Source organism: Pseudoflavitalea sp. G-6-1-2 (genome assembly GCF_012927185.1).
GTDB lineage: Bacteria > Bacteroidota > Bacteroidia > Chitinophagales > Chitinophagaceae > Pseudobacter.
Map to the genome: position 1 here is coordinate 346,029 of NZ_JABBGB010000003.1, position 57,671 is coordinate 403,699.

The 57,671-nt window shown below is 46.1% G+C and carries 48 protein-coding genes and 1 tRNA gene (2 of these 49 cut by a window edge); 22 read left to right on the forward strand and 27 right to left on the reverse strand.

Annotated features, from left to right (window positions below):
- Window positions 1–208, reverse strand: the beginning of a protein-coding gene (locus HHL16_RS18660) for a glutamate--tRNA ligase family protein (protein ID WP_169426860.1). The gene continues 731 nt to the left of window position 1, outside the view; only the first 208 of its 939 coding nucleotides appear in the window; the start codon lies at window positions 206–208; its stop codon lies off the left edge, out of view.
- A 76-nt stretch (window positions 209–284) separates the two neighbouring features.
- On the opposite strand from HHL16_RS18660, the gene HHL16_RS18665 reads away from it, so the two are divergent.
- A tRNA-Asp gene (locus HHL16_RS18665) sits at window positions 285–358 on the forward strand.
- Window positions 359–440: 82 nt separating this feature from the next.
- Here HHL16_RS18665 and HHL16_RS18670 read toward each other — a convergent pair.
- Window positions 441–1,484, reverse strand: coding sequence for a dienelactone hydrolase (locus tag HHL16_RS18670; RefSeq protein ID WP_169426861.1), 1,044 nt, complete (start codon window positions 1,482–1,484; stop codon window positions 441–443).
- Window positions 1,485–1,716: 232 nt separating this feature from the next.
- On the opposite strand from HHL16_RS18670, the gene HHL16_RS18675 reads away from it, so the two are divergent.
- A complete protein-coding gene (locus tag HHL16_RS18675) occupies window positions 1,717–2,790 on the forward strand; it encodes an AI-2E family transporter (RefSeq protein WP_169426862.1) in 1,074 nt (357 codons plus the stop codon).
- Window positions 2,791–2,895: 105 nt separating this feature from the next.
- Here the strand turns inward: HHL16_RS18675 and HHL16_RS18680 are convergent, their stop codons facing one another.
- The 3 genes from HHL16_RS18680 to HHL16_RS18690 all read right to left on the reverse strand — a co-directional run bounded on the left by HHL16_RS18680 (window position 2,896) and on the right by HHL16_RS18690 (window position 5,473).
- The gene (locus HHL16_RS18680) at window positions 2,896–3,747 is read right to left on the reverse strand and encodes an SDR family NAD(P)-dependent oxidoreductase (RefSeq protein WP_169426863.1); all 852 of its coding nucleotides are present in this window, start codon (window positions 3,745–3,747) and stop codon (window positions 2,896–2,898) included.
- Between the two features lie 18 nt (window positions 3,748–3,765).
- Entirely contained in the window at window positions 3,766–4,647 is an 882-nt protein-coding gene (locus HHL16_RS18685; RefSeq protein WP_169426864.1) for a phytanoyl-CoA dioxygenase family protein, read from the reverse strand.
- A gap of 244 nt (window positions 4,648–4,891) precedes the next feature.
- Window positions 4,892–5,473, reverse strand: coding sequence for a Crp/Fnr family transcriptional regulator (locus tag HHL16_RS18690; RefSeq protein ID WP_169426865.1), 582 nt, complete (start codon window positions 5,471–5,473; stop codon window positions 4,892–4,894).
- Window positions 5,474–5,764: 291 nt separating this feature from the next.
- Here HHL16_RS18690 and HHL16_RS18695 point away from each other — a divergent pair, with 291 nt between their 5' ends.
- From HHL16_RS18695 to HHL16_RS18705, 3 genes are all read left to right on the forward strand, one after another.
- Entirely contained in the window at window positions 5,765–7,258 is a 1,494-nt protein-coding gene (locus HHL16_RS18695; RefSeq protein ID WP_169426866.1) for a hypothetical protein, read from the forward strand.
- A gap of 169 nt (window positions 7,259–7,427) precedes the next feature.
- Entirely contained in the window at window positions 7,428–9,017 is a 1,590-nt protein-coding gene (locus HHL16_RS18700; protein WP_169426867.1) for a BACON domain-containing protein, read from the forward strand.
- Between the two features lie 308 nt (window positions 9,018–9,325).
- The gene (locus HHL16_RS18705) at window positions 9,326–10,441 is read left to right on the forward strand and encodes a TlpA disulfide reductase family protein (protein ID WP_169426868.1); all 1,116 of its coding nucleotides are present in this window, start codon (window positions 9,326–9,328) and stop codon (window positions 10,439–10,441) included.
- A 78-nt stretch (window positions 10,442–10,519) separates the two neighbouring features.
- Here HHL16_RS18705 and HHL16_RS18710 read toward each other — a convergent pair whose 3' ends face one another.
- From HHL16_RS18710 to HHL16_RS18735, 6 genes are all read right to left on the reverse strand, one after another.
- Window positions 10,520–10,993 (reverse strand): hypothetical protein, encoded by a 474-nt coding sequence (locus HHL16_RS18710; RefSeq protein ID WP_169426869.1) that lies wholly within the window; start codon window positions 10,991–10,993, stop codon window positions 10,520–10,522.
- A gap of 169 nt (window positions 10,994–11,162) precedes the next feature.
- Window positions 11,163–13,694 (reverse strand): phospholipase C, phosphocholine-specific, encoded by a 2,532-nt coding sequence (locus tag HHL16_RS18715; protein ID WP_169426870.1) that lies wholly within the window; start codon window positions 13,692–13,694, stop codon window positions 11,163–11,165.
- 136 nt (window positions 13,695–13,830) lie between these two features.
- On the reverse strand, window positions 13,831–14,586 hold the full coding sequence (locus tag HHL16_RS18720; protein WP_169426871.1) for an SDR family oxidoreductase: 756 nt from the start codon (window positions 14,584–14,586) through the stop codon (window positions 13,831–13,833).
- A gap of 53 nt (window positions 14,587–14,639) precedes the next feature.
- Window positions 14,640–15,038: an AraC family transcriptional regulator gene (locus HHL16_RS18725; protein ID WP_169426872.1), complete on the reverse strand. Its 399-nt coding sequence runs from the start codon at window positions 15,036–15,038 to the stop codon at window positions 14,640–14,642.
- Between the two features lie 252 nt (window positions 15,039–15,290).
- A complete protein-coding gene (locus HHL16_RS18730; protein ID WP_169426873.1) occupies window positions 15,291–15,683 on the reverse strand; it encodes a hypothetical protein in 393 nt (130 codons plus the stop codon).
- A gap of 114 nt (window positions 15,684–15,797) precedes the next feature.
- On the reverse strand, window positions 15,798–16,322 hold the full coding sequence (locus HHL16_RS18735; RefSeq protein WP_169426874.1) for a hypothetical protein: 525 nt from the start codon (window positions 16,320–16,322) through the stop codon (window positions 15,798–15,800).
- Window positions 16,323–16,519: 197 nt separating this feature from the next.
- On the opposite strand from HHL16_RS18735, the gene HHL16_RS18740 reads away from it, so the two are divergent.
- Window positions 16,520–17,554 (forward strand): DUF4421 family protein, encoded by a 1,035-nt coding sequence (locus HHL16_RS18740; protein WP_169426875.1) that lies wholly within the window; start codon window positions 16,520–16,522, stop codon window positions 17,552–17,554.
- A 138-nt stretch (window positions 17,555–17,692) separates the two neighbouring features.
- Window positions 17,693–18,535, forward strand: coding sequence for a hypothetical protein (locus HHL16_RS18745; RefSeq protein WP_169426876.1), 843 nt, complete (start codon window positions 17,693–17,695; stop codon window positions 18,533–18,535).
- A 7-nt stretch (window positions 18,536–18,542) separates the two neighbouring features.
- On the opposite strand, the gene HHL16_RS18750 is transcribed toward HHL16_RS18745, so the two are convergent.
- On the reverse strand, window positions 18,543–19,250 hold the full coding sequence (locus HHL16_RS18750) for a DNA alkylation repair protein (RefSeq protein ID WP_169426877.1): 708 nt from the start codon (window positions 19,248–19,250) through the stop codon (window positions 18,543–18,545).
- 207 nt (window positions 19,251–19,457) lie between these two features.
- Between HHL16_RS18750 and HHL16_RS18755 the strand changes: the two genes are divergently transcribed.
- From HHL16_RS18755 to HHL16_RS18805, 10 genes are all read left to right on the forward strand, one after another.
- Window positions 19,458–20,048 carry an RNA polymerase sigma-70 factor gene (locus HHL16_RS18755; protein ID WP_169426878.1) on the forward strand — a complete coding sequence of 197 codons (591 nt, stop codon included), beginning with the start codon at window positions 19,458–19,460 and terminating at the stop codon, window positions 20,046–20,048.
- 12 nt (window positions 20,049–20,060) lie between these two features.
- Window positions 20,061–21,245 (forward strand): FecR domain-containing protein, encoded by a 1,185-nt coding sequence (locus tag HHL16_RS18760; RefSeq protein WP_169426879.1) that lies wholly within the window; start codon window positions 20,061–20,063, stop codon window positions 21,243–21,245.
- A gap of 50 nt (window positions 21,246–21,295) precedes the next feature.
- Window positions 21,296–24,889, forward strand: a complete 3,594-nt coding sequence (locus tag HHL16_RS18765) for a SusC/RagA family TonB-linked outer membrane protein (RefSeq protein ID WP_169426880.1) — start codon at window positions 21,296–21,298, stop codon at window positions 24,887–24,889.
- Window positions 24,890–24,907: 18 nt separating this feature from the next.
- Window positions 24,908–26,425, forward strand: coding sequence for a RagB/SusD family nutrient uptake outer membrane protein (locus tag HHL16_RS18770; RefSeq protein ID WP_169426881.1), 1,518 nt, complete (start codon window positions 24,908–24,910; stop codon window positions 26,423–26,425).
- Window positions 26,426–26,455: 30 nt separating this feature from the next.
- Complete coding sequence (locus HHL16_RS18775; protein WP_169426882.1) at window positions 26,456–27,355, forward strand: hypothetical protein; 900 nt, start codon at window positions 26,456–26,458, stop codon at window positions 27,353–27,355.
- Between the two features lie 34 nt (window positions 27,356–27,389).
- Complete coding sequence (locus HHL16_RS18780) at window positions 27,390–28,310, forward strand: ABC transporter ATP-binding protein (RefSeq protein ID WP_169426883.1); 921 nt, start codon at window positions 27,390–27,392, stop codon at window positions 28,308–28,310.
- Between the two features lie 29 nt (window positions 28,311–28,339).
- The gene (locus HHL16_RS18785) at window positions 28,340–30,640 is read left to right on the forward strand and encodes a Gldg family protein (protein ID WP_169426884.1); all 2,301 of its coding nucleotides are present in this window, start codon (window positions 28,340–28,342) and stop codon (window positions 30,638–30,640) included.
- Between the two features lie 12 nt (window positions 30,641–30,652).
- Window positions 30,653–31,993 (forward strand): DNA mismatch repair protein, encoded by a 1,341-nt coding sequence (locus HHL16_RS18790; RefSeq protein WP_169426885.1) that lies wholly within the window; start codon window positions 30,653–30,655, stop codon window positions 31,991–31,993.
- A gap of 1 nt (window position 31,994) precedes the next feature.
- A complete protein-coding gene (locus HHL16_RS18795) occupies window positions 31,995–33,344 on the forward strand; it encodes a hypothetical protein (RefSeq protein ID WP_169426886.1) in 1,350 nt (449 codons plus the stop codon).
- Between the two features lie 254 nt (window positions 33,345–33,598).
- Window positions 33,599–34,177, forward strand: coding sequence for a DUF4240 domain-containing protein (locus tag HHL16_RS18805; protein ID WP_169426887.1), 579 nt, complete (start codon window positions 33,599–33,601; stop codon window positions 34,175–34,177).
- Window positions 34,178–34,219: 42 nt separating this feature from the next.
- Here the strand turns inward: HHL16_RS18805 and HHL16_RS18810 are convergent, their stop codons facing one another.
- A complete protein-coding gene (locus HHL16_RS18810) occupies window positions 34,220–35,233 on the reverse strand; it encodes an AraC family transcriptional regulator (RefSeq protein WP_169426888.1) in 1,014 nt (337 codons plus the stop codon).
- Window positions 35,234–35,368: 135 nt separating this feature from the next.
- Between HHL16_RS18810 and HHL16_RS18815 the strand changes: the two genes are divergently transcribed.
- Window positions 35,369–35,752, forward strand: a complete 384-nt coding sequence (locus HHL16_RS18815; RefSeq protein WP_169426889.1) for a hypothetical protein — start codon at window positions 35,369–35,371, stop codon at window positions 35,750–35,752.
- A 124-nt stretch (window positions 35,753–35,876) separates the two neighbouring features.
- Here HHL16_RS18815 and HHL16_RS18820 read toward each other — a convergent pair whose 3' ends face one another.
- From HHL16_RS18820 to HHL16_RS18840, 5 genes are all read right to left on the reverse strand, one after another.
- Window positions 35,877–40,136 (reverse strand): FG-GAP-like repeat-containing protein, encoded by a 4,260-nt coding sequence (locus HHL16_RS18820; protein WP_169426890.1) that lies wholly within the window; start codon window positions 40,134–40,136, stop codon window positions 35,877–35,879.
- 261 nt (window positions 40,137–40,397) lie between these two features.
- Entirely contained in the window at window positions 40,398–41,324 is a 927-nt protein-coding gene (locus tag HHL16_RS18825; RefSeq protein ID WP_169426891.1) for a PD40 domain-containing protein, read from the reverse strand.
- Between the two features lie 90 nt (window positions 41,325–41,414).
- Window positions 41,415–41,993 carry a GNAT family N-acetyltransferase gene (locus HHL16_RS18830; protein ID WP_169426892.1) on the reverse strand — a complete coding sequence of 193 codons (579 nt, stop codon included), beginning with the start codon at window positions 41,991–41,993 and terminating at the stop codon, window positions 41,415–41,417.
- A 97-nt stretch (window positions 41,994–42,090) separates the two neighbouring features.
- On the reverse strand, window positions 42,091–43,002 hold the full coding sequence (locus HHL16_RS18835; RefSeq protein ID WP_169426893.1) for a DMT family transporter: 912 nt from the start codon (window positions 43,000–43,002) through the stop codon (window positions 42,091–42,093).
- A gap of 19 nt (window positions 43,003–43,021) precedes the next feature.
- Entirely contained in the window at window positions 43,022–43,588 is a 567-nt protein-coding gene (locus tag HHL16_RS18840; protein ID WP_169426894.1) for a sigma-70 family RNA polymerase sigma factor, read from the reverse strand.
- Window positions 43,589–43,688: 100 nt separating this feature from the next.
- Here HHL16_RS18840 and HHL16_RS18845 point away from each other — a divergent pair, with 100 nt between their 5' ends.
- Genes HHL16_RS18845 through HHL16_RS18855 form a run of 3 tightly spaced genes read left to right on the forward strand, consistent with a single transcriptional unit; the run spans window position 43,689 to window position 48,734 of the window.
- Window positions 43,689–44,702, forward strand: coding sequence for a FecR family protein (locus HHL16_RS18845; protein ID WP_169426895.1), 1,014 nt, complete (start codon window positions 43,689–43,691; stop codon window positions 44,700–44,702).
- Between the two features lie 31 nt (window positions 44,703–44,733).
- Entirely contained in the window at window positions 44,734–47,979 is a 3,246-nt protein-coding gene (locus HHL16_RS18850) for a TonB-dependent receptor (RefSeq protein WP_169426896.1), read from the forward strand.
- A gap of 8 nt (window positions 47,980–47,987) precedes the next feature.
- On the forward strand, window positions 47,988–48,734 hold the full coding sequence (locus HHL16_RS18855) for a hypothetical protein (protein ID WP_169426897.1): 747 nt from the start codon (window positions 47,988–47,990) through the stop codon (window positions 48,732–48,734).
- 66 nt (window positions 48,735–48,800) lie between these two features.
- Here the strand turns inward: HHL16_RS18855 and HHL16_RS18860 are convergent, their stop codons facing one another.
- Window positions 48,801–50,213, reverse strand: coding sequence for a nicotinate phosphoribosyltransferase (locus HHL16_RS18860; protein WP_169426898.1), 1,413 nt, complete (start codon window positions 50,211–50,213; stop codon window positions 48,801–48,803).
- Between the two features lie 69 nt (window positions 50,214–50,282).
- Window positions 50,283–51,032 (reverse strand): DUF542 domain-containing protein, encoded by a 750-nt coding sequence (locus HHL16_RS18865; RefSeq protein WP_169426899.1) that lies wholly within the window; start codon window positions 51,030–51,032, stop codon window positions 50,283–50,285.
- Between the two features lie 146 nt (window positions 51,033–51,178).
- On the opposite strand from HHL16_RS18865, the gene HHL16_RS18870 reads away from it, so the two are divergent.
- Window positions 51,179–52,738, forward strand: coding sequence for a PAS domain-containing sensor histidine kinase (locus HHL16_RS18870; protein ID WP_240966267.1), 1,560 nt, complete (start codon window positions 51,179–51,181; stop codon window positions 52,736–52,738).
- On the opposite strand, the gene HHL16_RS18875 is transcribed toward HHL16_RS18870, so the two are convergent.
- From HHL16_RS18875 to ccoN, 7 genes are all read right to left on the reverse strand, one after another.
- On the reverse strand, window positions 52,735–53,040 hold the full coding sequence (locus HHL16_RS18875; RefSeq protein WP_169426900.1) for a hypothetical protein: 306 nt from the start codon (window positions 53,038–53,040) through the stop codon (window positions 52,735–52,737). The two genes, HHL16_RS18870 and HHL16_RS18875, sit on opposite strands and share 4 nt — an antisense overlap.
- Window positions 53,041–53,655: 615 nt before the next feature.
- On the reverse strand, window positions 53,656–54,360 hold the full coding sequence (locus HHL16_RS18880) for a sulfite exporter TauE/SafE family protein (protein WP_169426901.1): 705 nt from the start codon (window positions 54,358–54,360) through the stop codon (window positions 53,656–53,658).
- 27 nt (window positions 54,361–54,387) lie between these two features.
- On the reverse strand, window positions 54,388–54,828 hold the full coding sequence (locus tag HHL16_RS18885) for a FixH family protein (RefSeq protein ID WP_169426902.1): 441 nt from the start codon (window positions 54,826–54,828) through the stop codon (window positions 54,388–54,390).
- Between the two features lie 25 nt (window positions 54,829–54,853).
- Window positions 54,854–56,269, reverse strand: a complete 1,416-nt coding sequence (ccoG, locus tag HHL16_RS18890; protein WP_169426903.1) for a cytochrome c oxidase accessory protein CcoG — start codon at window positions 56,267–56,269, stop codon at window positions 54,854–54,856.
- A gap of 25 nt (window positions 56,270–56,294) precedes the next feature.
- Window positions 56,295–57,443: a cbb3-type cytochrome c oxidase N-terminal domain-containing protein gene (locus HHL16_RS18895; RefSeq protein WP_169426904.1), complete on the reverse strand. Its 1,149-nt coding sequence runs from the start codon at window positions 57,441–57,443 to the stop codon at window positions 56,295–56,297.
- 22 nt (window positions 57,444–57,465) lie between these two features.
- The gene (locus tag HHL16_RS18900) at window positions 57,466–57,624 is read right to left on the reverse strand and encodes a CcoQ/FixQ family Cbb3-type cytochrome c oxidase assembly chaperone (protein ID WP_169426905.1); all 159 of its coding nucleotides are present in this window, start codon (window positions 57,622–57,624) and stop codon (window positions 57,466–57,468) included.
- Between the two features lie 5 nt (window positions 57,625–57,629).
- Window positions 57,630–57,671, reverse strand: partial view of a cytochrome-c oxidase, cbb3-type subunit I gene (gene ccoN / locus HHL16_RS18905; protein ID WP_169426906.1) — the 3' portion only. The gene runs 2,085 nt beyond the window's last position; the window shows 42 of its 2,127 coding nt (coding positions 2,086–2,127); the start codon falls outside the window, past its right edge; it ends in the stop codon at window positions 57,630–57,632.

Here is a 57,671-nt window from a genome sequence, read left to right on the forward strand (position 1 = left end):
CCATGAAATTCAGTGTATCGAGGATGTCGAGAACATAGTCGTCGTGATAGCGTTCGCGATCGAGATCGTCGATGCGAAGCAGGATGGAAGCTCCATTCCGCCTGGCCAGTGCTGCGGTAAGCACAAATGACAGCAGGTTACCCAGATGCAGAAATCCGCTGGGAGTGGGCGCTATTCTTGTTTTTTTGAAGGGCAGAAGTGGAATCATTTCAGGGTACAATAATAGTTTTCTTTAAAAAATAATGAAAATTGAATTTATGCCCTTATATTTGCAACCCGCATTTGGATTGGTAGTTCAGTTGGTTAGAATGCCGCCCTGTCACGGCGGAGGTCGCGGGTTCGAGTCCCGTCCAGTCCGCAAGAAGCTTCACAGAGTTGTGAGGCTTTTTTGTTTTTATTACCTGCTATTTATTCCTCATTCTGCTTCCTGCATTTACACTTCATTTCAAATTCCTCTTAAAAAAATCACCGGCAAGGCTCTCTACTTTTAAATGCACCTGATGCCTGTTTACACCCGGATCATCAACAAATGGAACCGGTGCCTCTTTCTTCAATTCGTCATCTGCTTCGGACAACATTACATAATGCCCGACTTTTCCGCCGAACTCATAATAACCAGATCCATTGATCAGCTTATGATATACTCTCGCATTGCTTTTTACAGGCGCCATGCTGTCTGCTAACGAACCAATAATAAAAACTGGTCTCTGTACATTCTTAAACTGCTGTTTTCTGAGAAACCCCGGACCTGTACCGGGCGATAACGCAAAGAATGCATGGATGCGGCTATCTTTCAGATTGGGAACCTTTTTAGTGGCCGCAAGCAAAGTACTGTCGTACAGCAATCGTCCCAACCCCGGATATTCCGGAAACTCAACTTCTTTGTGACCTACTGTGCGATAGTAATGTATCAGCACCGGATAATCAACTACTCCACCAGCCAAAGCGATCACAGTATATCCTCCAAATGAAAAACCTAATGCGCCGATTTTTTGAGAATCTATCACTGCTCTAAAATCCTTTTCATTCAGCAGTTGAGTAAGCGCAAAACTGATATCCTGCGGCCTTTCCCATGGCTTCATAAATTCAACCGGAATCTTATTATCCGTTGTGTTACCCCAATGATCAACAGCAGCTACAATAAAACCGGATTGCACCAGACTTTGTGCTAACCATTCCAATGAATGCCGGCTTCCGCCCGTTCCGTGTGAAACCATAATGAGCGGCAACTTACCCGCCGGCAAACTACCGTCCCGTACCGTATAATTTCGCAATACAGGAGCATACTTTTTATCACTTGCTTTAAGCGTATCTGTAGTTGGATACCATACTTCGGTAACTATTGGCCGGTTGCGCTTTTCATCTTTGTAATGCAAGGTTCGTTCGCCTATGTTGAAAGTGTGTGCATTCTGCCCATTGACAACCTGGTGAATAAGTAAGAATAGTATAGCGATCAGGATATTGTTTTGGATACTTTTTCTCATAGTTGTTTGGGTTTAAGGCTTATCTGAAGGCTGATTCATTGAATGAAATCTATTCCTGAATTTATGAAATTATCCAGGTATCCTTTAGCGATTTTATACCAAAGCCCCCAATTAGTTAGTATGGTTGCGCTTTGCATTTGGTCAATGCAATTGGCAGAGCTTGCGGCATTCCTCTCCTGCTCATGTTCATTTTCAAAGAGAATTGCAATAATTTAGCCGAAACATCCGTAAAATGGATAACACAAAAATATCGGCATATCCGGTCTGGTTCAAAGTTCCCATGGTGCTGCTGGGTATTCTCATCACAGGCTATCTTATTCTTCTTGGAAAGGAATTGCTCGCGCCAATGATCATTGCGATGCTGCTCGCAATTCTCGTACTGCCACTAACCTCCTTCCTTGAACGAAAACTTAAATTCCCCGGAGGGGCCGCTTCCTTTACGGCTCTATTTGTACTGATCGCCGGATTGTTCCTGCTTTTCTATTTACTCGGATCGCAGCTTTCAAATCTTGCGCAGGACTGGCCCATGTTCAAAGAACAATTGCTTCATACCTACGAAGGTGTGCGCGACTGGATCTCTGCTACCTTCCATATCAATCTGAACAATGATTCAGACTATGTTCATAAAGCCACAGAAAGACTCCTCTCTTCGTCCTCTGCTGTGCTGGGCACCACAGTGGTTTCGGTATCCTCCTTATTTATTTTTCTGGTATTTACTGCGATCTATACTTTCTTCCTGCTTTTCTATCGTAAAAGGATCGTCACTTTTATTCTCGCCGTTTCAGGTGCAGGCAATGAATTGCTGGTACACGAAATTCTGGAGAAAGTGCAGTACATCATCCGGAAGTATTTGTCGGGATTACTGCTTGAGATGGCCATCGTTTCACTCAGCTGCTGCCTGGCATTTCTGGCACTCGGAATAAAGTATGCAATTCTGCTGGGGTTGATTGTTGGCATCTTTAACATCATTCCCTATATCGGTTTCATCACAGCTTTGCTGCTGAGTTGCCTGGTTACTTTTTCAACCGGCGCTTCGGTGGCTACTGTTGGTGGAGTGGCGGCAGTGATCATTATTGTGCACCTGATAGATTCCAATTTCCTTTTTCCTGTGGTGGTTGGTTCCAAAGTGCGCATCAATGCATTGGCCACTATCGTAGGAGTGATAATCGGTCAGATGCTGTGGGGGATTTCCGGAATGTTCTTGTCGCTTCCGGTAATCGCGATACTCAAAATTATTTTCGACAGAATAGATGCGCTGAAGCCATGGGGACAATTATTGGGTGAAGGGGATACTGCAAAGCAGTGATCCTTGCCTTATGAAAGCATTTGCTTTTGCAATACAATCGCCCTTCGTTTTGCCCGATATGTTTTGATGAAAGCATACAAAATAATAAACACCATAATTTTCTGATTAACTCTGTTGAATCTCCGACTGTATCTTTTGCAAAGGAGCTGCATCATGCAAAATCACCTGTTCCTTTTGTTTTTTCTCCTCATAGATCGAGGCAGCGATCCGCCTCACAAACGATACCGGAAAGAATTTCGGCAGCACTGCATTCAGCTTGTTCAGAAAGCCGGGAACAATCGCTTCCTTCCCTTTGAATAAGCCATTCACTGCAATTGCGCCCACTTCGTCCGCCGTCATATTGAAGCGGGTGGCCGTTTTCAGCGTATGTTGTTTCATGCCCGCACGAACTACGAAGGCTGTATCGGTTGCACCCGGACTGAGATAACTCAGCGAAACCGGACTGTTTCTCAATTCGTACTTCAGGCTTTTATTGAACGATAAGATAAATGCCTTGCTTGCTGCATACACCGTGAGATAGGGAACAGGCTGATACGCTGTTGTACTACACACGTTCAGCAGGTACGATTTTCTGAATTTCTTCAGCACAGGAAGAAAAGCATAGGTGATACCCAGTTGCGCTTTGATGTTCACATCGATGATGCCGAACTGATCTGCGAGCGGTAATTCTTCGAATGCGCCGTTCAATCCGTATCCTGCATTGTTCACTACTACTGTTAATTGACTATGGTAAGGAGCTGCCCAGGAAAATAACTGATCAACCGCATCAGGCGCTGTAAGATCTTTCACAAAATGCAATACTTCTACGCCGTATTTTCTTTGAAGACTTTCTGCAGTGGTCTTCAGATTCGGTTCATCAAAATCTGTCAGCAGCAATGAATAATTCCGCTTTGCCAGTTCGGTAGCGATGGATTTACCGATTCCCTTGGCAGCTCCTGTTACCAATGCATAACTCATGAGTGATGTTTTTTAATGTCAGGCAATATTTTTCTGCGTCACGGCCGATTTGCCTTCTGCCAGTGACCAATTGATGCGGCCATTCGGATTCTTTTTCAGTCTGGCCAATTTATGATAGAAGGGGGTAGCACTGTTGGCGTGTTTGGGCTGATAAGCGCCTGTAACGATCGGAATGTACATTACTCTCCGGCGGCTGGCTTCTCCTTCAAACGGAGACTGCTGCACGCGATGCCAGAGTCGGCCATCATGCACGGTGAGATCGCCGGCTTTGATATCGAAGCCTACTTCTTTTTTATCCGGACGATTATCGATAAAATACTTTTTCCTGAACAGCAGCCTGAACAGACTTTGCTTATGTGTACCGGGCAGCACTCTGAGGCCGCCATTGTCGAAAGGACAATCGTCGAGGTGAAGCCCCACATTCAGCATCGGCAGTATTTTGCTGCCAAGAAACAGATCCCGCGGACTGTCTGTATGCCAGCCTAGTCTGTTGAATGAGCTGTTGGTGGTGTTTACATAATGATTCACTACCAGTCCGTCTTTCTCATACTCACCGATCCGTCCTTTGTATGGCGAAAGAAGTTGGAGAATGGATGCAAATCTCGGATCGCGCAACAGGCGGCTGAGATAATCACTGAACTGAGATGCAAAGGCAATGCGCTGTATCAGCAGGCTGCCATCGGTATCCTGCCCGAATTTCAGCGGAATGCCATTTACCTTGTCTACATTTTTTGAAATGAGATGTTGTTGCACTGAGTCAACTTCCTGCAACACCTGCGCTAAAGTTTCGGGTGTAATGAAGTTGCGGAAATGAATAAATCCGTGTTGCTGAAAGAAGTCGAATTGCTCCCCGGACAAAACATCGCCCAGGCGAAAAGCCGTATTGGTTATCGCGCGCATAAAATAAGTTTGATGTTGAAAAAAATGAATGATCGGATATATGCATCAGCAACAACACCAGGAGGCAGAATGAAGACTGAACCAGCTTCTGACGAAGCGGAGGGGAGCTAGTGAATCAACACTTATGGAAGGTTTCGGTCTCATTTTTTAAATAGTCTACTAAATCTGTAGACTAAATTACGCAGAAGTTTTTTCTGTTCCAAATAATTCATGAAAAAAGATCTGCTGATGATTTTTGTAAGACTTACCGGCGTCTCGCTTTCAGCATCCTGCTGAAGAAGGCAGGTGTAACGCCTATGAAGGAAGCAATCTGTTGCTGTGTGAGAGAGTCTGCAATTCCCTTGTATCGCTCAAGGAATTTATCGTATCGTTCTGTGGCAGGCAGACTGAGTATATCTGTTACTCGCTGCTGGCTTACTGCAAAGGCCCGTTCGGTTATGATCCGGAAATACTGATTGAAGGCAGGTATCTTTTTGAAAAGCTCTTCTCTTTTTTCTTTGGTAAGAATAAGGGTGCTGGTATTTTCGATGGCTTCTATAAAAAGACTGCCGGGATGGTCGAACACAAAACTCATGTAATCCACTACCCACCAATCTGCCGATGCAATGGTGAGAATATGTTCTTCTCCCTTTTCATCGAGCAGGTAACTTTTTACACATCCTTTGATGATAAAAGTGAAACTATTGCAGTTATTCCCTTCGCGTTGCAGGTATTCTTTCCGGTAATACGTTTTGGATTGAAGCAGTGAAAAAAAATATTCCTTCTCTTCGGATGTTAGAGAAATGTATTGACCCGCATGTTTGAGAATTTGCTCCTGTGCATCCATTGAAATGATCCCGGTTGAGGCAGGAAAGGTACTGATTCATCCAGCAAAAACTGTTGAATAATTTCCACAGTGCTAAAGATTGCCAATCAATCCTGAACAGGTGTTTTTCACGTATTTGATTCCCAATACAAATTTCATTTTCCAGAAATAAAACTATTTCGACAGCAGCACGGAAACCCTTAACCGTAATTGATACCTGTAATCGGTCAATCTTTTATTCTGTCAGTTTCATGTATGCCGTATTTGTAATTTGATGGCATTGAAATCAATTTCTTACGAAAAACACATCAAATGAAAATTCAAAAAAGCGCAGGTGTTGTGCTGACCCTGGCTATTATTGTTGCATTTCTTACGGTATGCAACAATGAATCGAAGCCTACTGTTACGCTCGGCATCAAGCCTGTAAACCTTCCTGTGATTGTGCCGGGGTTCAATTTTCCTGAAGACTCCAACACTATTTATGGCTGGATGAACAATCCGGCATTTCCTTACAAATACGATTCTGCGAGCGTGTATAAACATGCATGGGGCATCTGGGCCGGACTGACGGCCAAAACAGATCAGGTGTATGCAGGCGATACATTGCTCGCATATGAAACCTGGCTGGGCATCTCCGATATTCAAAATCAGATTATCAAAGGCACCAATAAATGCGATGGCGAAGCAAAATCTATCCGTGCTTTTCTGAGTCAGCCACATCAGTTTGGTCACGGTTTATCTGCTGATCAGAAACGTGCGAGGTTTGCAATGGAATTTGCAGATGAAGATCCTGCCAGCAATCCGGTGAATTTCTGGGTAACGGTTTCTTACGATCCCAATGCTGCATGTTTTGCTGTTAAGAACCAGATACTGAAACAGTCTGTGATCAATTCTTATGCGAAGCAGGGCGCTATCGGAAATATTCCTGCATTCCCCAACTCTGCGATCACTATCAAACCATCCTATTATGTTGCGGAAGCGACTGATGGATTGATCAAGATTCCTGTATGGACAGATCCTCCACCAACACTCGAATCATATGGACCAAAACGCTGGGCCAATTGCGTGTATGTTGATGTTAAGAATCAGCAGCCCGCCAACAAAAAAGTGGTGCCCGTTGCCAAACGCTCTACCAATCAGGATTCCATCAATGCCGCCACTATCAACCTCAACGAATTCATTCACTTCAATGTGGACGAACAGATGGCCATCCATATGAACAGAAGCGACAGTACCGAAGGTCTTTCCGGAAAACATAAAGCGAAAGCCGGACAAATAGCCCTGCTCATTTGCATGCACGTAGGCACCAAGGAAATCAGTAACTGGACCTGGCAGACATTCTACTGGGCGCCCGATCCTTCAAATCCACGACTGCCCAGCACCAATATGGCTGCTGCGTTGCGTCCTTCACAGTTGCAGGGAGCTGCATCGCATTACGCATTGGCAACAGCTTATACCATGGTGCTGCCTAATCAACCGATTACCGGTGGAACCAATACAGGCGTGCAGCCGGTGCTGGCATACAATCCATATCTCGAAGCTGCCTTCCATGGCACTGCTCCGGAACCCGGCGCAGATTTCCAGATGCGCAGTGTATTGCTGCCGGGCAAACAATTTGGGGTGCAAACCAATTGCATGAGCTGTCATGCAATGGCCACTGTTACCAACAGGCCGGGATATACAACAGATCAGTATATCAGTTTGGATACATCGATCTTCATCAATAATGTGCTGCTCGATTTTGCCTGGTCTATCGAAGGCAATATGATACTCGATTCAACGGCTGCTTCAACGAAAGCGAAATAGGTATTTTCAAAAGTAAAAGCGCTTCCATTCCGGTTTCGGAGTGGAAGCGCTTTTTTGTGGGATGTATCCGGAATCGTTTAACGGCAGCTCGTCTGCAAATTGCTGCTGTCTGGCTAGTGCGCGCTTTCACCAGCCCTGCACGCGTATTACTTTTCCGGAAAAAGGTTACATGAAAAAGTCCCTGTGTATAACAACCCTGTTGATTGGTGTGGCAATTACTTCCTGTAAGAAAAACAATACTCCGCCACCGGATCCGGTCATTGAAACTGATAAAACCCAGATCACACTTTATGCTGTTGAAACTGCCATCGATAGTTTCAATATTTCTTCCAACACGTCCTGGACCATCGCTGCAGAGCCTGCTTCAGATTGGTTGAAGCTAAGCGCTTCATCAGGTAAAGGAAATCAGAAAGTACTGATCAGCTATCAGGATCGTAAGAGCAATGCTACAGCATCAACCTTAGTGATCACAGACGAATCAAAGAAAGTAGTAAAAAAGATCGCGGTAACAAAGATCCCCTTCTACACAAATCCTGCATTCAAATTATTTGGCGGAACGAAGGATGATAACTTTTCCGGCGGCTGCGCAACCGGCAACGGCGGATATATTCTTGTAGGCTCAACCGGCAGTTATGATGGAGACCTGGTGTTCAGAACGGGCACGCAGACTGCGTTTCATGATGGACTGATTGTGAAATACAATGCAGACGGATCTGTGCAATGGAAGAGAACTTACGGAGGCAATGGAGGAGATTACCTGAATGCAATTGCACCTGCACCCGGTGGTGGTTATTTTGTAAGCGGCTATTCGTCCAGTACTGATGGCGATTTCGCAGCGGGTCACGGAAGTTTCGATTTCTGGGTGATGAAGATCAAAGAGAATGGCGACAAAGAATGGAACAAAGTATTCGGAGGGTCTAAACTCGAATACGGCTATGCCATTACATCCGGCATCGACGAAGGTTGCCTGGTTGTTGGAACAACCTACAGCAAGGATGGCGATGTAAAAAACAATTACAGCAGCAGCGGCTTCAACGATGGCTGGGTGATCAAAGTGAGCAGCACCGGTATTTTACTCTGGAGCCGGAACTACGGCAGCTCCGGCTGGGAAAATCTTAACTCTGTGATTGCTACTCCCGAAGGAGGATTTATGCTGGCTGGTTCAAGTTGGGGAAGAGGCAATGATATTCCCGAAGGAGGTGGTGGGAATGATGCATGGTTGCTAAGAATAAAAAATGAAGGCAGCATTGTATTTAGCCGCGTATATGGAGGTACAAGCGACGAGGGCTTTACGCATATAATACCCGATCCGGCAGGAGGTTACCTTGCTGCAGGGTATGTTGCAAGTGGCGAAGGACCACTGAAAGCAAAGTATGGCAATGGCGATGCGTTGCTGTTCAAATGCAATAACGAAGGGCAAATCGAATGGCATCAGGCATTCGGCGGATCTATGACGGATTTCTTCTCCCATCTTACGATTGTGCCCGATAAAGGAATACTGATCGCAGGTACCAGCCCCAGCACCGATTTTGATCTCCTCGGTAATAAAGGCGGAAATGATGGATGGCTGGTACTCACGAACATGAAAGGAGAAAAAATATGGTCCAAGACAATAGGCGGTAAAAACGAAGATCGGGTGGGGGCACTTTTCTGCACCAGTGAAAAGAAAATTATTACCGCTGGTCATACGCAAAGTAATGATGGCGACATGAAAGCAAACCATGGTCTCATGGATGGCTGGTTATTGAGTTTTGAATAACAGCTCTGCAGTATTTAGCATAACAATGGATGTTTTGTATCTCTATTAACAGGCCTTCTGTCGCTGACAGAAGGCCTGTTGTTTTTTCACACAAAAAGCAACTTTCAAAAAAATACCCTGAGTGAACAAGAACTTGGCCCTTCTGTCGTCAAAAGATATGCAATGAAACCAGCGGCTGCCTTCCATTGTTGTTTAGATGGTATTGGAATAGAAAAATACCCCGTTTACATAATACTATCTGAAAATGTATGAGTGGCAAACCGTAGTTTATCAATTGATATATTTTCGCTTAAACGTTAATACTACTAATGAAAAAGAATTTAGCAACCCTGTTGATGATCGCCCCTGCGGCTCTTTTTGCTCAGGATGCACCCTTTACTATCAAAGGTAAGGTGGGCAAGATCGGAGCTCCTGCGAAAGCATACCTCAGCTACCGCGTAGATGGAAAGAATATCATGGATTCTGCAGAACTGAAAAAAGGCGCCTTTGAATTCAAAGGAACCCTCGGCGGTCCTGCCCGTATGAATGTAACTCTGAACCACACCGGAGAGAAATCAAAAGCTGCAGATGCGCTCACTTTTTATGTAGAGAAAGGAAATGTTACCCTTGCTGCAAAAGATTCCATCAAGAATGCTGTAGTAAAAGGAAGTAGCCTCAACGAAGAATACAAAAAATTCCAGAAATATCTTTCTGCTCCACAGGCTACGATAGATGCTATCAATGCTGAATGGACAAATGCTTCTCCTGAAAAGAAAAAAGAGGAAGGCTTTGTGAAAAGTCTGCAAGACCGTTACAAACCTGCTGCTGAAGCAATGGAGAATTTGCAGAGAGAATACATTAAGCAAAATCCAGCTTCTTACTTCAGCCTCACTTCCATTCAGGAAATTGCTGGAGGTAAAATGGATGCAGCTGAGGTTGAACCAATGTTCAAAAGCCTCTCTGCTGATCTGCAGAACAGCAAAGCCGGAAAGAACCTGGCAAAACTGATCGGAGCAGCACGTGCTACCGCTGTTGGTGTACAAGCTCCTGAGTTTACACAGAACGATGTAGACGGCAAGCCCGTAAAGCTTTCCGACTTCAAAGGAAAATATGTACTGATCGATTTCTGGGCTTCATGGTGCGGACCCTGCCGTGGTGAAAACCCTAATGTTGTAAAAGCTTATAACGATTACAAGGATAAGAACTTCACCATCCTCGGCATTTCACTCGACTCTAAAAAAGAGAACTGGCTGAAAGCGATCGAAGATGATAAGCTCACCTGGACGCATGTATCTGACCTGAAATTCTGGAACAACGAAGTAGCAGTACAATACGGCATCCGCGGTATTCCTGCCAACCTTCTGCTGGATAAAGACGGAAAGATCATCGGCAAAGACCTCAGAGGCGAAGAGCTGCAAAAGAAATTGGCTGAGATCCTGAACTAAGGATATTCAATTAATACAACACCCGGTGTTGCATGTTATGCATGTTTACACCGGGTGTTCTTTTTTACAGAGCAAATATTATGATGCCAGTTGAGGCGGCTTTCTCTTTACGCCATGAATGATCAGCGAACTGAGCGATGTTAATGTAAGTGTGATAATGAAGATCGTAGACATGGCAATGAGCGAAGCCAGCACAGGATTATGAAACGCTGCCGAGTTCTCATACTGCGCAGCGATGGCTTCCTGCGAATATCCACGGGCATACCATACGGCTTCCTGTTTTTTCTGTACCAGGTCCGGGTAAGAAGGATCGATAAACAGCAGAAAGAACAGATTGGCAATGCCGGTGATCAGTGCCGTAAAGAAGGAATAAGAAAAGATGGATTTCGCTACAACCCTTGCCTGCGGCGATTTCCATGCCGGTATCACCCAGGTATGGAAAATAAACACAACGATGAATAATACGGTGATTGCAGTGGACTGATTTCCTGTATAACGTTGCTCCTTGCTTTGAAGGAGATATAGCAGCATCATTATGGAAACTGCTATCATACTGCCAAGGAGATTTCTCCTCTGCAGAGATAAGGGATTACTTTTCATAACTAGCGGAAGATGGGTTTAGGGAATAGCCAAAAGTTACGAAGAAAAACCTATGTATGCAAAAAGCAGGAACATATGCTTGTAATTGCAAATGTGTTCCTGCTTTTTTATGATGATCTCTTTAGATTACTCTGCCCATGAAAGGATCGGTTTTACCCGGTTTTCCGTCCTCCACATGCCCCGCCAGTCTGTACAGAAAATGAGGAGCCTGCGCAATGGTGATGGAAATATCATACCATCCGGATTGTTTGGAATTGTTGATCTCGATAGAAGCAGTGGCATTGGACCTGTCTTTGCCGAATTGTCTTTTAATCGCCGGAGTTTTGTAGGCATTGTCTGTAATGGTAACATCCAGTATGGCTTCGTTGGGGTTGACAATGCCGATCAACAGATTTCCTGAATAACCACCTTTTTTCAACGGTCCGTAATGGGGAACAACATTCAGCTCCGGTTCAGCCGCACTGCCTTTGAATTCTCTGAAAAATCCATTCGGGCCATAGACCTCCAATGCAAACTGTGCGTTTTCAAAATCACTCAGCTGCCATTCATCTTCCACCATGTCGCCTGCTTTCACTGCATAGGAGCGGCACTGCACCTGATTGTTCAGCAGATTGCGTGCATATACGGTGAAGGGCGAACCGGCAGAACGTTCTCCGTGTATCGCCTTTCCTGCTCTCAGTCGGATGAGTATCGTTTTTTTGTCTTCTTTCAGAAATCCATCTGCATACAATTCATAAGGCAGCGCATTGGCCGATCTGGTGCCGGGTTCCTGCTTCGCCATATGATTGGCCTGATATGGATTGGAATTGATGGCGCTGATCTCTGACGCGTCGAGCGCTTTGAAATTATCAGGCAGTTTTTTATACTGCGCTTTATGAATGCCTTCAATAAAAGGGTCGCGTTCGAGAAAAGTCGGCAGTTCTATCTTCTCACCTTTGTATGGTCTGAATACAGAACTGAGATCTCCGCAAACGGTTCTGCGCCATTCACTGATATTCGGCTCTTTGATCTCTTTGCCTGTGCGCTTCGAGAGATAATGCTCCAGAAACTGCAGGGAAGACGTATGATCGAACACTTCTGAATTCACCCATCCGCCGCGGCTCCAGGGCGATGCAATCACCATCGGAACACGGTAGCCAAGGCCGATGGAGCTGAGGCGAACATCATCCTCTTCTGAAGATTGCTGCGATTTGCTGGTTACATATTCCTGTGCAGTATCGATACCTGCCGAAACCTTGCCGGTATTTTTTTCTGTAGGATGTGGCGCTACGAAAGGAGGGAGGTGATCGTAATAACCATCGTTCTCATCGTACGTGAGTACAAAGATGGTTTTCTTCCACACGTTCGGATTATGTGTGAGAATATCGAGTACTTCACTGATATACCAAACGCCAAACCATGCTGCTGATGGGTGATCTGAGAAATTCTCAGGCGCCACTATCCACGAAACGGTAGGGAGCTCCCCTGATTGTACATCTTTTCTGAACTGATGCAACACATCGCCCTTGGGGGCTTTCATGGTTCTTTCCGTATCTCCGTCTTTGTAAGTGATATCGGTAAGTTTTCGATGATCGGGATCTCCGCTGTTGGTGCTGAATGCTTTCTGATGCAGTTGTTTTTCTGCAGGTGAAAGTTTATCGAATGCCGCAGTGGTATAGAGTTGTTTGTATTCTTTCAGTTTAAGCAGCCGGCGTTGAAGGTTGGCCAGTTTCTTTTTTGCTTTGGTTGTTTCATCTCCGTCACCGGGCAGAGAAGAAAGTTGCTGCTCTGTTTTCTTTATTTCTGCTTCTGTTTCTTCGATCTGCTTTGGCAGGTATTTGATATGCGGTGCATGCAGCTTTGCATTGTATTGCTTAAAATATTCGAGCGGGTTATCGCCGAAATTGCTGAGCCATGCTGCTTCTTCTCCTTCGAAACCTACATTGAGATCGATTTCGTTCTGGTATACTTTCCACGAAACGCCATGTTGTTCGAGACGCTCAGGGAATGTGGTCCAGCTGACCATGGTGTTGTGATCTGCATCGTCATTCCAAACCCTTGCAATTGTTTCCGGGTTTTTCGATTCGCGGAGGGTGCCGCTCCAGAAATAAAGCCTGTTGGGGGTGGTGCCTGTGAGGGAAGAGCAGAAGTTATGATCGCATACGGTGAAGGCATCTGCGAGTGCGTAATAGAACGGAATGTCTTCGCGCGTATGGAAGCCCAGTGTGAGCGGCATGCCACTGTATTCGCGACGGCCCGATGGTTTGGCATGAAGCCAGCGGTCGTACAGACCGTTATTTCTTGCATCCACCTGATCGGACCATGTATGGGGCAGGGAGCTCATCCAGGTTGCTTTTGTATTTTTTATATCGAGATGAAACGGACAATAAGTTTTGCCGGTTTTATCTGTCTGCAACCAAACGAGGTTATTGTTGGGGAGACGGATAGCGCGGGGGTCATTGAAGCCACGAACACCCTGCAGGGTTCCGTAAGCGTGATCGAATGAACGGTTCTCCTGCATGAGAAAAACAATATGCTCTGCATCGAGATAAGTGCTTCCCGGAGCGGGGTCGATGGCGAGCGCTCTGGCGATGGAGGCCGGCATCATATGCAGCAATCCTGTACCACCTGCCGCCAGGCCGATGTTTTTGAGAAATTCCCTTCTGCTATCCATATTCAAATGATTATGGGCTAAAGATAACAGACTGCAGCAATTAACAATGCATCGGCGGCCAATTTAAAATGCAGGTAACATAGGCATATGCAACAAAAAACCGGCAGCGGAGGCTGCCGGTCTGATGTGCACCAAACTACCTTGTTGTATAACCGCCGTTGGCAAAAATAGTCTGGCCTGTGATCCACCAACCATCGGTGATCAGAAATTCAACCAGGGGTGCTATATCTCTGATATCAGTAAGCCCGCCCAGTGCTGAAGCCGATTTATGGTATGCGACTGCGTCCGCCGTTTCCTGTCCATAGAAAAACGGAGTGTCCATAGGGCCAGGAGCAACTGCCGTAACTGATATTCCTCTGGAACCAAATTCCTTGGAAGCTGCCCTGGTAAAGTGTTCTACAGGAGCTTTGCCTCCTTCGTAAGTGGAGTAGAGCCCTGTGTATGCTGCCAGCAATGATGTTACCAATGTGCAGATCTTTCCGTTATTGTTGAGTTTTCTGCCGGCTTCCTGCATAAAGAAGTAAGCCACTTTTGAATTGATGGCAAACATGCTGTCGTATTCAGCTTCTGTTGTTTCTGTGAATGGCTTTTTCAATACTTTCCCTACTGTGTTGATGGCTATATCAACACTTCCATACTGTTTGATGGCTGCTTCGAATAGTTTTTTGATATTGTCCGTATCTGTGAGATCAGACTGGAACAGCGTGGCTTCTCCGCCTGCCTTGCGTATGTCTGCCAGCGTCTCTTCCGCGGCATCCTTACTGCTGTTGCTGTTGTAATGAATGAATACTTTAGCGCCTTTGGCTGCAATATTTCTGCTGAGCAGTCCGCCCAGATTTTTTCCGCCGCCGGCAATCAGCACTACTTTCCCTTCGAGTGAATGGTCTGGCATAAAATTCCTTTTAAAGTGACAAAATCTAAAATTGAAATTTTATGCGGTCTCAATCATGGTGAACTTTTCGCAATTTTTTGCGAATGGTTGCTTTGGGCAAGTTTTCTGAATTGTCCGGGTGTTTCACCCGCATACTTTTTGAAGAACTTTGCGAAATTGGATGGATCATAGGTAAGCCTGTCGGCGATCTCGGCAACGGACCAGTCTGTTATCGTCAACAGATTCTTTGCAGCTGCCAGTATCTTCTGATCATAAAAATGACAGGGATGATTACCCATGGTGGATTGGATGGTATAACTGAGATGCTTGGCCGAAATATGAAGTTTCGCTGCAATTTCATTCAGCTCCATCATCTGAGTGGTTTTTCCTGAAACAAGTTCTGCAAGATGCAAATCAAGTAATTTGAAATATGCCTCTGTGATTTCTTCGGGTCTTCTTTCCTTATGCTTCATGTACCTGTAATAATGATTAATGGAATTGTTCAGCTGGAAATGAATCAGTACATACGCGTATATCAATCGGAACAAATGCGAATGAAAGGAAGATAAGGAAATTGAACCGCATTTTGCTGATAAAAACAAATGCTGTGCCAGTTATTGTCTGAGATTATCCCGTACTGATAATGATTTTGTTATGCGCAGGCAGTTGAAAAAAATGTGCCGCCCCGATTTTGGAGCGGCACCATCTGTAGTCCACAGATCCTGCTAATATTTATAGAAGTTTTTCTTCGCATCGAGAATGGCATTGGAGCGTTGTGTTTTCAGGTCCCTGATTTCATTTCTTCGCTCTTCGCGCGTGAAGTCGCGGTTCATCCTCACAGATTTGATCTTGTCTGCATAATTTACTCTGATGCCTTCGATCTGAAGATCCAGTTTGCTGGGAGGTGATGGTCTGTAACCGTAATCAGGATAGAAGCCATAGCCCCATGGACTATACCATGGGTTGTAAAAACCACCTCCCCAGATGATGGTACGCGGACGATAATATCCGCCTCTATGCCAGCCACCACCATGCCATCCCGGGCCGGGAGCAGGCATTGCAGATGCCATAGTGGATGTGATGACTGTTGCAATTAATATGATGAGTAACTTTTTCATAAAACCTGTTTTTGTTCTATCTCTTAGACGTTTTTTTGCCTCTCAGTATTAATCGAATCAACCCCATTTACAATTCAATAACAATGGAGAAAAGAAAGTTGTAACTGCTGCTGATCATGAACGAATGGTCTTGAACCAGAATATGCCACCAAGTGGTGTAATTCTGAGTACAAAATCTTCGTTGCCTTTTTTCAGTTCGATGAAGTAATTGTCTTCATCTTCAAACTGAGTGCCGTATAAGCTCATATTAGTTTCATTGGCTTCGTTATCATCAAAGAGCATTATTGGTCCTTTGGTATAACCTGCATATTTTTTGTTGATATAGTTCTGAGCTGATTGGGGGAGATCTGCAAAGGTTTTGTCGAAGCAGGTTCCTACGAGTGTGGCACTGGCATCGTAATATGCGGTTTGTGAAATGCCGTCTTTGGTAAAGCTTACAATATCGAAGTAGGAATCATGTCTCCAGACAACATTGGAGACATTATCGAAGTCGTTGAGAAATTGTTCATTGGCCTGATAGCTGAAGGAAGGGAGTTCGCGTTTTTCGTGGGTCAGTTCTCTTTTAGTTATCTGCGTGGTTTGTGCGTTTGTTGCCAAACCTGCGAAACTAATGGTCATCAGGATGAATAGCTTTTTCATGGTCTAATAGTTTTGTTTCTATGAACTATTGAAAAACAAAAGAGTTTAACCGGGTATACCCCAATAACGAATCATTAATGAAAAGCAGGGGATGGACGTTAATGCAAGGTTATTGTTGAATGGTACTCATGAGTTGCTGATGAAATAGTGTATAGAGTGAAAGCCCGGAAAATGTAAAAATGAGTGTATTTTTAAATATGAGGTTGATCTGCCTTTGTACCTTTCTGTTGTTTGCTCCGCTGCTGCTCAGAGCGGAAAGGGACTCCATTCCTGCCGGACTTATCAGGCTGAAGTTCGAATCCCTTACAGATCTGCTCACTGTCAAGCTCACGCACAGTACGGATATTGAAGAAATTGAAGTGAATACTCCCGGTACGGATATTCAGCTGAGTCCTAATTCGGAGTCCGCTACCAGACTGGGTTTCAGCTATCGTTTCATTTCATTTGGATTCCGGTTTGTACCTCGATTCATCGAAGGCAACAACGACAATGCAGAAAAAGGCAAATCGAGGATCAACGGAATAAATTTCAATCTCAATTTCCGGCATCTGTTGCAGGAGCTTTCTTACAACCGCGTCCGCGGCTATTATCTGGAGAACACCAAAGATTTCAATCCGGACTGGACTCCCGGAAAACCATATATTCAGTTCCCTGATCTGGTGACTACAGAGTTCTCCGGAATGACTGCCTGGAATTTCAACTACGAATTTTCAGTGAATGCGATCAGTACATATAGTGAGCGGCAGGTGCTGAGTGCCGGAAGTTTTATTCCTGCTATTTTCTATCGATATGCAGTACATGATAATAAAGCAGCCATCGAACCGGGAGGCTATACGCAACGGAGCAACAGCATCGAACTGTTGCTGGGTGCGGGATATCATTACAATTTTGTGTTGAAAGAGAAGTTCTATCTTGCTGTTGGATTAACGCCGGCAGCGGGTTATGTGTTCAATAGAATCACCAACAGGTATACGGATCATCAGGAGAAAGGCAATCAAACGAATTTTATTTTCAGGCTCGATGGTCGTGCAGGGATCGGCTATAACAGCAGGAGATTTTTTGCAGGCATCTATACGCGCATGAGTGCAGCGGCTTATCGGCAGCAGGGAACGAGTGTGATTACCCAAAATGATAATGCCATATTGCAGATAACGGCAGGGTACAGACTGAATGCACCAAAATGGCTGAGGAATACAGTGCAGGGCATTGTTTCAAAGGCGGGGTTTAAGTAATGCAGCAACAATACCATTCGTAAAAGAATGTGGGCACTAACAATGAGTGATTGATGGTAGAACTGGCTATTACGGAGTAAAAACAAATAATAATTTTTGTAAATTCGTATATACCGTTGTCAAACCAAAATCAGTAACATGAAACATCTCACTATTATTGTTTTCTCCCTTTTCGTGAGCATTTCCTCCTGGGCACAAAACGCTAAGAACGATGTAATCCTTAAACTGAATGGCGATGAGCTCACAGGCAAAGTTCAACAGATCAACGACAATGAAATTGTGTTTTCTTATGCAGGTGAAACGCTCACCTATGTGATCAAAAAGAGCGACATCCTCAAAATCACTTTTGCAAGCGGAAGAATTGAAGTGATCAACAAACCTGCACAACCGGCAACTTCATCTTCCAATAATGGCGGAGCGCCAAAACCTGCTGCTGCAGGCAGTTTGGAAGATCATCACAATAAAGTTGCTTTTCTTCCTTTCACTTTCACCAAAGATGGGCAGGCAACAGATGATGCCGTGGGTGAAGAAGTGCAACTGGAAGCGTTCAACCTGCTGAGCAAACATGCCGGTGTTTTCACCATTCTCAATCCACGTATCACCAACGCGATACTGATCAAAGCAGGCATCAATAAAAGCAATGTGAAAGGATATACGATGGACGATCTCTGCAATATCCTCGGAGTGGAATATGTAATTGAAGGGGCAGTTACACAGAACAAAACCACGCAAACAGTAACTTCCAATACATATGGTCAGGTAAAAACGAAGGATAAGGATGATGGGAAGAATGCAAAGGTCAACACATCCACTTACGGAACTGCGCAGCAGAATTATCAGACCAGTCTGAACCTTGCCATTTACAACGACAAAGGAGTAACTGTGTACAGTCAGCAACGCAATGCTTTCTGGAACACACAGGATGCATACAAGAATACACTGGAGTACCTGATGAAGCGTACACCGTTGTATACAAAATAAGCCTGATCTATTTTTCCATTGCTTTCGCTTTCTTGTCCGCAGGCATTTTCTCTATGGCATAACGCAGTGCTGTTCTTGGCATTACTGCTTTATGCTTCATCACAAATTTGTATACAGCGTCGAGATTGTTTTCTACGGCAGATTTCAGCATCCATCCATAACCTTTCTGCACCATATCGTCTGTATCGGTGAGTTGCAGTGAAGCGATCTCCAGCATTTCATCGAAAAACAAATTCTTTCTTGCAGGTACTATCAATGAAACTGCAGCTCCGCGCCGCATCCAGCGGTTTTTGGAAACAGCCCAGCGTTTCAGTTCGGGTAGGAACTGAGGGTACTTTATCAGAAATTCTCCTACTGTATGATTGCAGAGTGTATCGCAGGATGCCCAGTTGGTAACATAGGTCTTCACCCAGGTTTCGAGCATTCGGAAGTCTTCCGGCTCTGCTGCTTTGCGTTGTGAGTAAGACCAATCGCAGGCGATGATCGATTCCTCGAAGTAACCCGATTTCCAGAGTTCTTCGCAAAGTGCATACACCTCAGCTTTGCTAAGGGCTTTTATTTCTTTGGTGAACTTCTTTCCAACAGCTTTTGCATTCGGCAGTTTGATGCCGTATGCTTTTATCTCTTCTTTGAAGAATCGCTGGTGTGTGGCTTTCACTTCAGGATCTGCAATGGCTTTCAGATCGGCACGCAATCTGGTGAGGATGGTTTTCATATTGCAACGATTACTTTTCAAATATACCGGATTATTGAGTTGGTGCCGGCGAATGTGGGCCAGTTGCCGGTTTTGAAGGTTCCGCTGTCGGGAAATTGTGCTGAATGTTTATCCTGATCAGCCGGATTGCTTCGAATACTTTACACATAATAAGGATTGAAATGCTATTTTTACTCTGACTGGCTTTGAAACCAAATGGGAAACTGATTGCCCTCCACCCCCAAATATGATCCCGCAGCATTGCTGCTGCAATTGTCTGAAAGTGATGAATCGGCTTTCAGGCAGATCTTCGATACATATTCTCCGCGCATCCATGCATTTGCTCTCCGGCTTACCGGTTCGCCTGTACTTGCAGAAGAAATTGTGCAGGAAGTATTCACCAGTCTCTGGCAATACAGACATGAAGCGCATACCATCAGAAATACCGAAGCCTGGCTGGTGACCGTTGCCCGGAATACAGGCAGCAGCATGCTCCGGAGGCTGGCGCATGAAAGGCTGATCATTCATGAACTGCAGAGCGGGCAACCCTTACAGACGGAAGAGCATACCGAAGAATGGCGGCAGTATCATCATCAGCTGCAACGTGCAGTGGAAGCCCTGCCACCCCAGCAGCGGAAGGTTTGGGAACTGAGCCGGCAACGGGGCATGAAACAACAACAGATTGCTGAGGAGATGGGTCTCTCCATCCATACGGTGAAAGAGTATATCAAGAAAGCCACTGTTTCCCTCAAAAAAAATTTATTGAAAATTCTTTTCTGGGGTATCCCCTCTTTTTTTCTATTCATTTGTCTACTATAAAGAAACCATTGTATGGAGGATAACAGGCTGCGGGAATTATTCAGCAAATGGACCAGCAATTCCATTTCTGCGGAAGAGGAGATGGAACTGATGCAATTCCTCTCAAAGGGAAGCGCTGCGCAGCAGCGACTGGCGCTGGCATCCGAAATGCTGGAACAACAGCAGGAGATCCCACTGGATGAAGAAAGCAGGGAACGGATCATCTCCTCCATACTGGAAAAAGAACTGCCTGCTGAAATGCCCGCTGTGCGCAGGATGCAGGGCTTCAGGCACTGGATGAAATATGCCGCTATACTGCTTGGAATACTGATCAGTGGAGCGGTGCTGGTGATGTATCTGAACAAAGACAATGGCGCTCAGCCCGTGGTAGCAGGCAAGTATCTGTCGGAGCCGCTGGAACCCAACAAGGCCACACTGATACTCGCAGATGGCAGCAGCATTGATCTTCAGAACAGGCCGGATGAAAAATTAGTACAGGGAGCCACCGAAATAGTGAATGTAGATACCACCCTGCTGAAATACACCGCAGCAGGGGAGCAGGTGAAACCTGCAGGCTACAACACGCTGGTGATACCAAGAGGCGGACAATATCGCCTGCAACTGGCCGATGGTACCGAAGTATGGCTGAATGCCGCTACAAGATTACGTTATCCTGCACATTTCGGAAGCGTATCCAAAAGAGAGGTGGTACTGGAAAGTGGTGAAGCTTATTTCAAAGTGAAACCTCACGCAACTCTCCCTTTTGTAGTGAATGTGAAAGGAACGGAAGTGCAGGTGCTGGGAACAGAGTTCAATGTAAATGCATATGCGAATAACCAATCCACAACCCTTGTGAACGGATCCGTAAGGCTGTCGGCAGGGGATGCCAAAACCCTGCTGGAGCCCGGATTACAGGGCACATTCAGCAATGGAAAATTTGTTACGAAACCTGTTGATACAGAAACGTACACTGCCTGGAAAGACGGGCAGATCATCATAGACGAGATCACTCTCGGAGAAACTACAGACAACCTTAGCCGCCTATATGATTTTGACTTTGAGTTCACCTCGCCACAACTGAAGCATCGCAGGGTAGGTGGCCGACTCAAAAAGATGGAGCATATTGAAGATGTGCTGGCCATCATAGAACAAGCCGCCTATGTAAAATTCAACATTAAGGGCAGAACCATTCTTGTCAGTCAGGTAATGCCAAATTAGATGTACCGCTGAAATACGGAGATAACAACCAAAACTAAACTCAATTCATCATGAAACATCCTGTGGTCTTCCGCAGCCTGCTGCTGGCTGTGGGTGTACTCCTCATGCTTTCACTGAAAGCACAGGACACGGAGAAGCCTGTTTCGCTCAACGTCAGAAACGCAAGGCTTTCAGAAGTGTTGAACACCGTTAGAAAAAGTACCGGACTGAATTTCTTTTACAGCGTGGACGACCTGGACAGGTATCCTCCTGTATCGATCAATGTGAGCAACAAACCGCTTTCGCAGTTGCTGAATCAGTTGCTCGAATCAACAGACATGCGTTTTACGGTTGAAAAGAATACGATCATCATCAAACGCAGGCCGGCTGCTGCTGCAGAGGCTCCCGAAAGAAAAGTGATCGATACAACAGTGGTGATCAAAGGCACCGTACTCGGCACCAGAGGCACGCCACTCGGAGGCGCCAGTGTAACAGACGTGAACAGCGGTAGATCCACCATTACAGATGCAGCCGGGAAATTCACCCTCACCACCGGCAAAAGAACCACCCTCACTGTAAGTTTTGTTGGCATGAAGCAGAAAGCTGTTGCGGTAAGAACAAACGCGGAAACACTTACACAGGTTGTGAACCTCGAAGAAGCTCCCAACGAAATGAAAGATGTGGTGGTAACGGGTTATCAGACCATCCGCAAAGCCGAGATGGTAGGTTCTGCCAATACCATCAAACGCGAAGACATGCTGTTTGATGGCACCAATAATCTTGAGCAGATGCTGCAGGGCAAACTCCCCGGTACAGTGGTGATGAATCAGAGCGGACTGATAGGCACGCGCCCCAAAGTGCGTGTACGTGGCACTTCCACACTGCTCAGCAATCAGGAACCTGTATGGGTGGTGGATGGTATTATACAAACCGATCCCATTCCTTTTCAGGCAGCAGCGCTCAATGATGTGGGCAGCAATGCCGATATGATGAGGAACCTCATCGGTAACAGCATCAGTTGGTTAAATCCTAATGATATTGAAGATGTTACTGTACTGAAAGATGCAGCAGCCACTGTTCTCTATGGTGTAAAAGCTGCCAATGGTGTGATTGTGATCAAAACCAAAAAAGGAAAGGCAGGCCGTATGGCTGTGAACTATGCAGGTGGTTTTGCCATCACTGAAAAATTGCAGTACAGCAAGCTCAATCTCATGAATTCAAAAGAAAGGATCGATGTGTCGCGCGAGATTGTAGAACGTGGATTGCTGGGAAGAACCGATACCTACGCTGTAGGATATGAGAACGTTTACTACCGGTACCTCAACAAAGAGATAAGCTATGCTGAATTCAACCAGGAAGTGAAAAGGCTGGAAACAGTCAATACCAACTGGATAGATCTGCTTTACAGAACTCCGTTCAGTCATAATCACAGTGTTTCTTTATCTGGTGGTACAGACAGAATATCGTATTACAGTTCTGTATCCATGTCTCAGAACTTCGGCATCGCAAAAGGCAATGAGAGCAAGTCTATGAACGGCACCATCAATGTGGATGCGAAGCTCACGGAAAAGCTCACTGTAAGCGCACGTCTCAGCGGCAATCTCACCAAAACAAGTGGATTCTATATTGTTGATCCCTTCAAATACGCGCAGGAGACGAGCCGCGCTATCCCCGCTTATGCTACCGACGGTAAATACCAATACTATGATATTCGTGGCAGGAACTATGTACCGGTGCGTTTCAATGTATTGAATGAGCTGAACGAAACCGGCAACCAGAACGATCAGCGCACTTTCAATTCTACCTTACTCATCAACTACAATATCATCAACGGACTTCGCTTTGAGAGTCAGATGGGCATCAGTTCAAACAATGCAAACGGTGAGACCTGGGCCTCTGAGTTCACTCATTACATCGCAGGCATAAGAGGATACGAAGTAGGGCAGTACACGGTTGGAACACCTCAGTACAGTCAGTCTCAGCTGCCGCATGGTGGTGAATACAATTCAACGGAATCCCGCAACATCGGATATAATTTCAGGAACAGTCTTGCATTTAACAAAATGATCGGAGCGCATCGCTTTGGTGTGCTGGCCGGACAGGAACTCCGCAGCACCAAGAGCAGGGGCTTCAGTAATGGCACTTATGGTTATTTCCCCAACAGGGGCCGCAATATCTCAATGCCACCACGCATGATCACCAGCGTACAGGGCAACCCCATTGCCAATCCCATTTATGAGAATATGCAGCAAAGTATTCTGGACAGGGATGCGAATTTCATTTCCTATTACGGAAGCACTACATACTCCTACGATGAACGGTATGTGTTCACTGCCAGCCTTCGTTCAGATGCATCCAACCGTTTTGGGCAGGACAGCAGAAAACGTTTTCTCCCCATCTGGGCCGGTGGTGTAAGATGGAATGTACACAACGAACCATGGATGAAGAACCAGCGTGTGGTGAGCGAACTCAATCTCCGTGCTTCTTACGGATGGCAGGGAAATGTGGCCGAGAACTTTGGCCCCGATCTGATTGCCAATATTCCCAAAAATGCAGTGAACCCAATTACTGCCGAGCAGGAGCTGAAGATCAAATCACTCGGTTATGCCGATCTCCGCTGGGAGAAAACCAAAACCATCAACCTGGGTATTGATGTGGGCATTGCTGCAAACCGTTTCATCTTCAGTCTGGAGTATTACAAAAAGAAAACCGAAGACATGATCATTTACAAAGAAGTGCCATTGTCTTACGGCATTCTGAACATGCCGGTGAATGGCGGCAATATGGAGAATGAAGGACTGGAACTGGTGGTGAGCGGAACACTGATCCGTAACTCCAACCTTGTCTGGAATATGAGCTTCAACACTTCAAGGAACACCAACAGGGTGGCCAGCAATATCTCCAGATCAGAAGACTGGTTAACGGCGGCCAGCGGAAGGCTGAATAAAGAAGGATATGCAGTATCATCCTTCTGGGTATTTGCATTCAACGGACTTGATCCCAAAAATGGTTATCCCACTTTCGACCTCTTTACAAAAGATGCACAACCCGCTCCCAGAGCGGATGCTACCACCTACCTGAAATATGCAGGAAGACTGGAGCCTGATTTTACCGCAGGTATTTCCAACTCGCTTCGTTACAAACAATTCACGCTGGCTGCTTCTTTCAATATGCAGCTCGGCGGCAAGAAGATGTTGTACAATATTTTTGAAAGAATGGAAACCGGCGGATCAGAACTGCCGAGTGCCTACTACAATCTGCCGAAAGAATTTGTGAACAGATGGAAGAAACCAGGCGATGAAAAGTTCACCAATATTCCTGCCATCCCTTCCGGCATCTACGATCCTGCGACCAATACCACCAATATGCCCTGGATGTTCATTCCGAGCAATACCATGACGGAGTATCTCTACAATATGTATAACTATTCCGATGCTCGCGTAGTGAATGCTTCTTTTCTGCGCTGCAATGATATCTCGCTTTCCTGGAATCTGCCGGAGCGTACCGTGCGATACCTGGGCGTGAAGTCTATGACTGTGGGCGCAGCAGTAAGAAATCCTTTCATCATTGTGAGTAAGGATTTCAAAGGGATGGACCCTGAAGTGGCAACGGGCAATCAACCCATACCACGTGTATACTCCATGCAGTTAAATGTTAGTTTCTAACCATTCAACTTTCTTAAAATGAATACTACGATATACAGAAGCATGTGGGGTTTGTTGCTGGTGTTGTGCCTCACAGGCTGCAAAAAATTTCTGGAAGAAAAAAGTCAGGATGAAGTAAGGCCAGGCTCGGTGGCCGAATTGCAGCAGTTGCTGATGGGCGAAGCATATACGGCAGGCACCTACAGCAGTTTCCATGCTTTTCTCGATCTGATGACGGATGATATGGTCAGCAATTTCAATCCTGATAAAGCTGCGGAGCACAGTTATAAAATGTACGAAGGGCCCTATACATGGAACCGTGGTCTTTTTGAAATGATGGAAGCAGCAGATGTAAGTGAGGATATAGATACCTATGCCAGATACTACAGCTGCATCAAGGGTTGCAATGTGGTGCTCGAAATGATAGATGGGGTGAAGGGAGATGAAAGCGAGCGGGAGAATGTGAGAGGGCAGGCGCTGGCGCTGCGTGGATTTTATTATTTCATGCTCACCAATTTGTTTGCACAGCCTTACAATACACCGGGCATCGATCGCAGCAAGGCATTAGGAGTAGAGCTGATACTGAACTCGGTAGTGAAAGATGAATTCCCCAAACGATCTACCCTGCAGGCGGCATGGGATCAGGTGGAGAGCGATCTGACGAAGGCATTGCCAATTGTTGAAAAGTATGGCACCACCAATACTAAGTTCAGGGTTACACCTGCTTTTATGCATACGTTGCTGAGCCGCTTCTATCTCTATCAGGAGAAATGGGATCTGGCAGCAAAACATGCATCGCTGGGGCTGGCGCTGAATCCATCGCTGGTAAAGCTGTCTAACATTGCTTTTCCTCCATGGTATGAACAGCCTGCTGCCGGGGTTTATTCCTACACCAGCGCTGAAGTGATCTGGCTGGGATACGCCAGTTACATGGAGTACTATTATATCGGCGAGAACAGGGCGTATGGCGCAGTGCCATTCTGTGTGTCGCCCGATCTGCGAAGCAAATATGAGTACACACCTTCCAACAAAAATAACCGGGGTGATCTGCGCATGCGTTACTATTTCGGATGGAATATGGCCGATTATGACTGGACCATTTTTGTTCCGCTTGCCGGATGGAAAGCACCCAAAGGATATCAGGGACCGGTGAAAGGTATGCGTGTGGCAGAGCTCTATCTCAACAGGGCTGAAGCCAACATAATGCAGTACCTCAAAAACGGAGATGAGCAACTCCGGGTAAGTGCCTTGCGTGATCTCAATACCCTTCGTGAATCAAGATATGACACACGCAATACAGCGTATCAGCCTGTTGACAAAACCGGCGATGAACTGCTGCAGTTCTGCCGTGATGAACGCAGAAGGGAACTGTGCTTTGAAGATCACCGCTGGTTCGACCTCCGTCGCTACGGCATGCCTGAGATCAGACACGTGTTTCAGGGTTCGGTGAATCAGGCGCCGGCAGAGCATGTGCTCACCAAAGGTGATAAACATTATGTGCTGCCCATTCCGCGTAATGCGTTGCTCAAGAACCCTGCACTGGAGCAAAACCCGTAAACATAACTGATATACTTAAACGTAATTCATATGAAACGTCTGATAAATTATACCGCTATACTTATACTGCTGCTGGCCACGGCCTGCAAAAAAGAAGCAGCACTCACGCCCACGGAAAAACCGGAAGATGTGTATGGCGATCATACGCTTCCGCAGGGAAATCATCCCTATGATGCGGATATACTGGCCTTCTTCAAAAAGTACAATACCCTTGTTCTGTATAAATACAAACCCAATGATCTCTATCACAATCAGGCCGATTGGCTGGGTGGGGCCTATGATGCCACCACCAATAAAACAAGAGGAGGACTTTTTGATGTACCGCCAGACGAGGCTTATGTTGGGAAGCAGCTGGATCTGATGAAAGAAGTGATGCTGAAGTTCTATCCTGATGACTTTCTGTTGAAGGGCCTGCCAAAGAAGGTTTTTCTTGTAGATAGCTTCTTCCTTGCTGATAATGGAACGGGCACACCGCAATATAACCTGAGAGAGAATTTCTATGCGTATTCAGGAGGCGATTATTTACTCTTTACTTATGGGGGCAGCCGGGTAGAGACCATTACGCAGGATGAGAAGAATCTGCTGAAAGGAAAAGCGAATACAGTATGGCTGTCGACCCTTACCGAACGACAGATCGTAAAGAGGCAGTCGGCCTTTCATGCACTTACAGACTATAACAATATCGATTACTGGTATCCGCAGGAGCAGGGCATCATCGATTATTACAGAAGCACGCCGGAGAAAGACTGGAACTGTTTTATTGAGACCATCGTTTCAAAACCTTACAGCGAGCTGATTGCGCCGGGCGGCGAGCTGCATCCATCCTTCGATACAAAAGGACTTATCAGAAAGAAATACGACATCCTTATCAATTATTTTCTGAACGCATTCGGTATAGACCTGCAGGCTATCGGAAATGCGGGACATTGATTACCCTAACAAACTAAAAGAGCAGCATAAGATTATGGAAGGCCCGATAGTGAAAGTAGAAAAATTATCGCACCGCTACAGTGTACAGTGGGCGATACGCGATATCAACTTTGAGATCAGCAAAAACGGCATCTATGGTCTGCTGGGATCAAACGGAGCAGGTAAATCCACCACCATGAATATCATGTGTGGCGTATTGAAACAAACCGAAGGTGATGTTTTCATCAAGGGCATCAGCATGCGGAATAATCCGGTGGAAGCGAAGCGGCATATTGGTTTTCTTCCGCAGAAACCGCCGCTGCATGTGGATCTCACCGTGGAGGAGTACCTGAGGTATTGTGCCAGGCTTCGCTTCATTCCCGTGCCAGAGATTGCAAAGGCAGTGGATGCAGTGATGGATCGCTGTGCTATCTCACACTTCAAAAAAAGACTGATCCGCAACTTGTCCGGTGGTTATCAGCAACGGGTGGGCATTGCACAGGCCATCATCCACAATCCTGAATTTGTGGTACTGGATGAACCAACCAATGGCCTCGACCCCAATCAGATCATTGAGATCAGAAGACTGGTGAAAGAGATCGGGGAAGAACGTACCGTGATCCTTTCCACCCATATTCTCTCAGAGGTGCAGGCCACCTGCGATCATATCCGCATGATTGAACAGGGCCGCGTGGTATTTGCCGGTACTGTAGATGATTTTGACAATTACATTGTTCCCAATTCACTGATCGTATCATTAACAGCCATGCCTGCTGTGGAAGAGCTGCGTGCCATACCGGGAGTATCTGGTGTGGAATCGCTTGGCGGACCCCGGTACAGGCTGAAGTTTTCCGATGCCATGGATGTGAAAGAAAGAATAGTGGAAACCAGCGTTGCAAGAGGCTGGAGGCTCACTGAAATATTCGCAGAAAAGAGCAGCCTCGATGAAATTTTCGCAGAGCTGAGTAAAAAATAGAACCTAAACCGGAATAAACTGGCATTACAATGAAAACCATTCTCAATATAGCACGCGCTGAGCTGCAGACGCTTTTCTTTTCGCCTGTGGCCTGGCTGATCATCATCATTTTTACCTTCCAGTGCAGCATGGGATATACCGCACAACTGGAATCGTGGCAGCGGTATTTTGCACAGGGATACAAAACCGGCGGCCTCTCACTTGATCTGTTCGCCAATCAGATGAACGGCCTCTTCTTCAATGTACTCAACTATCTCTATCTCTATATTCCTTTGCTTACAATGGGGCTGATGAGCAGGGAGTTCAACAGCGGGTCCATTAAATTATTGTATTCATCTCCTATCAGCAATGCAAGTATCATTCTGGGCAAATTCCTTTCTATGGTAGTGTATGCATTACTGCTGATTGGCATATTGCTGGTGTATGTATTATTCAGTTGGAAGGTGGTACACAATTTTGAAATAGGAGCTACGCTGATGGGCGTGCTGGGTATCTTTCTGCTCATCTGTGCCTATGCAGCGATCGGCCTGTTCATGAGCAGTCTTACTTCTTATCAGGTAGTGGCGGCTATCGGAACCCTGGCGGTACTGGCAGGACTGAACTATATCGGCGGATTGTGGCAGGATATCGAATTTGTAAGGGACATCACTTACTGGCTTACTATCGGTGGTCGCGCGGGATGGTTCATACTTGGCATGTTCACCAGTGAAGACTTCTTCTATTTCATTATTGTGATGCTGCTGTTTCTTTCGCTCAGTATCATCAGACTGAATGCAAATCGCCAGAAGAGCCGCTGGACGGCTTCTCTGGGAAAATATGCCGGTGTGATCAGCGCTGCATTGCTGGCGGGTTATATCACTTCACGCCCTATGATGATGTTCTTCCATGATGCTACTGCCACCAAAATGAATACGCTTACTCCCAACAGTCAGGAAGTGATCAAAAAGCTGAAGGGAGATCTTACCATCACTACCTACGTGAATGTGCTGGATGATTACAATCTCTATATCGCTTATCCGAAAGCAGTGATAGCTGATATGACCAGGTTCAGGCAATACACGCGTTTCAAGCCGGAGACCAAACTGAAATATGTTTACTACTACGATACGCTGAAGAATGCAAGTCTGGAGAAAAGATTTCCGGGACTAACCAGCAAAGAACGTGTGAAGAAGATACTGGAGCAATATGACATGAAGGAGAGTTTGGTGATTGGTCCGGATGAAGTGCGTAAGCAGATCGACCTTTCTCCCGAAGGCAACAAGTTCGTACGCTCCATCAAAAGGGGCAGTGGAGAGCAAACCTTCCTTCGCATCTTTGATGATCCGATGGTATTCCCCGCTGAATCTGAGATCACCGCTGCATTGAAGCGCCTCACGATGGAAAAGCTGCCGAAAGTAGGTTTTCTGTTCGGGCACGGAGAGCGCAGCAATAAACTGGAGGGCGACCGCAATTACAATCGTTTTGCGCAGGACAAACCCTTCCGTTATTCACTGGTGAACCAGGGCTTCGATGCCACAGATGTGAGCCTCGATAAACCCGTACCTGCCGATGTGAACATACTGGTGGTGGCAGATATGAAAGTGGCACTCAGTGCAGCCGAGAAACAAAACCTGGATGAGTACATCAACCGTGGAGGTAACCTGATGATCGCCGGCGACACTCGCAGGCAGGCAGCCATGGATGAACTGATAGCGCCGTTAGGCGTTCGCTTTGTGCCGGGGCAGCTGGTGAATACCGGCAAGGCCAATTTACCTGACTTCATTATTTCAAAGCCCACCAAAGCAGCCGGCGACCTGATGTATGTGATGAAAGAATTGTACAAACGTAAAACCGTAGTTACCATGCCAGGAGCTGTTGGCCTGGAATACAGTACAGACAAGGGATACGAAGTAACACCTCTTTTTACGTCGGACTCCCTGAGCTGGAATGAAATGGAGACTACAGACTTTGTAGACGACACCGTGAGGCTGAATACTGCCAAAGGAGAAGTGCAGCGCGCGTATCCCACCGTGCTTGCTTTGAGCAGAAAAGTAGGGAACAAAACACAGAAGATCGTTGTGATGGGCGATGCGGATTGCATCAGCAACGGAGAGATCAGTATCAGCAGACAGAATATACCTGCCGCAAATTTTGCCCTGATCACCGGATCGTTCTACTGGATGTCCGACAACGAATTGCCGATCGATATTCGCAGGCCTGAATTTTCGGATGATGCAGTGAGTCTGGATAAAAGCAGTATGTCAACCACCAAAATTGTGCTGGTATGGGTAATGCCCGGCCTGATGGTACTGGCATGCCTGATACTCTGGATCAGAAGAAGAGGAAGATAAACAAGCATTGTTATGAATTTCATACTTGATAAACAAACACTGGATGATCTGAACATATTCGGAAAGCAGAAAGCTGCCGTATACAATCTGTTCAATGAAACGCAGACCCGTGGCGGCGCGCAGATACTGGAGGAGATGTTCAGATATCCTGTGTCCGATGTGCAGGTGATCAACCGAAGAAGCCGTACCATACAATATTTTCAGCAGCAACAGATAGTGTTCCCATTCAGAAATGAATGTTTCGATACGCTGGAGCATTATCTGGAAAATACGGATGAGCGTTCAAAGCTGGCTACAGAAGAGGACAATCTTCAGCGCAGGTTAAAGAATATGGTAGGTGCCGATACGGCTTTTGAGCAATTGCAGAAGGGCGTACTGGCGGGCATTGAAGTGTTCAGCAGGATGGCGGCATTCATGCAAAGTTCCGGTATAGCCAGCTCCGGCATCTGGGAGGAAGAGACCGCTGATATTCAGCAGGTGCTGACAGATCCGCAATTTGAATGGGTGCATGAAGAACAGGATGCGAAGAAGATTGCCTTTGCGAAACTCGCATCGTATGACAGAATCTTTCGCTTTGCAGCCCGTGAGAAACTGAAGAAGCTGCTGCATCATATCTATCATCTTGATGTTTTCATTTCCATAGCCAGAGTGGCCACAGCAAAAGAATTTGCATTTGCAAAGGCAGTGGACACCGAAGAGAATTTCATCCGTATTGAAAAAATGTATCATCCGGCATTGGGTTCACCGGTGGCCAATTCCCTCACCATCGATGGCAGCAGCAATGTGATCTTTCTTACCGGCGCCAATATGGCCGGGAAAAGTACATTCATGAAAACCCTTGGCATCACCATATTTCTGGCACATATGGGGTTTCCTGTGCCGGCGGCTTCGATGGAGTTTGCTGTGCAGCAGGGATTGTTCACCACCATCAATCTGGCAGATAACCTGAACATGGGGTACAGTCATTTCTATTCCGAAGTGCTGCGGCTGAAGAAGGTAGCGGAGCAGTCTGCGAGAACACCCAGACTGGTGATCATCTTTGATGAGCTTTTCCGGGGCACCAATGTGAAGGATGCCTATGATGCCACCCTCGCGGTTACGGAAGCATTTGCGGAGAGAAAGGATTGCACATTCATTCTTTCCACGCATATCATCGAAGCCGGCGAAGTGCTGAAAGGAAAATGCAGCAATATCCATTTCGTGTATTTTCCTACCGTAATGAAAGGAAGCATGCCGGAATACACGTATCGCCTTACAGATGGCATTACCAACGACAGGCATGGTATGATGATCATCGGCAATGAAAACATTATCGGCATTCTCAGAAGCCGCAAACCCTTACAAACTTCCTGATATGAGTTTTACAACAGATAAACAAACGCTGGACGATCTCGACCTGTTGGGCAAGTACAAAGGAAGTTCCATCTTAAATCTGTTCGATAATACCCGTACGCGTGGCGGAGCGCAGGTGCTGAGTGGCATGTTTCAGCAACCGTTGCAGGATGCAGCGGCCATCAATGCCAGAGCTGCAACGTTCAGTTGGTTTCAGCAACTGCGTGCAGAATTTCCCGTAACAAAAGAATTGTGTGAAGAAACAGAACAGTATCTGGGTATGGCCTCTGCCAACTCTTTACCGGGTACAGCCATGAAACTGGTTCAGAAGAAACTGATGAAGCTGATTGCATCGGATCAGGAGTTTGAGCTGATCCGTACAGGCATGCTGTCTGTACAACAATTGCTTCAAAAGGTGAATGCATTTTTTATTTCACTGAATAAACAACCGGAGCATTCTCCATGGCAGCCGGTGATCGGGGAAGTGATTGGATTGCTGAACACCGAAGGTTTCAGCAGACTGATGGAGCAGGAGAGTGGAGCTTCTATGCCGCTCTCCTCTTTGATACGCTATGATCATCTTTTGCGGGTGAGTTGCAGATCTGCATTGCAGCGCATACTTGAAATACTGTATGAAGCAGACGTGTACATAGCAGTGAGCCGCCTTGCTGCAAGCCGGAATTTTACTTATGCAAAGGCATTGCCTTTTACGGAGGGAGCAAACAAAATCGACATTATTAAACTGGCGCATCCACAGGTGCCCGGAGCGGTGGCCAATAGTGTGCAGCTCCATCATCATCAGAATCTGGTGTTTCTGACGGGAGCGAATATGGCGGGTAAGTCCACTTTCATGAAATCAGTGGGGGTAGCTGTTTATCTGGCGCATATGGGATTTCCCGTGGCGGCCGAAAGAATGGAATTCTCTGTGCTGGATGGCATGTATACTTCTATCAATGTGAGTGATAACCTCGATATGGGATACAGTCATTTCTATGCAGAAGTGCTGCGGGTGAAACGAGTGGCGGAAGAGGTGAGCCTTGGAAAGAACCTGCTGATCATTTTTGATGAGCTGTTCAAGGGAACGAATGTGAAGGATGCCTATGATGCCACGGTAGCGGTTACAGAAGCATTCGGAGAGAACCGCAACTGTTCGTTTATAGTGAGTACGCATATTGTTGAAGCCGGACATACATTGCAGGAGCGTTGTACCAATATGCAGTTCCTGTATTTCCCAACTATTATGGAAGGCCAGGTGCCGCGGTATACTTATCAGTTGCAGCAGGGCATTTCTGCAGACAAGCATGGCATGATGATCATCAGCAACGAACATATTATTGATATCATCAGACAAAAAAGAGCTGCGATTGTTTGATATAACAACAAGTGATCCGGGTGATTCCCCGTTATCATCCGGAGAAAGAAAGCCGGATGGCGATCACTAAGGGGGCATGATGTTCTGATTCTGGGATAACTATGTGGCTCCCGACAAACGAAAAGAGATCTATGCTTCTCCTTTGCAGGCAACGCACGAACAATTGAAAGATAAGTTGAACGTTATTGTATTCTCCGCAATCATTTTGTATCATTGCCGGCCGTTAGAAAATGATACAATTACAATTCGATTTTATGAACCTCGATGCCTTGGAGAAATCTGGACAAATGATGGATGAGCAAATATACTGGCAGCTCATTCACGATTCGCTCAAAGAAACCTCCTCACAATCTGAACAGGAAGAGTATCTGATTGCCCGCCTTAAAGTATTGAACCCACAGGAGATCATAGGATTTCACCTGAGAACGGATTCGCTGATGGTTCGTTCATATTTGTCGGAATTGTGGTGCGCGGCGTATATCAACAGAGGTGGATGTCCTGACGATGAGTTCGAATATTTCAGATGCTGGCTGATCTCCCGCGGTAAGCTGGCTTTCTACACGGTTCTTGAAAAGCCTGACAGACTGGTTGATTATATCTCCGATGAGGCGGAGGAAGATGGATACGAATTTGAGTCATTCGGATACGTAGGCGTATATGCGTTTGAGAGAAAAACCGGAAAGTCCATCTACTCGCATCTCGACGACCGGTTGAGAGATAAAACCGAAGGTTATGTTGATATCGATTTCAACTGGGAAGAAGATGATCCTGCTTCGATGAAAGCTATTTGTCCTGCCCTGTTTGCCGCCCGCGAACAATTTTTTGAGCACTGATCTAAACCGAAGCATCCGCTGAATTACTCAGCCGATGCTTCTCTACTTTTTTCGCTTTCCATATTCTGCGGGATTGATACCCGTCCATCTTTTGAATGCCCTGGTAAATGCGCTCAGTTCATTGTAGCCGAGAATATGCGCTACTTCCTTTATCTGATACTGATGATCGCTGAGGTAACTGATGGCCAGCGTTTTTCTTACCTCTTCTACAATTTCCAGATAGGTAATGCCTTCTTCCTTTAATTTTCTTTGCAGGCTTCTGGTGCTGATATTGAAATTGGCCGCTACGGAGTCCTGCGAAACCAGTTGCAGATAAGAATTGGTGAGCAGGTAATTGTAAATGCGTGTATGCAGGCTGCTGTCCGAATCTGTTCCGCGGATGGTTACGCTGATCTGCTGCAGCAAATGCTGCTGCATGGCGTAATTGGCTGTGAGTATGGGTTCTGTAAGATATCGGTTGTGCAGCTCTACCGATATTTCACTCTTCGATTTACGGACAGGGCAGCGGAGTATGCGTTCGTATTCGGGAATACCTGCAGTGGAGTAGGGAAGATGTACGGATACGGGGGCGATGCGTTGCAGCAGCAATCCATCGAGTTCATGCACTACAATTACGGTGAGGTAGTCTGCCATTCCTCTGAACGAAAATGGAAATGCGGCTGCTTTTTGAGGATCGTACAGAAAGTGGAGAGAGAAATATGATTTGCCTCTTTCGAGTTTCATTTGAAAGATGTCTGTGATCAGCGGCGTCATGGCGCCGGCATTGTTGATTGCGTCTTCAACGGTGTTGCTGGTTTGCACGATCTGTCCGATGATGCCGAGTGCGGCGAGTTGCATGGATTCGCCGAAATGCAATCCGAACAAAGGATCGTTGGTGAGATGCATGGCATTTTTCCAAAGGCTGTTGATTACAGGAGCATCGTATCGGATGGCCTGATTTTGCTGCAACTCTCTGAGGTCGATGCCCGATAATTCGCAGAGCCTTTTACCGTCAACTTCGCGCTGAACGGCGTAGCCTAGTAGAGCAAGCAGAAACCTTCGCTGAAAATTTTCCATCGCTTTAATATTTATTCAAAGATAGAAAGGGGAAATATGTACGCCAACAGGATGGCGCAAATTGGCAAATCTCTGGCGTGTTATGGCTCCCTGCTGGCGCATCCGGCATAGTAGCTTTGTTGAAAATTAAAACATATGTTACCATTAAAAACAACCCTGTTAGTAAATGCAATCAGTTCCGGATTCACTGGTATTCTTCTGGCAGCAATGCCCGGAATGGTAGCCGGAATATTTGGTGTAAACAATACTGTCCCCTTCTTTGAAGTAGGTGTATTTCTAATACTCTTTGCCGCATTCGTATTAATAGTTGCAACGAGAAAACCCATCAGCATCAGGTCTGTAACGATTGTTACCACACTCGATATACTGTGGGTGATCGGAAGCATCATTGCCGCCATGCTGCTGGCCGGCGTAGTAAGCACTATCGGTATCGTTCTGATCGTTGCAGTGGCAGCATGGGTTGCGCTGATGGCACTGCTTCAATTCAAAGGAAGCAAAACGGTAAATGCTGCTGTATAATTCAAAGCCCTGATACCCTCCTTAAAGAATTAATACTGGCTGCCTGTGTACAACAAGCAGCATAAATAAAAGGCCGCTCCAGATGGAACGGCCTCCGTTGTTTAAGGGCTGTTGGTTTAAGTTCTTATCTCTTTACAATAGTAATGCTTTGTGTGCCGGCTTTCAGCAAATAGATGCCGGGAGTAAGTCTGCTGATGTTGATGCTTGCCTGCTGTGCATTGATGATGCGGATGCTTACCTGTGATGTAATATTCAATCCGTTCTGTGAAAAGAGCTGCAGCTGATTTATTTCATCTTTACCTGCATTCACTTTCAGCTCAGTGGTAGCTGGGTTAGGGTAGCAGCTCAATGCTGTATGATCCTCATCGATATTCACAGACCTGATTACGCTTTGATTGGGCGTACCATCTTTATCGATCTGTTTGAGTCTGTAGTAAGAAACTCCATTCAGCGGATGCTGGTCGGTGAATTCATAAGAGGTGACCGAACTGGCGCTGCCAGCGGCTTTCACGGTGCCGATGGATTCCCATACCGATCTGCTGGCCGATCTTTCAACTACATAATGATCGGAGTTGAGTTCGCCGGCTGTTTTCCATTGAAGCCATACTTTCTTCGCAGGTGTTACAGTGGCGGTGAAGGAGAGCCAGCTTACCGGCAGAGGGGCAGAGCCCATATCTCTTGCACCGATAGCATCCTGCGGATACACCCATGGACTGAAACGTTGTCCGGTAATGGAACTTACAGGATCGTAGGCAATCCTTGCTCTCAGTTTTGTTCTGAATCCGGTTTTGGCGATCACCTGACGAAGCTCGGTTCCGTTAATGCCTAGGGTGGTGTATGCTGCCTGAATGCCGGTTGAATGCACACTGTTGGTGATATTGGTGCCTGAGCTGAAAGCAAGACCTTTGGCTCTGGTTTCCCATACCATTTTTCCTTTTGTATTTCCCTCAAAGCTTGCTGCGAAGAGGCCTGCGGAGAAATCAGATTGAATGATATTGGAACGTTGAATGGGCGTGGTAGTGCCGGTGTTGTACAACCGGATATTGTTTCTTTCGCCATCAATGGAGTTTCCGAAATAGACCTGTATGGCGCCATAATCTCCGCCGCCATACCTGGGCGAGCCGGCAACAAGATCGCTGATACCATCTCCGTTTACATCGCCTGCACTGCCTACACCCCATCCGAATCGCGCTTCATTATCATCGGCAATTAATCTGAGTGATGTGGCAGAAATGCCCGAAGGGGAACCACTGAAAATGTAAATGGCGCCATCTTCGTAATCGTTGTTTTCGTATTGCCATGCACCTGCTACGATATCTGCATATCCATCTCCATTCAGATCGCCTGCACCTGCAACAGAGCATCCGAGCATCGCGTCAATTGAATTGCTTTCGTAGGAGAAGCTGGGAGTAGTAGTGATTCCGGAAGCAGCCCCGTGATGGATTTGTATTCTTCCTTCATATGTATTGCCATTATTGTATTGCTCGGCGCCAAGAATGAGATCGCTGAAACCATCTCCATTTACATCCCCTGCTCCGGCAACGGCCGAACCGAGGTGTGAATTGTTTCTGTCTGAATATAACCGGGCAGTGGTTGAGCCGTTTATTCCAGCGGCTGCACCATAATATACAAATGCTGCGCCGTTGGTATAGGTTGGGCCGTCGTAACTGGGGGCACCGATCACTATATCTGAATAACCGTCGCCATTGAGATCACCTGCTCCCGATACGGCATAACCGAATTCAGCGGCTGCCTGATTGGGTTGAAGGTGAGTAGTGGGAGTAGCGGTGAGGCCTGTTGCAGATCCATGATAGATGAAAACAGAGCCTTCTGCTGCTTCGCCGTAGGATGCTGCAGGAGCTCCTGCAATAACATCGCTGTATCCATCCCCGTTTACATCGCCGGCTGATGATACACTGTGTCCCAGCTGAGCTCCGGCCTGTACGCCCTGGATGATTACCGCAGTAGTGGAAGAAAGCCCCCCGGTAGCACCGTACCACACATATATTGCGCCTCTGTCTGTGAGACCGCTGTTATCGTAACGGCTTGCACCCGCGATGATGTCGCTGAATCCATCTCCATTGATATCTCCTCCGGAAGCAACACTGATGCCAAGTCCTGTGTTGGCTTTGTTGGCTTCGAGAACGTAAGCGGAGGAATTTACCATGCCAGCTGCTGAGCCAAGGTACACGAATACTGCGCCTTCGTCGGTTTGTCCTGCACCAAAGTCATAGCCGGGAGCGCCTACAACCACATCGTTGTATCCATCTCCGTTAATGTCTCCAGCTGATGCAACCGAAACGCCGTACTCAGCATCGTTGTCTGAGCCGGTAGCGATGGTAGAGTAATTATTTGCAATGCTGGATGCAGACCCATGATAAATGAGTGCGATGCCTTCACCTGTTTGTCCTTTTGTGTAGGCGGAAGAACCGACCATAATATCGCTGTAACCGTCTCCATTTACATCACCGATGCCTTTAACAGCATTACCCAAACGGGAGTTGGCGAGATTGGATTCAATGATTGCGTCTGGAGTTTCATCAAAACTGTTGCCTGCACCTCCGTGGTAGACCCAGCTTACGCCTTCTCTCGTTTGTCCATTGGTGTGGTTGGGAGCAGAGATAAGCACATCACTGAATCCATCTCCATTTACATCTCCTGCCGTGGCAACGCTGGCGCCCAGATTGGCTCCGTTGGAATTGAGTTCAATATTGCTGATCATTGCGGGGGTACCTGTACCTCCAAAATAGATGTACACACGACCATCATTGACCTGGTAATAATCATACTGCGGAACACCAACTATGAAGTCGCTGTATCCGTCTCCATTGATATCACCTGCGCCGGCAACTGAGGCTCCCATCTGGGCATTGTTCTGATCACTTTCGCCTCTGAAGAATGATGCAGTTCCTATGCCTGTGGAAGAACCGCGGTAAATATAGAATGCACCTTCACCGGTTTCACCGTAGGAAGCTGTTGGGGCGCCAACAATGATATCGCTGTATCCGTCTCCATTAACATCGCCTGCATTGGCAACGCTGGAACCGAATAAGGAATTGGTTCTGTTCAATTCGATGGTTGTGGTGGCTGCAGCTGGTATGCCCGTACTGCTTCCATGATATACCATTATGGCACCTTCGTTTACATGCCCGTTGTTGTAGTTGGGAGCACCCACGATCACATCGCTGAATCCGTCGCCGTTTACATCCCCCGCTCCGGATACTGAGGTTCCGAATGTACATCCGCTGTATGGACCGGTAAGCGTTCTGGCAGGTGTTGTACTGATGCCTGTTGCGCTTCCGAGATAGATGAAGGCAGCACCGGGATTTACGGCGGCACTTGTTGTCCAGTAATTGGGAGCGCCTACGATGATGTCTCCGAATCCATCTGCATTTACATCGCCTGCAAAGGCAACGCTGTGGCCGAATGATGCGCCAGTTTTGTTAACCTGAAGTATTGCGAGAGAGGCTGCATTGATGCCGTTGGCAGATCCGTAGTAGACGAATGCTGCGCCTTCGTCTGTTTCTACATCGTCGTAGTTTCTTACTCCGATCACCACATCGCCATAACCATCGCCATTGAGATCACCTGCTCCGGAAACACTGTATCCGAGCGAAGCATTGTTCTGATTGGATTCGAGCAGTGTATTGGCATTGGTGGGGTTGCCGGCAGCAATGATGGGGTCGATGGTTACCGGGAACACCGCATTGCGCGTATCTGTTGTGAGTTCGATTGTATTGTTGATCAGCTTAAGGGACGATGTCAGTGCCTGACCGTTTGCATCCCATGCGCGAAGCCCTGAATAAGTAAACTGGTGTTGGTCTTGCGAGAAGATCAGCACACTGTCGTTCAGCTGACCGGCCTGCATGCCTTCCGTTTTCAGGCGGATGGCCACTGACCCTGTATTGTCGGGTGCTTCGTGTATGATAAAGTTCTGCCTTACGCCTTCATCATTGTTGATGTACTGAACAGTGTATCCGGCGAATGCGAAATCGAGCTGTTCTTTATCTGCAGTAACTTTTGGTTGCTGATCGGCAGTTACAATCGACTTATTGCCTGCCGTCACCGATTCGGTGGTGAGCTGCAAATGCCAGTCGTTTGTTTTGTCTCTGCTGCCAAGCCTGTATTTGTTTCCACTGAACTGTGTCCGGAAACGATTGGCTCTGTTGGAGGCCTGATACAACTGCTTTTTTTCATCTGACCTGATATGATATTCGCGCCTGCGTATATCATTTGTAACAGCTTCTATTACCGTAGTTGAAACTGTACTGTCAGTTGTTGCATTATTTCGCTGAAATGATGATGCACCGGACGAAACGGGTGCTGCAGCAGGGCCAGGGAAGTAGTGCCAGACACTTGCTACGGCTGCGCATAACAGTGCCATTTGGGTAAAGCGTAAAGTTTTACTCATTGTCGGTTGGGGCTATATAGGGTTTAAAGGGTGTGCATGTTATTCATAGAACAGCATGCTGCGCACCGACAACGCGTAAGCACTTATATGTAGTATCGGTACTACAGGGCGATTTTAAAAATCATGACATACATCAATATAACTCTCTTTGTTTCAACGCATAAACATTAAAAAGGATATACACTTTACAGCATATATCCTTTTCGGAAAAACCAGAAAAAAGTATATCGGAATCTAGTAATTATTATATGTCAATTGACGATTGTTGGTGCCGTCTGCATTCATGATCCAGAAAACACCGTTTTGTTTTTTCGAATCATCGATCATCATTTCAGATCTGGTATACACAATTTCTCCTTTTGAAGAGATGGCGAATTCTCCGGCATTGTTAGTCAGTTCTGCTCCGTTGAGGACTTTTATTTTGTACTCACTATGATAATACACTTTTCCATTGTAGAACTCCGGAAATATTCTCTGTACATTTTTTTCAGGCGTAAGAATTTCTTTATTGGCGCCTGCCCTGTCTATTCTGCAGATCTGATAATCGCTGTTTATGAAGTAAATGAAATTATCTGATCCCAGAGATGGCTGCTCTCCACGTTCTGCCAGAACAATCGATTTGCCGGTTCCATCGATCTTAGCCTTAGCAATTACAGGATTGTACGATGTTGAACCCGAAGAAGAGTGGTAATAAATTGAATCGCTGTTGAGCGTCCAGGTAGGATGTCTGTCGTATACATTGGCAGTAACTCTTTTCTTTTGTGTTGTATCGAAGCCGGAGGCGCTATATGGGAAAAGGATGATGCCGGTGTGATCGGAGAATACGAGACTTTTTCCATCGGGCGACCAGGCCGGATCGAACAGGAAGTATTTGGTGATCCGTTTCAGACCCGATCCATCTTTATTGATAGTGTAGAATCCCAGGGAATCTTCTTTGTAAGTGTAGTAGCGGCCTTTGCATTCTTCATTCTTTATGCCTGAAATAGGTGCATAATTGAATCCAATTACTTCTCCGTTTGGATGCCATACGGGAGCAAAATAGGCTGTAGTAAACGAGCGGTTGGGAGAAGTGTCATACAAAACAGGGCAGGGGTTTTTCCCATTCTTGCTGCATCCGGAAATGATGGTAAGTGCAAGTGCTGCAATCAACAATGATCTCATGATTAATGAACAGTTTTATGGCAAAATGTTTGAACCTTGATTTTGACAATACAATTGTACCTGCCGTTGCATAACCGGCAAAATTGATTTTTACAGCAACTCTTTGCGGAGAAAGAAAAGCCGGTAACTCAGTTCTTCTTCGGCATATACTTCAAAGCCGAATTGTTCGTACCAGGGAACATTTACCGGAGTGGAGGTTTCGAGATAGACAGGGCGGTTCTGTGTGCGGCTGTATTCCATCAGCTCGTGCAGCAGTTTCTTGCCTACGCCCTGATGCTGGTTACCGGTATGCACACCAATGAACCAGAGGTAGAATATTCTTTCAGCGGAAGGATGATGTTTCTTCACCAGCCCTTCTCGTCTCATTACTTTGGCTGTTCTTGAAATACCGAGTACGTTGAATGCAAGGTTCAGGTCCCATCCGATGCTGCGAAGTGTAGTGCGTTTTTTATCGGGATATAACACCAGTGCACAACCGCGGCCGCAGTCGCTCATGAAAACTTCTCCTGAAGCAAAACATACGTCGAAGGAATAGGCCATGAGATCGCGGATGCGTTCATTTTTCTTTGCATCCTGCTTCACTACATAATTTACACTGCGGTTATTGAGAAAGGAGCCAGTGAGAATATCCACCACTGCTGCTTTATGCTGCTTGCCGGCTTTTAACATGGATGTTGATTATGTAATGAAGTTATCGAATAGCCGCAAAAAGCCGAATGCCTTTCATCAATTCATGTGAATAACTGACTAATATCATTAAATTGATTCAGGCCTCATGCTTTGCAGAACTTAACCATACTCCGATGAGTACAAGTATGCCTCCTGCAAATTGCAGGGCGGTAAAGGGCTCATGGAGAAACAGAAGTGCGATCACTGATCCGATCACCGGGTCGAGGTTGAGAAAATTGCCTGCCTGCGCTGCTGTGAGCGATTTCAATGCATGGTTGTAGAGCAGGTAGCAGAGAGCGGAAGACATTACGCCGAGGTAAATGATGGCAGTCCATCCTTTCTCTGAAATCTGTGGCAGTGGCTTGTTCCAGCCTTCGTAGATCACTCCCGGAATAAGCAGAGCAGTTCCGAGCAACGTTACAAAAAATATTACCGGAACGGGATGGTATTGATTGATGCGTCTGCTAAGAAGCGTGTAGATGGTCCAGCAGGCAACGGAACCTACCATGAGAAAATTTCCGAGCAGACTGCCCTTATCGTCTGTTTGACCAATGAAGCCAACCATTATCACTCCTGCAACAGAGATGATGATGCCCGCAATCATTTTTGTAGTGAACTTTTCTTTCAGAATAAATGCTGCCGGCGCTGCAATGAGCAGGGGCATTACACCCTGTATCAATGAGCCTGCTGCCGCTCCGGTATAGGTAAGTGAAATATTGAAGAAACTATAAAAGAATGTTACACCAGTGAGCGCCAGCAAAATCAATCTTCCCAATGGCAATGGCGCAGGATCCTGCGCTTTTGCTGTTTTTCTTGTTATGAGATAGAATGGCAATAAGACAATGCAGGCTACTGCATTTCTCGCAAATGCCAGAAATAATGGCGGCAATTCTGTTACACCCACTTTGCTTACGGTGAAGGCGCTTCCCCAGATCAATACTACAATGAGGATGCTGATAATGGCGATGGTTCTCTGGCTGCGTTTGTTCGGGTTGTTTTGTAACGACATAGGTTGTTACCAATATCGGTTATTTGCCCGATAAAACCAGCAGGATGGCTATTGCCAATTTATCAGCCTGCAACTGCGTTCTCAGAAAGGTTCTTGCCTGCATCAGCAGGTACTTGCTGGTACGCGAAGAAATATTGAGTTTGCCCGCAATCTCCACATGCGTCATGCCTTCTTCCAAACTGAGTTGCAACACTTGTTTTTGTTTCAGCGGAAGCTGATCGAGGGCCTGTTTGTATTGTTCCATAGCTTCTTTGAGATCGAAGGAAGCTTCGGTGGTGGTAAGCACTTCCTGCGAAGCGTAGAACATTTCTTCCCGCTTTTTTTCTCTTGCTTTTTTTCTGATGAGATTGATCATCAGATTGGTGGCATAGGTGCGAAGCAGGGGATAAACTTTGTTGTCGTCTTTGATGGAGGGCAGTTGCTCCCACAATGTGGTGTAAGTATCCTGCAGAATATCACGGGCTGCTTCTTTGTTGCGCATGAAGCGATGTACAAACAACGAAAGCCGTGGGAAGGATGCCAGATAGATCTCTTCAAACCTTTGGATGGTTTGCGCATCAGGCCTTTGCTGCAGAGTAGCTGGCATAAATGTAATTGAGAAGCAAAAGTATCCTGCGAATGTTATCTAAAGATTAAGTCGCCTTTTTTACTGTCCCTTTTTTTCTCCGTGTTGTGTTATACTATGTATGGTTACAAAAGAAATGCTGGAGAAATATTTTTCAGGCCTTGCTTCCGAAATGGAACTGAAGGCTGTAACTGAATTTCTGGCCGACGAGAATTCCGATACTGCTTTGCTGCAGGAAGTGATGGAAGAATTCGATGGTGATACATTGCATCCGATAGGCTTCCATCGCAACAGGGCATTGTTACTCGAACAGCTTCGTGCAAAACTTTATCCGGCTGCTGTGCCGCATGATGCTGCAACAGAAAGCATTCCATTCAGGCGCATCGCGCTCGCCGCATCGGTATTGCTGGTAGTTGGCCTCTGCTGTTTTCTGCTGCTGAGAACCCGAAACGATCATTCCCAAACCAATGCTGCATTGCTGGCCTGGAACATTATCGAGAACAATTCTGTGCAGGTGCAACATCATGTGTTGGACGATAGTTCTGAGATATGGCTGAAACCCAGATCTGTGCTGCGTTATCAGGCAGGTATTGCATCTCTTCCGCAACGAAGTGTTCAGCTGGAAGGAGAATGTTTTTTCGATGTAGTACATAAAGATGATGCTGCTTTTTTTGTACAGGCAGGCGGTACGGAAACCAAAGTATTGGGTACTGCTTTCAATATCGAGGCTTATGCCGCAGAGCCATTATTCCGGGTTTCACTGGTACGTGGTTCGGTGCAGGTGAAAGATTCCGTTCATAACAATCAGCAGGGGCTTGTGTTAACTGCCAATCATCAGCTGCAATATCATTCAAAAGAACAGCTATGGAGAATAGATACACTGCAGGTACAGCATGCAGCTCAGTTCAGCGATGCAGGAATGGTGTTCAACAATATACCGCTTAAAGATGCGTTGCGCCGTGTTGCAGACAGATATGGATATACATTGAAACTGCACGCATCGGTAATGGCATCAGGCAAAAACATCAATGGTGTTTACAATGGAGAAACCCTCGAACAGTTATTGCAGCTGATACTCTTTATCCCAAAATACAGATACAGTATTCATCAAAACCTTATTGAGGTTTATCCGTAATCACATATTCACTTAAACCCGTTTCATCAGTATGTTTCAATCTTCTGATGCGGTTGCTCATGCAACTGCCATTACCACTCTTTGCCTTCAGAAATGGCGGAGACTGATCTTAATCCTCCCGGTACTGATCTTTTCCAGCCTTGCATTGCAGGCACAGGAGGATATCACCAAACTCAGCAATCCGGTTAATCTCGAACAAAAGAAAATAACTGTTGCTTCGTTGCTGGATATGCTCGGACAGCAAACAGGCTATTCGTTTTTTTATGACAAAGATGAATTGAATGCATTCAAAAACCGGGACTGGAGTTTCAGAGAAACAACACTCGGCAAAGTATTGCATTCTCTGCAAAGCAGCCATAACATGGTTTTTAAATTGTCCGGGAAAAATATTGCAGTACGCGTAGAACGTCGTCTGGCGGCAGATTCCACGCTGCTGCCGGGAAGACTCGCAGGAACAATACTGGATGCTGAAACCGGCGAACCTGTAAATGGGGCCACCGTGCAGATAGGTACAAAAAACCTCATCAGCAATATTGATGGAGAGTTTCTCATCAATCTGCCTGCGGGCAAACATTCGGTGCAGGTAAGCTTTGTAGGGTATGAAGCAAAAAAGATCGCTGAGATTCAAATTCATGGTGGGGCTACTTCTTCTGCAGAAATACTGCTAAACAGATTGAAAGGAAACCTGTCTACCGTAACCGTTCGTACCAGCATCAAAAAAGATGGCGTCAATGCATTGCTGCTGAAACAGAAGAACAATGCAGCCATTTCCGATGGCATCAGCGCAGAACAGATCGGCCGTACACCGGATAAAAATATCGGAGAAGTGCTCAGGCGTGTGAGCGGCCTCTCTACCATGGACAATAAATACGTGGTGGTGCGCGGACTGAGTGAGCGCTACAATGGTGCCATGCTCAACGGACAAACACTCCCGAGTACAGAGCTGAACAGAAAGAATTTCAATTACGAAATGATCCCGGCCAATATGGTGGAGAATGTGATTGTAAACAAATCTATCACGCCAGACATGAGTGCCGAATTCGGTGGAGGACTGGTGCAGGTGAATACGAGATCTGTACCCACTTCGGATTTCTTTTCTGTAACAGGCGGCATGTCTGTGAATGAGAAAACCACCGGAAAAGTTTTTCTGTCTCAATTGCTCGATAATCGTTCTTATCTCGGTCTGATAACAGAAGACAGGAACCTGCTCGGAAAAGCAAAATGGAGTGGTTACAGAGCGCTGATCAAAGACGGAAGGCTGGAGCCTTTCGGCGATGAGGGAGCAAAATTCAAAAACAAAAATGACCTCACAAACAACTGGAGATTGTATAAGTATCGTCCGCTTCCATCAGTAAATATGCAGGTTTCCGGAGGGCGGGTGCTGGCGCTGGAAAAGAACCGGAGCCTTGGCCTGATGGCATCGGTGAGTTATCGCAACAACTGGCAGACGCAGGATGTACGCATGGGCAGAGACGGTTACGGGGGGAAGGATTCAACCGGTGACAATGCAGGTTTCGCGGGAACCCGTTACGGATTTACTTCCAATCTTTCAGGCATCGTACTCGCAGGATACAGCTCACCCCACACCAAACTGAGCATTCAATCTCTGTATCTGGGTATGCTCGATCAACAGTTTACCTTGGGGCTTGGATTCAGAGATAATACAGGAAGATCAGTCGGATATTTCGATATTACCCAACAAACTTCCATGTGGCAGCATCAGCTGAAAGGCGAGCATCTGCTGAACAGAAAAGGGTTGAAACTAAGCTATGCAGGCAGTTATCTTTTTCTCGACAAGGAGAAACCAGACAATCATATTTTCAACGCCAACTACATCGGAACCGGAAAAGATATTCCCGGAAAGGATGCCGATTTTACCATCAGTGCTCCCGAAGTTCGGGGAGGCAACGCCCTCCGCACCTGGAACAGAGCCTATGAAAAAAATCTTAGCTGGAATACCGATCTCACAGTACCATTCAATTTCAAATTGTTTTCGCTCCCTTTCGTCAATTCATTCAAAACAGGCTATGCCGGATGGCATAAAGACCGCCACTTTTTTATAGTGAATGTGAATTCCATCGGAGGAGGACCAAAAGGTGAAATGCCGTTGACTGAATATTTTGAGCCTCAGAACCTGACCGGGGCAGGTATCAGCAGATGGGGAGATGAGTTCCCCGGAAAAGGGCAACCTGGCAAAACCATACTGCATGCGGGCTACATGATGATAGATCAGAAGATCTCGAAAAAACTGAGACTGGTGTATGGCCTGCGTGGTGAATACCTGAACCTCAACTATGTGAATGTTGCCTTGCAAAAAAGATTTGAAAAAGAAAGCAAGGTGCTTGACTACTCTGAATTGTACAACAGAGAACCTAACCTTAACTGGTTCCCTTCTTTGAATCTTACTTACTCTCTCACAAAGAGCATAAATCTGCGTTTTGCATATGCCAAAAGTATTGTGCGGCCCGATGTAAGGGAAATGTCGTACTTCAAAGAATACGATTTTGAATTAGGAGGGTCCTATGGAGCCAATGATCAGGTTGTGTCTACTAAAATTCATCACTATGATCTCAGATTTGAATGGTATCCTTCAGCAGGCGAACTGATCTCCGTTTCTTACTTCTACAAAAAATTGCTGTACCCGATGGAGATCTTCGATCTGATAAACCATGAATTTGAATTGAGGAACGATAAGGATGCCGTGAATCAGGGCATTGAAATCGAATTCAGAAAGTCATTTGCCTTCACAGGCGTAAAAGCATTGAAAGGGCTGACGCTTTTCGGCAACTTCACCAGGCTTTTTTCCAAAGTGAGACGGATGGGCAATGCATACGTCATAGGCGCTGATGGACGCATATCCCTTACAGAGGTAGTGGCCGAATCGGAGAACAGGCCACAGACGGGCGCTTCCAATTTCATTTATAATGCAGGCCTGTACTACGATATTTCTCCGCTTTCATTCTCCGCAACCTGGAATTATATCACCAACCGTACATTCAGACCATCCAGCACCAATGCTTACTCATTGTTTGAACAGCCCGTTCAGTCGCTGGATGCACAGGTGAGTTGCAAGATGCTGAAAAAAAGAGGACTCCTGAAACTTAGTCTGAGCAACCTGCTCAACAGTTACTATATCGTTTACATGAATAATTATTTAGAGGATGGGTATAAAAATCCGTCTACCAAAGAATTGCTCTATCAGCGAGGCAGAGATCAGATCGATTATGAAGCAAAACCCGGCCGTTCTGCCAGCCTAACATTCACCTATAACCTTTAATTGAGCATATGCGCAAAAACTATTTTGTAATGGCATCCTTGCTGATGCTGGTTGCCTGTTCTAAAAAAGAAGCTATCACTGAAAGAACTTATTATGCGGAAGTATCTGTGGCAGTTTCCAATCTTCCCGGTACTCCAGAGACCGATATTTATCTCGATGGTGTGTTTGTAAAAACAGTGAAGCCGGGACAGGATTACCCTTCCAACTCTGCTAAAGTTGTTGCGGGTTCAAAGAGCAAGCTGAGCCTGTACAGTGCAGGTACAAAGAACCTGATCGCAGATTCTGTGATCGACATATCAAAGAATACACTGGTAAAGGTAAACGCCGTAAACTGCGAACAGCTTGGATTTAAGGGATGGCTTACCACTACGAAAGTGCCTGATGATATCATGTCTATGCAGTTGTTTGACAATCTTCCTGAGAAATATCCGCCGGTATTGGAAATGCATATTTTTCTGGCTGACCCAATAACCATCGAAACAGCTGAAACAGGGATTGTTCTGCAGAATTTTACCCGCAACAAACTGCATCCAACCCGACTGGATCTTCCGGTGAAATATAATCCGGATGGAAAAACAATGCTTTATGTATGCAAATTAAAAGTTCCCGGCAGCAATGAATGGATTTTGAATGAAGGGCTTGGTTTGGACATCATTCCGCTTACATGGAGCGATGGCACCAATGAAGGGAAATTCGGTATTTACTCTATAGTGGATGAACAAGATTATCTGCGTGCAGATCCTACCTATCTCTAAACAAAAGAAGTAAAACACAACAGCAGAAAGTAAGAGCAGCATCCGGGCGTTGGATGTTGCTCTTTCTTATTGAGGTTTTTGTGCGTTGATCATCTGATCGCGCAGCTCCATCAGATTTTTACTGATACTCGTTTTGTATACATGCGGATTTTCAAATCTTTTGTATTCTGCAGGAAGCAATGCCAGCCTCTCTTTGCAATACGCTGCGCTTTCTGCGATGGAAGATGATGGAATGAGTTGCTTCCCATACTCCATTACTTTCTTCAGCAATGGTTCCTGCCTGAGATCGGCTACCGGCAAAGATTTGCCGGGTTCGAACGGATGATAGATCATAGGCACCTGCATTTCCCCATCGAGTACAATGGCGTCGGCTCCGAAGAAATGTCCCTGTTCATCGAGCACTCTGTTCACCTGTTTGATGCCGGGCAGCGTTGCTTTCTGCAATGTTTCGGAGATCTTCATTCGTGGTTTTCCTTCGGCCATGCTCAGTTTGAAAACGCCATCGAGTGCGGCATCGGGAGCGCCGGTAACCAGGCTGGTGCCAACACCAAAGACATCGATCGGGGCGCCTTGCTCCAGCAGGCTTTTGATTACGTACTCATCGAGTTGATTGCTGGCAACTATTTTCACATACTGTAATCCTGCCTGATCGAGCATAGCTCTGGATTTGCGGGAGAGATAGGCAAGGTCTCCGCTGTCGAGCCGAACGCCGGAAAGCTTTTGCCCGCGTTGCTCCATTTCTTTAGCAACAATGATGGCATTGGGAATGCCACTCTGCAAAGTATTGTAGGTGTCTGCGAGAAAAATGCATCCGGCGGGTCTCGATCTGGCGAATGCGCGGAATGCTTCCAGCTCGGAATCATATCCTGTTACAAAGGCATGGGCCATAGTTCCTGTGGCAGTCAGGTTGAATACCTGTGCTGCGTATACATTGCTGGTGCTGTCGAATCCGCCGATGGCGGCAGCTTTGCTGGCGAGTAGTCCACCAAGGCCCTGTGCGCGGCGCAAACCCAATTCGCTGAGAATGCGATTGCCTGCAACATAGCGCATACGCGAAGCTTTTGTGGCAATCAGCGATTCGAAGTTGAGCAGATTGAGCAACAGCGTTTCTGCCAGCTGTGCTTCGAACCAATTGCCTTCCACACGAATGATGGGGCAGTAAGGAAATACGATCTCACCTTCCTTTACCGAATAAATGGTTCCTGTAAACCGGAAATTTTCGAGATACTCAATAAAGGATGCATTGAAGTTCTGGGAGCGGAGATAAGTGATGTCGTCTTTAGTGAAATGCAGTGTCTGCAATGCTTCCAGCAGATCCGACAATCCGGCGAATACCACATATCCACCTTTGGAAGGAACTTTTCTGAAGAAGTAATCGAAGGCTACTGGCATCTGGTGCCGCTTCTCCAGAAAATTCACTTCTCCCATGGTAAGCTGGTACAGATCTGTATAACTGCCGCTGATAGAAAATGAAAGCATGCCGGATGATTTAGTACAATAATTATGATGGCTATCAGGTCCGGGGCTATGCTACTAAAGTTACGGTTTTTATTTTCCCAGCAAGCTGTTCTCGATGGCAATGGCGCGTGGGAAAAGTATTTCATTTTCCAGACGCATATGTTGCACCAGATCCTGATCTAGCTCCTGCAATTTGAGCACGCTCACACGATGGCTTACACAGGCATCTTCAGGAGTGGTGTAATTGTTGGTGAGCCTTCGGAAGTTTAGCAATAATTGTTCTGTTTGCTGATGCTCTTCTTCCATCTTTGCAGCGATGGGCTTGCGCAGTGTGCGAACCAGCAGTTCCGCATAAGGCTCTTTCCCATTATGAGCACGGTTGAGCCGTTTGATGTAAGGGAAAATCACTTCTTCTTCCTGCTTCAGATGCTCCGGCATTTGTTTGTACAGTTTCATAAAATGCACCAGCAGCTCATCGAGTTCGGGATATTTTAGGCGGTGGCCTGCAACAAATTTAGTGAGATGATCGTGCAGAGAAGGCAGCGCCTGTTTCATGTAAGCATGATGAACATGCACGAGGTAATCGGCAAGGAAGTCGATCGGCCAATCATTAAAGTTTAGTGTGGGGGGCAGGAGAATGCGGCGGGTAGCGGTTTCCAGATCCTGCATCACCATTTCGGTGCTTACACCTCTGGCTTCGCAGGCCACCTGCAAGGGCCACCTCCCGCCACAGCAGAAATCGATATTATACTTCAGCAATACGTCTGCCGTGCGGTAATCTCCGTTCACAATTTCGGTAACGGGCATTTGCTCATTCAGCTTCAGGAACTGTTCTGTCATACTTTATTTCGTTGAAACCACTTTGAATAGGCGGGCAAGTTAGATTGGCGCAGCAACAAAAAAACTGATTAAAATCAGGTGATCGGCTTTATTTTTTCAGACGTTATACAACCGATACTTTGTAAATTTTACTATAATTTGCCTGGATGTTCAAAGAAAAAGCGCTCAATGTGCTGCTGTTCTGTTCGGTTCTGACGGTTTGTACGGCAGTGCTGCAGTTCATATATCCCGATGTGGGTTATCTCTATGGAGGATTGGTGGCAGCAACACTGCTCACTGTTTTTCTGCAGAATGATAACCTCACCAAATTGTTTGGTGTGATCAGTCTGGCGCTGATCGGCCTGTCTGCTTTCTATCCGCACGAAGCAACTGGTGGACAACTGTTGCTGCTGCAACTGATCTTTCAGGCCATCATAATATTGCTTACCATGATTGCCGTGATCTATATCAAAAAGATCTACGGATCATTGGAGAACGATCAGCAACAGGTGAAAGCGCTTTTCGATAATGCTACGGAAGGCATCATTCTCACCAATCAGAAAGGGGAGATTGTGCTGATCAATCCTGCTGCATTGCAATTGTTCGGGTACCAGCGCGAAGAGCTGCTGGGGCATTCCGTTGAAAAGCTGATCCCTGGCCGATTCCATCATGTGCATACCGGTTATCGCGAAGGCTTTTACAAAAAGCCCGGCAACAGAAGAATGGGCCATGGCCGCGATCTCTTTGCGAAAACAAAAACCGGAGAGGAATTTCCTGTTGAAGTGAGTCTCAGTTTCTACAAACAGAAAAATGAATTCTTTGTAATTGCTTTTCTGGTAGACATCACGCAACGTAAAGAAGCCGAGCGCCACATGGTGGAGCAGAAAGAACAACTGGAGCGCGTAACAGAAGAGATCCGCCGCCTCAACGCAGATCTCGAAAACAAAGTGGAGGAAAGAACAGTGATATTGAAAGATGCCTTACAGGAACTGGAACGCTCACAAAAGAATCTCCACGAAGCGCTCAATAAAGAAAAAGAACTGAATGAGATCAAGAGCCGGTTTGTGTCCATGGCTTCGCATGAGTTCCGCACGCCGCTCAGTACTGTACTCTCATCCGCCGCACTGATCGGAAAATACACGCATACCGAAGATCAGGAGAAACGGGATAAACATATCAAACGCATCCGCGACTCCGTAAAACATCTCAATGATCTGCTGGAAGATTTCCTCTCTCTGGGCAAACTCGAAGAAGGCAAAGTGCAAACAAGCATCAGCGTAGTAGATCTGAAGGATTTTCTCGAAGAAACGGTAGAAGAAATGAAACCAGTACTCAAACCAGGGCAGGAGATTGAAGTGAAATGCACTGGTGATGATCTCTTCAACACAGATAAAAAACTGCTGAAAAATATTCTTATCAACCTGCTCAGCAATGCTGCGAAATTTTCTCCTGAAGACGGGCAGATACATATTGTTGCAAACAATAATCAGAACCAGCTTACGCTATCTGTACAGGATAAGGGGATAGGCATTGCAGAAGAAGATCAGCACCATATGTTCACCAGTTTCTTCCGCGGCAGAAATGTGGTGAATATTCAGGGAACCGGACTGGGACTGCATATTGTAAAACGATATGTAGATCTGATCGATGGTAATATCAGTCTGCAAAGCAGGCTGGGAGAAGGAACCACCATTACTGTTGAATTACCCGATCTCAGAGATCGTTAGCCCTCTACAGCATCCACAAAAAGAATAATGAATACGAGCAGGTTCAACGCTGCGAGTACATTGAAGACTTTCCATTTTTTGATTGCAGCGAAAAACAATGTCAGTACATTCAATGAAAGATAGCTGGCTGTGAAAATAATATAGGTTCTCCAGCTGCTGTAAATGAAGTTGGGACCGGAAGCCTCTGCCTCGAAAGGAAATGCGGCGGGATCATCGATGCTCTCTAACAGTTCATATACATTGAGCAATAAGATAACACTGATGAAGGCTATTATTGTGATCTGCAGCCACTGAGGAAGCATAGGTAAAGTTTAATCGATAAATAGGTGTTTTTCGGGTTATAGTTGATCAAATATGAATGTAGGAAGGAAGTAATTGGCAGCCAATTAACCAGCGATACTTTAACAAAATGTGAACAGCAGTAATAGCTGATATTGAAATTTGAAGAGCTGTTCAACTATTTGTAGATTTATGATATGGCCCATCCTGTAAGGGTTGATAAAATTCATCCTACAATAATTGCTTCGATCATCGTAGTGGTAATGATCTTTATTGTGTATGCTGTATTGAGTGTCGACTCCAGCGGGTTCCCGGGAAAAATAACTCATATCAGTAATATCAGAGAACTGAGTTCCGATCGGCGTTCTGATATGCGCATCACCGACTCTGCAGCTATTAAGAGGTTTATGACTGTTTTGCTGAACTCGAAAACAAAACGGATAAATTCAAGATATTTTCCGGAAAGCACCCTGAGTTTCATCATGAAGTCAGGAGATACTGTATATGTAAGTGTAGGGAAGGATTTTAACAACCGGAGATTGATCAGTTCAGGAGGCAGATACTATGCGAGCGATTCTTTTTTTCTGTTATATGACAGCTTCATGAAAAATTCAGCAGATACCACAACACTCAATTGATCAGTGGCATGAAACAGCTGTCCCCGGCGCATCTGCGAGCACCGGACTGATAAACGGAATTCCTAAATTCATTCCTCTAAGGATAAGTATCACACCCATCGCAGCCACTACAAAAGGCACCAGCTTTCTGAATTGTGTTCTCAGATCCATACTGATACGAATGCCAAACCAGCTGAGTAAGAACATAGCTGGAAAAGTTCCTATACCGAACATAGTCATAAACATAACACTATGCGCTGTATCGGTTGTACTCAGCGCTCCGATCACGGCGAGGTAAACCATGCCACAGGGAAGCAATCCATTCAACATGCCGAGGAGCAAATATGAAAATGTATTTGTTTGACGAAGCACCCGGCCCATCAGCTGCTGCAACGGACTGAACCAGGCCTGCACCCATGCTGGGTATCCCTTGCTGCGTCCCATAAAAAAATACACAGCAATAACCAGCATGATGCTGCCGGTGATGATGGAGAACCATTGCTGCAACCCGGCGAGATGCAATGTTCTGCCTGCAATCCCAAACAATAAACCCAGCAAAGCATAAGTGAGAATCCTTCCGGAATGATACAACAATATCGATAACAGCTGAAGCGGTTTACTGAGATGATGTATAGGCAATGCCATAGCAAGCGGGCCACACATGCCTACGCAATGCGCACTGCTCATTAATCCCAGTAAACCACCTGCTGTTATCAGTTGCCACATAATGGGTGAGATTTGCGTAAGGGGGTATTATAATTCGATACTGCTTTCTGAGTAATATTGTTTGCCATCCGCATTCCAGCTGAGTTTTACGGTGTACCGGCCGGGAAGGAACTGCTGTTTACTGAGTTGCTGCAATGCATCTTCATTTACAGATAGTGTAATTTTTTTATCGCGGCGTGCATCGGCAGGGCAGTAGAACCAGGCTGTACCAGATAATGATTTGCCCTTCATTTCCTGCGGGAATTGTATGGTGATATTTGAATCATCCTGCGATACGGTTGCTTTGGATGAAAGTCTGTTAGCGAGATTGGTTCCATCGATCACCTGTTGATACACCAGTTCGTCTTTGTAATATTCTTTGGTTACCAGATCGAAATTGGTCTGGGTGCATTTGTACACCAGCAGCAGGATCATGCCTGCGAAGGCGCAGATGAAGATGGTTAGTTTATGTCCCCAGTTGAACGTCATAAAAAAATGTTTTAGTTCGTGAATATTAGTCCGCAACCGGTCCGAGAAAATTGGTAGAGATCACATCCAGTTTCTCGTTGTTATGCCATATACCGATCTTCAGCGGTGTTTTTCTTTCATGGATCATTTTCCTTGGGAGGATGATGAAGAATGAACCGCTTCCTTCACCCTGTTCTTTCACCTGAACATAGGAATGCCCGATAATTTCTATGCTTCCGGAACCATTATCCAGTCTGAGTTCCAGCGGAATGCTCTTGTTCGTTTTATTGGCTACTTTGATATTGTAGAGATTGGAAACGCTGTCTGTTCCACGCTCCTGATACAGCATGCCGGGTGTTCTCATGATGGTGGTATCCACATCTTTGCGGGTCACCAGAAGAAAGGCGAGTACGGTCACCAGCACACCCAGCAGTACCGTATACAGTTTCATTCTTCCTGTGTATTGAAGCTTTTCTCTTTTTTCGATGCCATTCTCGGAAGCGTAGCGGATCAGTCCGAGTGGTTTGTTGATCTTTTCCATGATGGCATCGCAGGCATCGATGCAGGCTGTGCATCCAACGCATTCCATCTGTGTGCCGTTACGGATATCGATTCCGGTAGGACAAACTTTTACGCACTGGAAACAATCGATACAATCTCCTGTCTCAGGCGCTGCTATCTTTTTGAATTTGCCGCGTGGTTCACCGCGTTGATGATCGTAGGCTACGATCATAGAATTTCTGTCGAGCAATACACTTTGCAATCTGCCATAGGGGCAAACTACGGTACAGGCCTGCTCGCGGAAGAAAGCATACACTGCATAAAAAACACCGGAGAAAACTATGAGGGAGATAAGTCCGCCGATATGCTGGGATACTGGCTCCGTCATTATCTTCCAGAGATCTTTTACTCCGATGATGTATGCCAGAAAGAAGTTCGCGATTATAAAAGAACACAGGTAGAAGATGATATGCTTGGCTGATTTCTTAAAGATCTTCTCTCCTGTCCAGGGGGCTTTGGCCAGCATCTTTTGCTGTGCTGCATCTCCTTCGATGAAGTATTCGATCTTACGGAAGAACATTTCCATGAAGATGGTCTGGGGGCAGACCCATCCGCAAAACAACCTTCCGAATGCTGCCGTGAACAGCACAATGAATACAACAAATGTCAGCATCCCCAGACCAAAAATGAAGAAGTCCTGTGGCCAGAAAACTTTGCCGAATAGAATGAATCTTGCCTGCGTTACATTGAAGAGGAACAGTGGCTGATCGTTCACTTCAATGAAGGGTAACGTAAAGAACAGGATGAAGAAAGCCCAGCTCACATAAGTACGGATCCTGTAAAGTTTTCCTTTGGGCTTCTGCGCGAATACCCATTTCCTTTTACCGGATTCGTCTACTGTAGCGATCCGGTCGCGGAAGGATGGATTTTCTTTTTTCGATATATCTTCTTTGCTGTTCACTTCTTCCTGTGTTTATGAATGAAGACTATTTGGCTGAAAGGCTTGCACTGTCTGGTTTTGCAGCGGAAGTGCTGTCGGTTGCTGCACCTCCTTCTTTGTACAATTCACCCTGCTTTTCTTTTGCATTTGGAGGATTGCTTCCATGGATGGATTTGATAAAGCTGGTAACCTGTGCGATCTGCATGGGGCTGAGGTCTTCTTTCCAGCTGCGCATACCTTTTTCCGGCCATCCGTATTTCACCGATTTGAAAACCTCCGCGAGACTGCCGCCATGCAACCAGTAATCGTCGGTGAGGTTCGGACCAACAGTGCCTTCGCCGGATTTACCATGGCAGGGAGCGCAGTTCTGCTGGAATACCATTTTACCTGCATCTATTGCACCGGCATCGGTGAGCAGTTTCACATTATTCTCGTCTACGTTGTTAGCTGATTTTTTCAGGTAAGCTGCTTTCTGTGCTTCTGCTTTTTCCATGGCGATAGCAAACTCCTGTTGACTTAACGGAGCAGTTTCTGAAACGTGGTAACGCCAGATGTACACGCATGCGAAGATGATGGTGCCATAGAAACCGTAGAGCCACCAGGGCGGGAGACGATTGTCGAGTTCGCGGATGCCATCGTATTCGTGATCGAGCTCAAGCGCTTTTTCCTGCTCGATGGGTTTGAAGCTGTTGAGTTTGATCCAGATGGATTTCCATTTCGGTGTTTTGCGTGCAATACCTTTCTGGGCTTTCACTCTGTTGAGGAATACACGCAGCTGCCAGAGCAGTGCGGCGATCACCAGCAGTTCTACTCCAATCACTCCCGTGATCAATCCGAATGCTGTGGACGAAAGGGCCGGAGCCTGCGACAGTACTGAAGTTGCTGCCGGTGCATCCTGCGCAAAAAGCGGAGCTCCGAAGAGCAGCGCTGCAACAGAGAGTACAGCAGCGGCCATATTTTCGTTTTTCTTTTTTGCTTCTTTTTCTTTCTCCTGCTCGTAGAAATATGCTGCTGTTCCGGTGAGTACGTTTGCCAGGAAAATGATGATCAGCATCAGTATGAACATAATCACTATCAGCATCACCACCATGGGGTCCATGATGGAGTGAGGCTTTGGCGGATCGCCCACTTCCCGTGCAAAGGTGAAGCAAGAGGCTGCGAGTAAAGGCAGGAGCAGTGCTATTCTTTTGGTCATTGTATTTCTCTTTTTGAATTGTTTAGTCCAGCGGAATTCTGCTGATATCCTTCAATCTGTTTTTATCTGTTTTCAATACCCATAGGAGCATGCCCAGGAAGAATAATCCGAATATGATGAAGCTGAGCAATGGGTAGATGCTTACGCCGGTGATCTTTTCGAGATAGTGTACAAACTTCATGATGCTTAATTTTGAGTAACTTCTTTAGGTACTGCTTTGATGTCTTT

What these genes read in the sequence shown, in the direction of transcription:
- HHL16_RS18835 (WP_169426893.1), bottom strand. Translation starts at nt 43,002, where the DNA reads ATGTCGTTACAAAACAACCCGAACAAACGCAGCCAGAGAACCATCGCC.
- HHL16_RS18865 (WP_169426899.1), bottom strand. Translation starts at nt 51,032, where the DNA reads ATGACAGAACAGTTCCTGAAGCTGAATGAGCAAATGCCCGTTACCGAA.
- HHL16_RS18720 (WP_169426871.1), bottom strand. Translation starts at nt 14,586, where the DNA reads ATGCCAGACCATTCACTCGAAGGGAAAGTAGTGCTGATTGCCGGCGGC.
- HHL16_RS18675 (WP_169426862.1), top strand. Translation starts at nt 1,717, where the DNA reads ATGGATAACACAAAAATATCGGCATATCCGGTCTGGTTCAAAGTTCCC.
- HHL16_RS18750 (WP_169426877.1), bottom strand. Translation starts at nt 19,250, where the DNA reads ATGAAAACCATCCTCACCAGATTGCGTGCCGATCTGAAAGCCATTGCA.
- HHL16_RS18855 (WP_169426897.1), top strand. Translation starts at nt 47,988, where the DNA reads ATGCGCAAAAACTATTTTGTAATGGCATCCTTGCTGATGCTGGTTGCC.
- HHL16_RS18875 (WP_169426900.1), bottom strand. Translation starts at nt 53,040, where the DNA reads ATGCTTCCTCAGTGGCTGCAGATCACAATAATAGCCTTCATCAGTGTT.
- HHL16_RS18860 (WP_169426898.1), bottom strand. Translation starts at nt 50,213, where the DNA reads ATGCTTTCATTTTCTATCAGCGGCAGTTATACAGATCTGTACCAGCTT.
- HHL16_RS18760 (WP_169426879.1), top strand. Translation starts at nt 20,061, where the DNA reads ATGGAGGATAACAGGCTGCGGGAATTATTCAGCAAATGGACCAGCAAT.
- HHL16_RS18695 (WP_169426866.1), top strand. Translation starts at nt 5,765, where the DNA reads ATGAAAATTCAAAAAAGCGCAGGTGTTGTGCTGACCCTGGCTATTATT.
- HHL16_RS18685 (WP_169426864.1), bottom strand. Translation starts at nt 4,647, where the DNA reads ATGCGCGCGATAACCAATACGGCTTTTCGCCTGGGCGATGTTTTGTCC.
- HHL16_RS18780 (WP_169426883.1), top strand. Translation starts at nt 27,390, where the DNA reads ATGGAAGGCCCGATAGTGAAAGTAGAAAAATTATCGCACCGCTACAGT.
- HHL16_RS18700 (WP_169426867.1), top strand. Translation starts at nt 7,428, where the DNA reads ATGAAAAAGTCCCTGTGTATAACAACCCTGTTGATTGGTGTGGCAATT.
- HHL16_RS18825 (WP_169426891.1), bottom strand. Translation starts at nt 41,324, where the DNA reads ATGAGATCATTGTTGATTGCAGCACTTGCACTTACCATCATTTCCGGA.
- HHL16_RS18810 (WP_169426888.1), bottom strand. Translation starts at nt 35,233, where the DNA reads ATGGAAAATTTTCAGCGAAGGTTTCTGCTTGCTCTACTAGGCTACGCC.
- HHL16_RS18730 (WP_169426873.1), bottom strand. Translation starts at nt 15,683, where the DNA reads ATGAAAAAGTTACTCATCATATTAATTGCAACAGTCATCACATCCACT.
- HHL16_RS18735 (WP_169426874.1), bottom strand. Translation starts at nt 16,322, where the DNA reads ATGAAAAAGCTATTCATCCTGATGACCATTAGTTTCGCAGGTTTGGCA.
- HHL16_RS18830 (WP_169426892.1), bottom strand. Translation starts at nt 41,993, where the DNA reads ATGTTAAAAGCCGGCAAGCAGCATAAAGCAGCAGTGGTGGATATTCTC.
- HHL16_RS18770 (WP_169426881.1), top strand. Translation starts at nt 24,908, where the DNA reads ATGAATACTACGATATACAGAAGCATGTGGGGTTTGTTGCTGGTGTTG.
- HHL16_RS18885 (WP_169426902.1), bottom strand. Translation starts at nt 54,828, where the DNA reads ATGACGTTCAACTGGGGACATAAACTAACCATCTTCATCTGCGCCTTC.
- HHL16_RS18670 (WP_169426861.1), bottom strand. Translation starts at nt 1,484, where the DNA reads ATGAGAAAAAGTATCCAAAACAATATCCTGATCGCTATACTATTCTTA.
- HHL16_RS18725 (WP_169426872.1), bottom strand. Translation starts at nt 15,038, where the DNA reads ATGAAGCATAAGGAAAGAAGACCCGAAGAAATCACAGAGGCATATTTC.
- HHL16_RS18715 (WP_169426870.1), bottom strand. Translation starts at nt 13,694, where the DNA reads ATGGATAGCAGAAGGGAATTTCTCAAAAACATCGGCCTGGCGGCAGGT.
- HHL16_RS18710 (WP_169426869.1), bottom strand. Translation starts at nt 10,993, where the DNA reads ATGATAGCAGTTTCCATAATGATGCTGCTATATCTCCTTCAAAGCAAG.
- HHL16_RS18795 (WP_169426886.1), top strand. Translation starts at nt 31,995, where the DNA reads ATGAGTTTTACAACAGATAAACAAACGCTGGACGATCTCGACCTGTTG.
- HHL16_RS18745 (WP_169426876.1), top strand. Translation starts at nt 17,693, where the DNA reads ATGAAACATCTCACTATTATTGTTTTCTCCCTTTTCGTGAGCATTTCC.
- HHL16_RS18815 (WP_169426889.1), top strand. Translation starts at nt 35,369, where the DNA reads ATGTTACCATTAAAAACAACCCTGTTAGTAAATGCAATCAGTTCCGGA.
- HHL16_RS18820 (WP_169426890.1), bottom strand. Translation starts at nt 40,136, where the DNA reads ATGGCACTGTTATGCGCAGCCGTAGCAAGTGTCTGGCACTACTTCCCT.
- HHL16_RS18845 (WP_169426895.1), top strand. Translation starts at nt 43,689, where the DNA reads ATGGTTACAAAAGAAATGCTGGAGAAATATTTTTCAGGCCTTGCTTCC.
- HHL16_RS18790 (WP_169426885.1), top strand. Translation starts at nt 30,653, where the DNA reads ATGAATTTCATACTTGATAAACAAACACTGGATGATCTGAACATATTC.
- HHL16_RS18840 (WP_169426894.1), bottom strand. Translation starts at nt 43,588, where the DNA reads ATGCCAGCTACTCTGCAGCAAAGGCCTGATGCGCAAACCATCCAAAGG.
- HHL16_RS18775 (WP_169426882.1), top strand. Translation starts at nt 26,456, where the DNA reads ATGAAACGTCTGATAAATTATACCGCTATACTTATACTGCTGCTGGCC.
- HHL16_RS18705 (WP_169426868.1), top strand. Translation starts at nt 9,326, where the DNA reads ATGAAAAAGAATTTAGCAACCCTGTTGATGATCGCCCCTGCGGCTCTT.
- HHL16_RS18870 (WP_240966267.1), top strand. Translation starts at nt 51,179, where the DNA reads ATGTTCAAAGAAAAAGCGCTCAATGTGCTGCTGTTCTGTTCGGTTCTG.
- HHL16_RS18880 (WP_169426901.1), bottom strand. Translation starts at nt 54,360, where the DNA reads ATGTGGCAACTGATAACAGCAGGTGGTTTACTGGGATTAATGAGCAGT.
- HHL16_RS18740 (WP_169426875.1), top strand. Translation starts at nt 16,520, where the DNA reads ATGAGGTTGATCTGCCTTTGTACCTTTCTGTTGTTTGCTCCGCTGCTG.
- HHL16_RS18785 (WP_169426884.1), top strand. Translation starts at nt 28,340, where the DNA reads ATGAAAACCATTCTCAATATAGCACGCGCTGAGCTGCAGACGCTTTTC.
- HHL16_RS18680 (WP_169426863.1), bottom strand. Translation starts at nt 3,747, where the DNA reads ATGAGTTATGCATTGGTAACAGGAGCTGCCAAGGGAATCGGTAAATCC.
- HHL16_RS18900 (WP_169426905.1), bottom strand. Translation starts at nt 57,624, where the DNA reads ATGAAGTTTGTACACTATCTCGAAAAGATCACCGGCGTAAGCATCTAC.
- HHL16_RS18805 (WP_169426887.1), top strand. Translation starts at nt 33,599, where the DNA reads ATGAACCTCGATGCCTTGGAGAAATCTGGACAAATGATGGATGAGCAA.
- HHL16_RS18765 (WP_169426880.1), top strand. Translation starts at nt 21,296, where the DNA reads ATGAAACATCCTGTGGTCTTCCGCAGCCTGCTGCTGGCTGTGGGTGTA.
- HHL16_RS18895 (WP_169426904.1), bottom strand. Translation starts at nt 57,443, where the DNA reads ATGACCAAAAGAATAGCACTGCTCCTGCCTTTACTCGCAGCCTCTTGC.
- HHL16_RS18690 (WP_169426865.1), bottom strand. Translation starts at nt 5,473, where the DNA reads ATGGATGCACAGGAGCAAATTCTCAAACATGCGGGTCAATACATTTCT.
- HHL16_RS18850 (WP_169426896.1), top strand. Translation starts at nt 44,734, where the DNA reads ATGTTTCAATCTTCTGATGCGGTTGCTCATGCAACTGCCATTACCACT.